Origin of the sequence: Pseudomonas citrullilanati (assembly GCF_030580855.1) — a bacterium.
Classification (GTDB): Bacteria; Pseudomonadota; Gammaproteobacteria; order Pseudomonadales; family Pseudomonadaceae; genus Aquipseudomonas; species Aquipseudomonas citrulli.
The window spans coordinates 1-56,647 of the sequence record NZ_JAUQOP010000034.1 but is presented as its reverse complement, the minus strand read 5'-3'; the positions used below and the strand labels follow the sequence as shown (position 1 = coordinate 56,647).

General features: G+C 64.3%; 52 protein-coding genes and 1 riboswitch (1 of these 53 cut by a window edge). Of the genes, 20 read left to right on the top strand and 32 right to left on the bottom strand.

The window, feature by feature from the left end:
- A riboswitch (cobalamin riboswitch) is annotated at window positions 1-187 on the top strand; it begins 34 nt to the left of the window's first position.
- A 105-nt stretch (window positions 188-292) separates the two neighbouring features.
- The 4 genes from Q6A48_RS20170 to cobM all read left to right on the top strand — a co-directional run bounded on the left by Q6A48_RS20170 (window position 293) and on the right by cobM (window position 2,409).
- Window positions 293-481, top strand: coding sequence for a CbtB domain-containing protein (locus tag Q6A48_RS20170; RefSeq protein ID WP_304555997.1), 189 nt, complete (start codon window positions 293-295; stop codon window positions 479-481).
- A 10-nt stretch (window positions 482-491) separates the two neighbouring features.
- The gene (locus Q6A48_RS20165) at window positions 492-1,187 is read left to right on the top strand and encodes a CbtA family protein (protein ID WP_304555996.1); all 696 of its coding nucleotides are present in this window, start codon (window positions 492-494) and stop codon (window positions 1,185-1,187) included.
- Window positions 1,184-1,588, top strand: coding sequence for a cobalamin biosynthesis protein (locus Q6A48_RS20160; RefSeq protein ID WP_304555995.1), 405 nt, complete (start codon window positions 1,184-1,186; stop codon window positions 1,586-1,588). Before Q6A48_RS20165 ends, Q6A48_RS20160 begins: the two co-directional genes overlap by 4 nt.
- Before the next feature lie 74 nt (window positions 1,589-1,662).
- Window positions 1,663-2,409, top strand: coding sequence for a precorrin-4 C(11)-methyltransferase (gene cobM / locus Q6A48_RS20155; protein WP_304555994.1), 747 nt, complete (start codon window positions 1,663-1,665; stop codon window positions 2,407-2,409).
- Between the two features lie 154 nt (window positions 2,410-2,563).
- On the opposite strand, the gene nfuA is transcribed toward cobM, so the two are convergent.
- Both nfuA and Q6A48_RS20145 read right to left on the bottom strand, forming a co-directional pair.
- Window positions 2,564-3,148, bottom strand: coding sequence for a Fe-S biogenesis protein NfuA (gene nfuA, locus Q6A48_RS20150; protein ID WP_024781251.1), 585 nt, complete (start codon window positions 3,146-3,148; stop codon window positions 2,564-2,566).
- Window positions 3,149-3,263: 115 nt separating this feature from the next.
- A complete protein-coding gene (locus tag Q6A48_RS20145) occupies window positions 3,264-5,555 on the bottom strand; it encodes a fatty acid cis/trans isomerase (protein WP_304555993.1) in 2,292 nt (763 codons plus the stop codon).
- A 154-nt stretch (window positions 5,556-5,709) separates the two neighbouring features.
- On the opposite strand from Q6A48_RS20145, the gene metH reads away from it, so the two are divergent.
- From metH to Q6A48_RS20125, 4 genes are all read left to right on the top strand, one after another.
- Window positions 5,710-9,420: a methionine synthase gene (metH, locus tag Q6A48_RS20140; protein WP_304555992.1), complete on the top strand. Its 3,711-nt coding sequence runs from the start codon at window positions 5,710-5,712 to the stop codon at window positions 9,418-9,420.
- An 88-nt stretch (window positions 9,421-9,508) separates the two neighbouring features.
- Entirely contained in the window at window positions 9,509-9,727 is a 219-nt protein-coding gene (locus Q6A48_RS20135; protein WP_304555991.1) for a DUF2970 domain-containing protein, read from the top strand.
- A 541-nt stretch (window positions 9,728-10,268) separates the two neighbouring features.
- Window positions 10,269-11,927 carry a nitrite/sulfite reductase gene (locus Q6A48_RS20130; protein WP_304555990.1) on the top strand — a complete coding sequence of 553 codons (1,659 nt, stop codon included), beginning with the start codon at window positions 10,269-10,271 and terminating at the stop codon, window positions 11,925-11,927.
- Window positions 11,911-12,405 (top strand): DUF934 domain-containing protein, encoded by a 495-nt coding sequence (locus tag Q6A48_RS20125; protein ID WP_264428407.1) that lies wholly within the window; start codon window positions 11,911-11,913, stop codon window positions 12,403-12,405. The genes Q6A48_RS20130 and Q6A48_RS20125 overlap by 17 nt, the downstream gene beginning before the upstream one ends.
- A 248-nt stretch (window positions 12,406-12,653) precedes the next feature.
- Here Q6A48_RS20125 and sohB read toward each other — a convergent pair whose 3' ends face one another.
- A complete protein-coding gene (gene sohB / locus Q6A48_RS20120) occupies window positions 12,654-13,685 on the bottom strand; it encodes a protease SohB (RefSeq protein ID WP_304555989.1) in 1,032 nt (343 codons plus the stop codon).
- A gap of 225 nt (window positions 13,686-13,910) precedes the next feature.
- Between sohB and Q6A48_RS20115 the strand changes: the two genes are divergently transcribed.
- The 4 genes from Q6A48_RS20115 to Q6A48_RS20100 all read left to right on the top strand — a co-directional run bounded on the left by Q6A48_RS20115 (window position 13,911) and on the right by Q6A48_RS20100 (window position 17,852).
- On the top strand, window positions 13,911-14,621 hold the full coding sequence (locus Q6A48_RS20115) for a histidine phosphatase family protein (protein WP_304555988.1): 711 nt from the start codon (window positions 13,911-13,913) through the stop codon (window positions 14,619-14,621).
- Between the two features lie 52 nt (window positions 14,622-14,673).
- Window positions 14,674-14,988 (top strand): SCP2 sterol-binding domain-containing protein, encoded by a 315-nt coding sequence (locus tag Q6A48_RS20110; RefSeq protein ID WP_304555987.1) that lies wholly within the window; start codon window positions 14,674-14,676, stop codon window positions 14,986-14,988.
- Window positions 14,989-15,205: 217 nt separating this feature from the next.
- Window positions 15,206-16,924: a hydrogenase maturation protein gene (locus Q6A48_RS20105; RefSeq protein WP_304555986.1), complete on the top strand. Its 1,719-nt coding sequence runs from the start codon at window positions 15,206-15,208 to the stop codon at window positions 16,922-16,924.
- A gap of 64 nt (window positions 16,925-16,988) precedes the next feature.
- Window positions 16,989-17,852 carry a LysR family transcriptional regulator gene (locus tag Q6A48_RS20100; RefSeq protein WP_304555985.1) on the top strand — a complete coding sequence of 288 codons (864 nt, stop codon included), beginning with the start codon at window positions 16,989-16,991 and terminating at the stop codon, window positions 17,850-17,852.
- A 122-nt stretch (window positions 17,853-17,974) separates the two neighbouring features.
- Here Q6A48_RS20100 and Q6A48_RS20095 read toward each other — a convergent pair whose 3' ends face one another.
- Window positions 17,975-18,214 carry an HP1242/YdcH family protein gene (locus Q6A48_RS20095; RefSeq protein WP_304555984.1) on the bottom strand — a complete coding sequence of 80 codons (240 nt, stop codon included), beginning with the start codon at window positions 18,212-18,214 and terminating at the stop codon, window positions 17,975-17,977.
- 232 nt (window positions 18,215-18,446) lie between these two features.
- Between Q6A48_RS20095 and Q6A48_RS20090 the strand changes: the two genes are divergently transcribed.
- On the top strand, window positions 18,447-18,968 hold the full coding sequence (locus Q6A48_RS20090; RefSeq protein WP_304555983.1) for a DUF4142 domain-containing protein: 522 nt from the start codon (window positions 18,447-18,449) through the stop codon (window positions 18,966-18,968).
- Between the two features lie 95 nt (window positions 18,969-19,063).
- On the opposite strand, the gene Q6A48_RS20085 is transcribed toward Q6A48_RS20090, so the two are convergent.
- The 15 genes from Q6A48_RS20085 to Q6A48_RS20015 form a co-directional block, all read right to left on the bottom strand.
- Complete coding sequence (locus Q6A48_RS20085; protein ID WP_304555982.1) at window positions 19,064-19,330, bottom strand: hypothetical protein; 267 nt, start codon at window positions 19,328-19,330, stop codon at window positions 19,064-19,066.
- A gap of 90 nt (window positions 19,331-19,420) precedes the next feature.
- Window positions 19,421-21,532, bottom strand: coding sequence for a hybrid sensor histidine kinase/response regulator (locus Q6A48_RS20080; protein WP_304555981.1), 2,112 nt, complete (start codon window positions 21,530-21,532; stop codon window positions 19,421-19,423).
- Window positions 21,533-21,689: 157 nt separating this feature from the next.
- A complete protein-coding gene (locus tag Q6A48_RS20075) occupies window positions 21,690-24,788 on the bottom strand; it encodes an error-prone DNA polymerase (RefSeq protein WP_304555980.1) in 3,099 nt (1,032 codons plus the stop codon).
- Window positions 24,764-26,182, bottom strand: a complete 1,419-nt coding sequence (locus Q6A48_RS20070) for a Y-family DNA polymerase (RefSeq protein ID WP_304555979.1) — start codon at window positions 26,180-26,182, stop codon at window positions 24,764-24,766. The genes Q6A48_RS20075 and Q6A48_RS20070 overlap by 25 nt, the downstream gene beginning before the upstream one ends.
- A gap of 7 nt (window positions 26,183-26,189) precedes the next feature.
- The gene (gene imuA, locus Q6A48_RS20065) at window positions 26,190-26,816 is read right to left on the bottom strand and encodes a translesion DNA synthesis-associated protein ImuA (protein WP_304555978.1); all 627 of its coding nucleotides are present in this window, start codon (window positions 26,814-26,816) and stop codon (window positions 26,190-26,192) included.
- Window positions 26,816-27,433 (bottom strand): transcriptional repressor LexA, encoded by a 618-nt coding sequence (lexA, locus tag Q6A48_RS20060; protein WP_304555977.1) that lies wholly within the window; start codon window positions 27,431-27,433, stop codon window positions 26,816-26,818. The genes imuA and lexA overlap by 1 nt, the downstream gene beginning before the upstream one ends.
- Before the next feature lie 190 nt (window positions 27,434-27,623).
- Complete coding sequence (locus tag Q6A48_RS20055) at window positions 27,624-27,902, bottom strand: DUF971 domain-containing protein (protein WP_304555976.1); 279 nt, start codon at window positions 27,900-27,902, stop codon at window positions 27,624-27,626.
- Window positions 27,899-28,861: a HEAT repeat domain-containing protein gene (locus Q6A48_RS20050; protein ID WP_304555975.1), complete on the bottom strand. Its 963-nt coding sequence runs from the start codon at window positions 28,859-28,861 to the stop codon at window positions 27,899-27,901. Before Q6A48_RS20050 ends, Q6A48_RS20055 begins: the two co-directional genes overlap by 4 nt.
- The gene (locus Q6A48_RS20045) at window positions 28,858-29,706 is read right to left on the bottom strand and encodes an ABC transporter ATP-binding protein (RefSeq protein WP_304555974.1); all 849 of its coding nucleotides are present in this window, start codon (window positions 29,704-29,706) and stop codon (window positions 28,858-28,860) included. Before Q6A48_RS20045 ends, Q6A48_RS20050 begins: the two co-directional genes overlap by 4 nt.
- Window positions 29,706-30,488 (bottom strand): ABC transporter permease, encoded by a 783-nt coding sequence (locus tag Q6A48_RS20040; RefSeq protein ID WP_304555973.1) that lies wholly within the window; start codon window positions 30,486-30,488, stop codon window positions 29,706-29,708. Before Q6A48_RS20040 ends, Q6A48_RS20045 begins: the two co-directional genes overlap by 1 nt.
- 131 nt (window positions 30,489-30,619) lie before the next feature.
- On the bottom strand, window positions 30,620-32,026 hold the full coding sequence (locus tag Q6A48_RS20035) for an ABC transporter substrate-binding protein (RefSeq protein WP_304555972.1): 1,407 nt from the start codon (window positions 32,024-32,026) through the stop codon (window positions 30,620-30,622).
- Between the two features lie 216 nt (window positions 32,027-32,242).
- On the bottom strand, window positions 32,243-32,488 hold the full coding sequence (locus Q6A48_RS20030) for a 4Fe-4S dicluster domain-containing protein (protein WP_003180418.1): 246 nt from the start codon (window positions 32,486-32,488) through the stop codon (window positions 32,243-32,245).
- A gap of 24 nt (window positions 32,489-32,512) precedes the next feature.
- Window positions 32,513-34,258: a fumarate reductase/succinate dehydrogenase flavoprotein subunit gene (locus Q6A48_RS20025; RefSeq protein ID WP_304555971.1), complete on the bottom strand. Its 1,746-nt coding sequence runs from the start codon at window positions 34,256-34,258 to the stop codon at window positions 32,513-32,515.
- Window positions 34,255-35,007: a GntR family transcriptional regulator gene (locus Q6A48_RS20020; protein WP_304555969.1), complete on the bottom strand. Its 753-nt coding sequence runs from the start codon at window positions 35,005-35,007 to the stop codon at window positions 34,255-34,257. The genes Q6A48_RS20025 and Q6A48_RS20020 overlap by 4 nt, the downstream gene beginning before the upstream one ends.
- 84 nt (window positions 35,008-35,091) lie before the next feature.
- The gene (locus Q6A48_RS20015) at window positions 35,092-36,135 is read right to left on the bottom strand and encodes an AraC family transcriptional regulator (RefSeq protein WP_304555968.1); all 1,044 of its coding nucleotides are present in this window, start codon (window positions 36,133-36,135) and stop codon (window positions 35,092-35,094) included.
- Window positions 36,136-36,339: 204 nt separating this feature from the next.
- Here Q6A48_RS20015 and Q6A48_RS20010 point away from each other — a divergent pair, with 204 nt between their 5' ends.
- Window positions 36,340-37,278, top strand: a complete 939-nt coding sequence (locus tag Q6A48_RS20010) for a SphA family protein (RefSeq protein WP_304555967.1) — start codon at window positions 36,340-36,342, stop codon at window positions 37,276-37,278.
- Between the two features lie 176 nt (window positions 37,279-37,454).
- On the opposite strand, the gene Q6A48_RS20005 is transcribed toward Q6A48_RS20010, so the two are convergent.
- From Q6A48_RS20005 to Q6A48_RS19990, 4 genes are all read right to left on the bottom strand, one after another.
- Window positions 37,455-38,738: a DSD1 family PLP-dependent enzyme gene (locus tag Q6A48_RS20005; protein WP_304555966.1), complete on the bottom strand. Its 1,284-nt coding sequence runs from the start codon at window positions 38,736-38,738 to the stop codon at window positions 37,455-37,457.
- Entirely contained in the window at window positions 38,738-40,036 is a 1,299-nt protein-coding gene (locus tag Q6A48_RS20000; RefSeq protein ID WP_304556003.1) for a D-arabinono-1,4-lactone oxidase, read from the bottom strand. Before Q6A48_RS20000 ends, Q6A48_RS20005 begins: the two co-directional genes overlap by 1 nt.
- A 115-nt stretch (window positions 40,037-40,151) precedes the next feature.
- On the bottom strand, window positions 40,152-40,523 hold the full coding sequence (locus tag Q6A48_RS19995; RefSeq protein WP_304555965.1) for a c-type cytochrome: 372 nt from the start codon (window positions 40,521-40,523) through the stop codon (window positions 40,152-40,154).
- A gap of 140 nt (window positions 40,524-40,663) precedes the next feature.
- Window positions 40,664-41,548 carry a LysR family transcriptional regulator gene (locus Q6A48_RS19990; protein ID WP_304555964.1) on the bottom strand — a complete coding sequence of 295 codons (885 nt, stop codon included), beginning with the start codon at window positions 41,546-41,548 and terminating at the stop codon, window positions 40,664-40,666.
- Window positions 41,549-41,665: 117 nt separating this feature from the next.
- Between Q6A48_RS19990 and Q6A48_RS19985 the strand changes: the two genes are divergently transcribed.
- Complete coding sequence (locus Q6A48_RS19985) at window positions 41,666-43,309, top strand: GMC family oxidoreductase (protein WP_304555963.1); 1,644 nt, start codon at window positions 41,666-41,668, stop codon at window positions 43,307-43,309.
- Between the two features lie 207 nt (window positions 43,310-43,516).
- Window positions 43,517-45,139, top strand: a complete 1,623-nt coding sequence (locus tag Q6A48_RS19980; protein ID WP_304555962.1) for an MFS transporter — start codon at window positions 43,517-43,519, stop codon at window positions 45,137-45,139.
- A 76-nt stretch (window positions 45,140-45,215) separates the two neighbouring features.
- Here Q6A48_RS19980 and Q6A48_RS19975 read toward each other — a convergent pair whose 3' ends face one another.
- The gene (locus Q6A48_RS19975; protein WP_304555961.1) at window positions 45,216-45,623 is read right to left on the bottom strand and encodes a response regulator; all 408 of its coding nucleotides are present in this window, start codon (window positions 45,621-45,623) and stop codon (window positions 45,216-45,218) included.
- Between the two features lie 245 nt (window positions 45,624-45,868).
- On the opposite strand from Q6A48_RS19975, the gene Q6A48_RS19970 reads away from it, so the two are divergent.
- Both Q6A48_RS19970 and Q6A48_RS19965 read left to right on the top strand, forming a co-directional pair.
- Window positions 45,869-47,815 (top strand): DNA topoisomerase III, encoded by a 1,947-nt coding sequence (locus Q6A48_RS19970; RefSeq protein WP_304555960.1) that lies wholly within the window; start codon window positions 45,869-45,871, stop codon window positions 47,813-47,815.
- Window positions 47,816-48,505: 690 nt separating this feature from the next.
- Entirely contained in the window at window positions 48,506-48,835 is a 330-nt protein-coding gene (locus Q6A48_RS19965; RefSeq protein WP_304555959.1) for a hypothetical protein, read from the top strand.
- 59 nt (window positions 48,836-48,894) lie between these two features.
- Here the strand turns inward: Q6A48_RS19965 and glsB are convergent, their stop codons facing one another.
- On the bottom strand, window positions 48,895-49,803 hold the full coding sequence (glsB, locus tag Q6A48_RS19960; protein WP_042732094.1) for a glutaminase B: 909 nt from the start codon (window positions 49,801-49,803) through the stop codon (window positions 48,895-48,897).
- 155 nt (window positions 49,804-49,958) lie between these two features.
- Here glsB and Q6A48_RS19955 point away from each other — a divergent pair, with 155 nt between their 5' ends.
- Entirely contained in the window at window positions 49,959-50,153 is a 195-nt protein-coding gene (locus Q6A48_RS19955; protein ID WP_304555958.1) for a hypothetical protein, read from the top strand.
- A gap of 10 nt (window positions 50,154-50,163) precedes the next feature.
- On the opposite strand, the gene Q6A48_RS19950 is transcribed toward Q6A48_RS19955, so the two are convergent.
- The 7 genes from Q6A48_RS19950 to Q6A48_RS19920 all read right to left on the bottom strand — a co-directional run bounded on the left by Q6A48_RS19950 (window position 50,164) and on the right by Q6A48_RS19920 (window position 55,337).
- Window positions 50,164-51,168, bottom strand: a complete 1,005-nt coding sequence (locus Q6A48_RS19950) for a hypothetical protein (RefSeq protein ID WP_304555957.1) — start codon at window positions 51,166-51,168, stop codon at window positions 50,164-50,166.
- 131 nt (window positions 51,169-51,299) lie between these two features.
- Window positions 51,300-52,229, bottom strand: coding sequence for a ZIP family metal transporter (locus Q6A48_RS19945; protein WP_304555956.1), 930 nt, complete (start codon window positions 52,227-52,229; stop codon window positions 51,300-51,302).
- 104 nt (window positions 52,230-52,333) lie between these two features.
- On the bottom strand, window positions 52,334-53,215 hold the full coding sequence (locus tag Q6A48_RS19940) for a manganese catalase family protein (protein ID WP_304556002.1): 882 nt from the start codon (window positions 53,213-53,215) through the stop codon (window positions 52,334-52,336).
- Window positions 53,216-53,478: 263 nt separating this feature from the next.
- On the bottom strand, window positions 53,479-53,790 hold the full coding sequence (locus Q6A48_RS19935; RefSeq protein ID WP_304555955.1) for a con-10 family general stress protein: 312 nt from the start codon (window positions 53,788-53,790) through the stop codon (window positions 53,479-53,481).
- A gap of 419 nt (window positions 53,791-54,209) precedes the next feature.
- A complete protein-coding gene (locus Q6A48_RS19930; protein WP_304555954.1) occupies window positions 54,210-54,458 on the bottom strand; it encodes a metallothionein in 249 nt (82 codons plus the stop codon).
- A 37-nt stretch (window positions 54,459-54,495) separates the two neighbouring features.
- Window positions 54,496-54,768 carry a hypothetical protein gene (locus Q6A48_RS19925; RefSeq protein WP_304555953.1) on the bottom strand — a complete coding sequence of 91 codons (273 nt, stop codon included), beginning with the start codon at window positions 54,766-54,768 and terminating at the stop codon, window positions 54,496-54,498.
- A gap of 59 nt (window positions 54,769-54,827) precedes the next feature.
- On the bottom strand, window positions 54,828-55,337 hold the full coding sequence (locus Q6A48_RS19920; protein WP_304555952.1) for a ferritin-like domain-containing protein: 510 nt from the start codon (window positions 55,335-55,337) through the stop codon (window positions 54,828-54,830).
- Between the two features lie 193 nt (window positions 55,338-55,530).
- On the opposite strand from Q6A48_RS19920, the gene Q6A48_RS19915 reads away from it, so the two are divergent.
- Window positions 55,531-56,370, top strand: a complete 840-nt coding sequence (locus tag Q6A48_RS19915) for an NAD-dependent protein deacetylase (RefSeq protein WP_304555951.1) — start codon at window positions 55,531-55,533, stop codon at window positions 56,368-56,370.
- Window positions 56,371-56,647 lie beyond the last annotated feature (277 nt).

Below are 56,647 nucleotides of genomic sequence, written 5' to 3'. Positions count from 1 at the left end.
TGAAACGGGAAACCGGTGAATCGTGTGCTTACTTCAAGGCCACGTCAGTCCGGTGCTGCCCCCGCAACGGTAAGCGAGCGAAGCGTCTGAACCACTGTGCCCACGGCATGGGAAGGTGACGCTTGCAGGCAAGGCTCAGCCCCTGCCCCTCGCGAGCCCGGAGACCGGCCCATGACTCAAGCATCAACAAACCCGCGGTGGGCGGGCGCTGTTCGAACCCTGGCGGCCTGCGCCCGGGCTTTCATTGCGCTCGATTCACCCACTGGACCCGACAAGAACAGAGGGAAGCGCCATGTCGAGCATCAGCAGCACCGTCCGCACCGCCAGTAGCACCACGACCCTGAGCCAACGCCTGAGCGCGGCGATCCTCGCCTCGATCCTGGGTGCCGGGCTGGTCTATTTCGCCGGTTTCTCCCATATCGAAGCGGTGCACAACGCCGCCCACGATACCCGCCACAGCGCCGCCTTCCCTTGCCATTGAGACCGACGACATGATCAAGCGTATCGCCCAGACCGCCGGTTTCAGCGGACTGCTGGCCGCCCTGCTGCTGACCCTCCTGCAAAGTTTCTGGGTATCGCCGCTGATCCTCCAGGCCGAGACCTACGAAAAAGCCCCGGCGACCGAAGTCCACGAACACGCGGGCGGGGTTGCCCATACCCATGATGCCGAAGCCTGGGAGCCGGAAGACGGCTGGCAGCGCGTGCTCTCCACCACGGGCGGCAACCTGGTGGTGGCGGTAGGCTTCGCGCTGATGCTCGCCGGCCTTTACACCCTGCGCGCACCGACCCGCACCGCCCAGGGCCTGCTCTGGGGCCTGGCCGGCTATGCCACGTTCGTCCTGGCGCCGACCCTGGGCCTGCCGCCGGAGTTACCCGGCACTGCGGCGGCCGACCTGGGCCAGCGGCAGCTGTGGTGGATCGGCACCGCCGCGTCCACCGCCGTGGGCATCGCCCTGCTCGCCTTCGGCAGGCATTGGCTGCTCAAGCTGCTGGGGCTGGCGACCCTGCTGGTGCCCCACGTCATCGGCGCACCGCAGCCCGAAGTCCACTCGATGCTGGCGCCCGAAGCGCTGGAGAGTCAGTTCAAGATCGCCTCGCAGCTGACCAACGTCGCGTTCTGGCTGGCCCTGGGCCTGATCAGTGCCTGGCTGTTCCGTCGTGACGGTCAAGCCCAACACGACGCATGAGCACCGAGCCGATCCTGGTGATCGGCCTGGGCTGCCAGCGTGGCTGTCCGACCGGCACGCTGCGGGCCCTGCTCGACCAGACCCTGCTGGCCCGCGGCATCGGCCTTGAACAGGTGCAGGCCCTGGCCAGCATCGACCTCAAGCGCGACGAACCGGGCCTGCTGGAACTGGCCGAGCAGTTGGCCCTTCCACTGGTCTGCTTCAGTGTCGAGCAGTTGGCCGGTTACCAAGACCGTCTCAGCCATCGTTCCGACATCGCCTTCGAACGGACCGGCTGCTACGGCATTGCCGAAAGCGCCGCCCTGGCCTTGGCCGATCGGTTAGGCACGGCACCGGCCACGTTGCTGATTCCCCGCCAACGCGGCCTCAAGAGCACGCTGGCCTTGGCGGTCGTGGCGTAATTCCCGATAATCCGCGCCCAGGATCATGAGCGATCTTCATTCAAGCGCCACCTAACCCCCTGCAGGAGCCGGTCATGACCGTTTACTTCATCGGCGCCGGCCCCGGCGACCCGGAACTCATCACCGTCAAGGGCCAGCGGCTGATCCGTCACTGCGCGGTGATCATCTACGCCGGCTCCCTGGTGCCGACCGCCGTGCTGGAAGGCCACCGCGCCGAACAGGTGATCAACAGCGCCGAGCTGCACCTGGAACAGATCATCGAATTGATCGAGACCGCGCACCACAAGGGCCAGGACGTCGCCCGGGTGCACTCCGGGGACCCGAGCCTGTACGGCGCCATTGGCGAGCAGATTCGCTGCCTGCGGGAGCTGGGCATCCCGTTCGAGATCGTGCCAGGGGTCACCGCCACGTCAGCCTGTGCCGCCCTGCTGGGCGCCGAACTGACCCTGCCGGACGTGTCCCAGAGCGTCATCCTGACCCGCTACGCGGACAAGACCACGATGCCCGCCGGCGAAGCGCTGGGCAGCCTGGCGCAGCACGGCGCCACCCTGGCGGTGCACCTGGGGGTCAATCACCTGGAGAAAATCCTTGGCGAACTGCGGCCTCACTACGGCGCGGATTGCCCGATCGCCGTGATCCACCGGGCCACATGGCCGGATCAGGATTGGGTGGTGGGGACGCTGGCCGATATCGCCGAAAAGGTCCAGGCCAAGGGCTTTCGCCGCACGGCGCTGATCCTGGTGGGGCGCGTGCTGGGCAATGACGTGTTCAGCGAGTCGTCGCTGTACCGCGCCGGGCATGCGCACCTCTACAGGCCTTGACTCGCCAGAGAGTCCACCTGGCTCCCCCTGTGGGACCGAACCTGTGGGAGCAAGGCTTGCCCGCGAAGGTGTCGCCTCGGTCTATCAGCTACACCGAGGTGTTTGCATCGCGGGCAAGCCTTGCTCCCACAGATTAGGACTGGTATCGCAACAATCAGTAATAGGCGTTCTCTTTCTGCGTGTGGTCGGTCACGTCGCGCACGCCCTTGAGCTCGGGGATGCGCTCGAGCAAGGTGCGCTCGATGCCTTCCTTCAGGGTCACGTCGGCCTGGCCGCAGCCCTGGCAGCCGCCGCCGAACTGGAGCACGGCGATGCCGTCTTCCACCACGTCGATCAGCGAAACCTGGCCGCCGTGGCTGGCCAGCCCCGGGTTGATTTCGGTTTGCAGGTAGTAGTTGATGCGCTCGTTGATCGGGCTGTCGGCATTGACCATCGGCACCTTGGCGTTTGGCGCCTTGATGGTCAGCTGGCCGCCCATGCGGTCGGTGGCGTAGTCGACCACGGCGTCATCGAGGAACGCTTCGCTGAACGAATCGATGTAGGCAGTGAAGCTCTTGAGCCCCAGCGCGGTGTCCTCGGGTTTCTCTTCCCCAGGCTTGCAGTAGGCAATGCAGGTTTCAGCGTACTGGGTGCCGGGCTGGGTGATGAAGATACGGATCCCGATACCCGGGGTGTTCTGCTTGGACAGCAGGTCGGCCAGGTAATCGTGGGCGGCATCGGTAATGGTTATGGCGGTCATGGAAACTCCTCGCAGGCTTGCCGGCAGTTTACGCCAATCATCGCGCCGGACAAAGTCCCAGTATTTTTGTCAGGAAAGCGACCGGCGCTGCGCTCCGCGCAACCGGCCGCTCATCTCAGAGGTTCTGGTAGCGATTCATGTCCAGCACACCGGCCTCCAGGGGATCGGTCTCGCGAATGTACTCGCTCAAATCGTGGAAATAGAACCAGAACTGCGGATGACTGCGGCGAATCCCCCAGCGCTCGACAATCCGCTCGAACGCCGGTTCATCCTGGGCGCTTTCCATGGCGTCGACGAACGCCGGCACTTGCCCAGCCGGGATGTTGAAGATGAAGTTCGGGTAGCTGCTGAGCACGCCCGGGTAGACCGTCAAGGTGTCCAGCCCCGGCTGGTAACGCAGTTCCTCGCCCAGCAGGAACGCCACGTTGCTGTGGGCCCGGTTGCGCATCAGGCTGTAGATTTCACGGTGGCCGCCTGGGGTCTCGACTCGCAGCAGGGTCGCTTCGGGCAACTGGTGGATCACGCCGAGCCCCGCCGCCGGGCGCGAGACCAGGCGACTGAGGGCCTGTTCGGCGTTCTGCAGGGCCGGGTCGATGTTCGGCCGCGAGCAATAGGCGCCCTCGCAACGGTTGATCGGGTCGGGGCGCGCATTCAGCTCGCCATAGCGAGCCAGCAATTGCCGGGTGAAGTCGCGCATCGGGTCGTGTTCGTCGAGCTTGAGCGCGGTCGGCTTGTCGTCGTCGATGGACTCGTAATCGAGCCACATCTTGAATTTACCCCCCGACTGGTACCAGTCGTCGAGGTAGGCATCGCGGGAGTCGGCCGGCATCAGGCGCAGGAAGTTCTGCTCCGCGCCGTTGCGGATCAGGTCGAAGTACAGCCGGGTCTGGGCCTGGTGGGACACATTGCCGAACACGTCGAAGTTCACCGCCAACTGGTAATAAGTGCGCTCCAACAGCGGGAAGTCGAACAGCCACATGGTCTGGGGCACGTCGCCGATCAGGCCCTTGGTCACCGAGGCACTGTCGAAGTGCCGGAAGATGCTCAACAGCGCATTGTCGTTGCCCGCCCATAACGTCGACCAGCTCGGCGCCGGCAGTTCGGCGTAGTTGTCGCGGCGCAAGGCTTCGTACGCGTTGCGCTTGTCGCGGTAGTCGCGCCACAGGCTCAGCACACTGCCGACATCGTCGTTCTGCCCCGGCATCGCCAGCAGCGGCGTGGCCTGGCCGCGATAGTTGGGATCGGTGATGTACAGGTCATGCTCGGGGGCCTGGAACAGCGCCCAGAAGTTGTCGCGGATCACGTCGGTGGCGATCTGGCCCCGGCACACCGGCCCGCGGATGAAGGTGCGCACGAAGTACTCGGCGTTATCGAGCATGAACTGGTAGCGAGCCTGGGCCGGGATCGCTTCGAAGGTGGAGAACGGGTTGGCCCGGCGCTCCGGCCCATAGCCAGGCAACGCGCTGACCTGCCATTTGCCGCTGTAGAACAGGCTTTTGACCCGCGCCATCTTGGCCGGGCTCAAGCCATAGGTGATGTGGGTCTTGTGCACGATCACCCCCTGCACCGGCCAGAGCCGGTAATAGATGCGGGTACCGGGATCGTCGTTGGGGCGGCGGGTGTTGATCAGGTCGATGGGCTGGCCGGTGGGCGTGCGCGAACGCACCCACTGGAAGAAGTGCCCCGGCTCGCCGTCCTTGAAATAAATGTGCGCCAGGAACCAGTGCTCGAACAACCAGCGCCCCACCAGGCTTTCCCGGGCACCCGGCGCGTTGAGCAGGTTTTCCCATTGCACCACCTGCAAGGCCTCGGCGGCGCTTGGGGCCAAGCCCTGCTGGTCGATGGGCGCACCGGCGGCCAGCCAGCGTTGCAGGGTCTGGTATTGCTGGTCGGTCAAACCGGTGACGGCCAGGGGCATGCCCTCGCGCGGATGCGCGGCGGCGTACTCGTCGAACTGCCCCGGCATCGCACAGCTGTTGTCCCGATTGAGGCCGAGCACGATGTCCTCGGGCAGCTTGGCGTTGGGCACCAATGGCGTGCGATGGCCCAGTTCCAGCATCCGCGCCATCAACGCCGCCTGGCTGCCCTGGGCATCGAGGACCGAATAGAACCCCTTGCGCTGCCAGGCGAGCGAACCGGAAGCGTCGTAGAACAAGCGGGTCGGCTCTGCCGCCACCCGCCGCTCGCCGTCATACACCGACAACTTGCTTGCGCCCCGGGCGGCACCCTCGCCGCTGCCCAGGTTCAATTGGCAGGCGGAGTCGTAGCAGGCGTGGCAGGCCACGCACTTTTCCGTGAAGATCGGCTGGATGTCGCGGGTATAAGAAAGCGCCGGCGCGGGATCCCGGGCTACTGCAATGAAAGACCACAGCAGCAACAGACTGCCGACGAAAACGCGGTACGGCATGTCGCGGATCCTGAATGAGAGTCCGGCGATTCTACCGGGCCAGCATCCGCTTGCAAACATGAGCGAGATTCATGCAAAAGCCGCCTGCGATCAAATACCGCACAGGTTTGCTATCATCCCGGCTTTCGTCATCGTCATTTTTCCAGGTAGTCCTATGTCTGATCGCAGCGCTCGCCTTTATCTTCTCCAGCAAGCCCTCAAGGAACGCATCCTGATCCTCGACGGCGGCATGGGCACGATGATCCAGAGCTACAAGCTGGAAGAGCAGGACTACCGCGGCAAGCGTTTCGCCGACTGGCCGAGCGACGTCAAGGGCAACAACGACTTGCTGGTGCTCAGTCGTCCCGACGTGATCGGCGCCATTGAAAAAGCCTACCTGGATGCCGGCGCCGACATCCTCGAAACCAACACCTTCAACGCCACCCAGGTGTCCCAGGCCGACTACGGCATGCAGGGCCTGGCCTACGAGCTGAACGTGGAAGGCGCGCGCCTGGCCCGCCAGGTGGCTGACGCCAAGACCCTGGAAACCCCGGACAAGCCGCGCTTCGTCGCCGGCGTACTCGGCCCGACCAGCCGCACCTGCTCGCTGTCGCCGGACGTGAACAACTCCGGCTACCGCAACGTGACCTTCGATGAACTGGTGGAGAACTACACCGAGGCCACCAAGGGCCTGATCGAAGGTGGCGCCGACCTGATCCTGATCGAAACCATCTTCGACACGCTGAACGCCAAGGCCGCGATCTTCGCCGTGCAAGGGGTCTACGAAGAACTGGGCGTCGAACTGCCGATCATGATCTCCGGCACCATCACCGACGCCTCCGGTCGCACCCTCTCCGGCCAGACCACCGAAGCCTTCTGGAACTCCGTGGCCCACGCCAAGCCGATCTCCGTGGGCCTGAACTGCGCCCTCGGCGCTCGCGAACTGCGGCCGTACCTCGAAGAGCTGTCGAACAAGGCCAACACCCACGTGTCGGCGCACCCGAACGCCGGCCTGCCCAACGAGTTCGGCGAATACGACGAACTGCCGGCCGAGACCGCCAAGGTCATCGAGGAATTCGCCCAGAGCGGCTTCCTGAACATCGTCGGCGGCTGCTGCGGCACCACCCCGGCGCACATCGAGGCCATCGCCAAGGCCGTGGCCGGCTACGCGCCACGGCAGATCCCGGAGATCCCCCGGGCCTGCCGCCTGTCGGGCCTGGAGCCGTTCACCATCGACCGCAGCTCGTTGTTCGTCAACGTCGGCGAGCGGACCAACATCACCGGTTCCGCCAAGTTCGCCCGGTTGATCCGCGAGGACAACTACACCGAAGCCCTGGAAGTGGCCCTGCAGCAGGTCGAGGCCGGCGCCCAGGTGATCGACATCAACATGGACGAAGGGATGCTCGATTCGAAGAAGGCCATGGTGACCTTCCTCAACCTGATCGCCGGCGAACCGGACATCTCCCGCGTGCCGATCATGATCGACTCGTCGAAATGGGACGTGATCGAGGCCGGCCTCAAGTGCATCCAGGGCAAGGGCATCGTCAACTCCATCAGCATGAAGGAAGGCGTCGAGCAGTTCATCCACCACGCCAGGTTGTGCAAGCGCTACGGCGCCGCCGTGGTGGTGATGGCCTTCGACGAAGCCGGCCAGGCCGATACCGAGGCGCGCAAGAAGGAAATCTGCAAGCGCTCCTACGACATCCTGGTCAATGAAGTCGGCTTCCCGCCGGAAGACATCATCTTCGACCCGAACATCTTCGCCGTCGCCACCGGTATCGAAGAGCACAACAACTATGCCGTGGACTTCATCAACGCCTGCGCCTACATCCGCGACGAACTGCCCTACGCGCTGACCTCGGGCGGGGTGTCCAATGTCTCCTTCTCGTTCCGCGGCAACAACCCGGTGCGCGAGGCGATCCACTCGGTGTTCCTGCTCTATGCGATCCGCGCGGGCCTGACCATGGGCATCGTCAACGCCGGCCAGCTGGAGATCTACGACCAGATCCCGGTGGAACTGCGCGACGCCGTGGAAGACGTGATCCTCAACCGCACGCCCGAAGGCACCGACGCCCTGCTCGCCATCGCCGACAAGTACAAGGGCGACGGCAGCGTCAAGGAAGCGGAAACCGAGGAATGGCGCGGCTGGGACGTCAACAAGCGCCTGGAGCACGCGCTGGTCAAGGGCATCACCACCCACATCGTCGAGGACACCGAGGAATCGCGCCTGTCCTTCGCTCGCCCGATCGAGGTCATCGAAGGCCCCTTGATGGCCGGCATGAACATCGTCGGCGACCTGTTCGGCGCCGGCAAGATGTTCCTGCCCCAGGTGGTCAAGTCGGCGCGAGTGATGAAGCAGGCCGTGGCCCACCTGATCCCGTTCATCGAAGCGGAAAAAGGCGACAAGCCGGAGGCCAAGGGCAAGATCCTGATGGCCACGGTCAAGGGCGACGTCCACGACATCGGCAAGAACATCGTCGGCGTGGTGCTCGGCTGCAACGGCTACGACATCGTCGACCTGGGCGTGATGGTGCCGGCGGAGAAGATCCTGCAAGTGGCCAAGGACGAGAAATGCGACATCATCGGCCTGTCCGGCCTGATCACCCCGTCCCTGGATGAAATGGTCCACGTGGCCCGCGAGATGCAGCGCCAGGATTTCCACCTGCCGTTGATGATCGGTGGCGCCACCACCTCCAAGGCCCACACGGCGGTGAAGATCGAGCCCAAGTACAGCAACGATGCGGTGATCTACGTCACCGACGCCTCCCGCGCCGTGGGCGTTGCCACGCAGTTGCTGTCCAAGGAACTGAAAGCGGGGTTCGTCGAGAAGACCCGCCAGGACTACATGGACGTGCGCGAGCGCACCGCCAACCGCAGCGCCCGCACCGAGCGCCTGAGCTACTCCGCGGCCATCGCCAAGAAGCCGCAGTTCGACTGGAGCAGTTACCAGCCGGTCAAGCCGACCTTCACGGGCGCCAAGGTGCTGGACGATATCGACCTGAACGTGCTGGCCGAATACATCGACTGGACGCCGTTCTTCATTTCCTGGGACCTGGCCGGCAAGTTCCCGCGCATCCTCACCGACGAAGTGGTCGGGGAAGCCGCCACCGCCCTCTACGCCGACGCCCAGGCGATGTTGCGCAAGCTGATCGACGAAAAGCTCATCAGTGCCCGCGCGGTGTTCGGCTTCTGGCCGGCCAACCAGGTGCATGACGACGACCTGGAAGTCTACGGCGACGACGGCAAGCCTCTGGCCCGCCTGCATCACCTGCGCCAGCAGATCATCAAGACCGACGGCAAGCCGAACTTTTCCCTGGCCGACTTCGTCGCGCCCAAGGACAGCGGCGTGACCGACTACGTGGGCGGCTTCATCACCACCGCCGGCATCGGTGCCGAGGAAGTGGCCAAGGCCTACCAGGACGCCGGCGACGACTACAACTCGATCATGGTCAAGGCCCTGGCCGACCGCCTGGCCGAGGCGTGCGCCGAATGGCTGCACCAACAGGTGCGCAAGGAACACTGGGGCTATGCCAAGGACGAGAGCCTGGACAACGAGGCGCTGATCAAGGAGCAGTACACCGGCATCCGCCCTGCCCCCGGCTACCCGGCCTGCCCGGACCACACCGAAAAGGCCACGCTGTTCCGCCTGCTCGACCCCGAGGCCAGCGAGCTCAAGGCCGGCCGCAGCGGCGTGTTCCTCACCGAACACTACGCCATGTTCCCGGCGGCGGCCGTCAGCGGCTGGTACTTCGCCCATCCCCAGGCGCAATACTTCGCCGTGGGCAAGATCGACAAGGACCAGGTGCAGAGCTACACCGGCCGCAAGGGCCAGGACCTGAGCGTGACCGAGCGCTGGCTGGCGCCGAATCTGGGGTATGACAACTGAGTGAGGGGATCACGGCCGGTAACGGCCGTGATCCCTTTTTCCAAGGGTTGTCTATGCTTGTCCCAGACCCATGGCAGACGAGGGATTTATGGACGATCCAATCGACAACAAGCCACCAACCCTGTGGCAGATGATGCACAGCGTGCTGGCCGCCGCTTTCGGCGTGCAAAGCGGCAAGAACCGCGCCCGCGACTTCACCCACGGCAAACCGAGTCACTTCGTGATACTGGGCATCGCCTTCACGGTGATCTTCGCCCTGACGCTGCTGGGCATCGTCAAGCTGGTGGTGCATTTGGCGGGGTTGTAACCTTTTTTGATTTGCACACGCCCCTGTGGGAGCGAGCTTGCTCGCGATAGCGGTGGTTCAGTAGGTATCGACTCCGACTGACACTACGCTATCGCGAGCAAGCTCGCTCCCACAGTTTTTTTGCATGGATGAACGGTTATTGGTGGCTGACCCAGAAAACCGCGGTGCCCACCACCAGGATGATCAGGAACAGAATGGCCCAGGCATCAACGGTACTGTCGCTTTTCCTTGCTTTGGTCGGATTGCTCATTGCATCGCCTCTTGTCGGTTTTTTAGGTGATTGCAGAAAGACTCGACCACAGTTAAGACGATGATTGCCCATACGACAAATGTGGGTTACACGCCGATAGATCTCATTAGGCCATTTGGTTCTTTACATATACTCAAACATCACTTTTGCGCATAACTCAAAACAGGTATCTTGCACCGGCTCCTCTAGGAGTGCGCGGCCGTGCGCGCAGAATTGCCGAGGCAGAACCCGATTCCAGCGAGCCAATACGCAGCTGTTTCTGATCGGCCCAAGCCTGAGACCGAGACTTATATGTACGTATATGACGAGTACGATCAGCGGATCATCGAGGACCGCGTCAAGCAGTTCCGTGATCAGACCCGACGCTACCTGGCAGGCGAGCTGAGCGAAGAAGAATTCCGCCCTCTGCGCTTGCAGAATGGCCTGTATATCCAGCGTTTTGCCCCGATGCTGCGCGTGGCCGTGCCTTATGGCCAACTGACCTCGCGCCAGGTGCGCAAGCTGGCCCAGATCGCCCGCGACTACGACAAGGGCTACGCCCATATCAGTACCCGCCAGAACGTCCAGTACAACTGGCCGGCCCTGGAAGACGTGCCAGAGATCCTGGCGGAACTGGCGACCGTGCAGATGCACGCGATCCAGACCAGCGGCAACTGCCTGCGCAACGTCACCACCGACCAGTTCGCCGGCGTCGCCGCCGATGAGCTGATCGACCCGCGCCCGTGGTGCGAAATCGTCCGCCAGTGGACCACCTTCCACCCGGAATTCGCCTACCTGCCGCGCAAGTTCAAGATCGCCATCAACGGCTCGTCCTCGGACCGCGCCGCCATCGAAGTCCATGACATCGGCCTGGAGACGGTCTACAACGCCGCCGGCGAGCTGGGCTTCCGGGTGCTGGTGGGCGGTGGCCTGGGGCGTACGCCGGTGGTCGGTGCGTTCATCAACGAGTTCCTGCCGTGGCAGGACCTGCTCAGCTACCTCGACGCCATCCTGCGGGTGTACAACCGCTACGGTCGTCGTGACAACAAGTACAAGGCGCGGATCAAGATCCTGGTCAAGGCGCTCACGCCTGAAGTGTTCGCCGAGAAGGTCGAAGCCGAGATGGCCCACCTGCGCGGCGGCCAGACCACCCTGACCGAAGCCGAAGTCCATCGCGTCGCCAGGCACTTCGTCGACCCGCAGTACAAGACCCTGGGCAACCAGGACGCCGAACTGGCGGCACTCGACAAGCAGCACCCGGGTTTCGCCCGCTGGCGCAGCCGCAACACCCTGGCCCACAAGAAGCCGGGTTATGTCGCGGTGACGCTGTCGCTGAAACCGACCGGCGTCGCGCCGGGCGACATCACCGACAAACAACTGGATGCCGTGGCCGACCTGGCCGAGCGCTACAGCTTCGGCCAGCTGCGCACCTCCCACGAGCAGAACATCATTCTGGCGGACGTTGAACAGGCTCAACTGTTCACCCTCTGGGGCGAGTTGCGCGAACAGGGCTTCGCCACGCCGAACATCGGCCTGCTGACCGACATCATCTGCTGCCCGGGCGGTGACTTCTGCTCCCTGGCCAATGCCAAGTCGATCCCGATCGCCGAATCGATCCAGCGTCGCTTCGATGACCTGGACTACCTGTTCGACATCGGCGAGCTGGACCTGAACATTTCCGGTTGCATGAACGCCTGCGGTCACCACCACGTCGGCCACATCGGCATCCTCGGCGTGGACAAGAAAGGCGAAGAGTTCTACCAGGTCTCCCTGGGCGGCAGCGGTAGCCGCGACGCCAGCCTGGGCAAGATCCTCGGCCCGTCGTTTGCCCAGGACGACATGCCTGACGTGATCGAGAAGCTGATCGACGTGTACGTGGAGCAGCGTACCGAAGACGAGCGCTTCATCGACACCTACCAACGTATTGGCATCGACCTCTTCAAGGAACGCGTCTATGCAGCGAATCATTAAGAACAACGAGGTCATCGACGAGAGCTGGCACCTGCTGCCCAAGGACGCGACCCTCGACGGCATTTCCAACTGCGACGACCTGATCGTGCCCCTGGCCCTGTGGCGCGACCATGCCCACGCCCTCAAGGCCCGCGACGGCGGCCTGGGCGTCTGGCTGGATGCCGACGAAGAAGCGGAAGAGATCGGGGATGACGCCAACCAGTTGCAAGTCATCGCCCTGAACTTCCCGGCCTTCACCGATGGCCGTAGCTACTCCAACGCTCGCCTGCTGCGTGAGCGCTATGGTTTCAAGGGTGAATTGCGAGCGATTGGCGACGTGCTGCGCGACCAGCTGTTCTACATGCGCCGCTGCGGTTTCGACGCCTTCGCCCTGCGCGCCGACAAGGACCCGTACGAAGCGCTCGAAAGCCTCAAGGACTTCTCGGTGACCTACCAGGCCGCCACTGACGAGCCGCTGCCGCTGTTTCGCCGCCGTTAAGACCTGCCCCATGAAAAAGCCCTGATCCGGGTTTACCGGTTCAGGGCTTTTTTGTGTGTACGGTGTCTTGAATCCACCCAGCTCTACTGTGGGAGCGAGCTCGCTCGCGATAGCGGTGGCTCAGCTTGCATCGATGTCGAATGTGCCGCCGTCATCGCGAGCAAGCTCGCTCCCACATGGGATTTTCAGAGGATACAAATCTTGTGCCCGGCCCAAATCCCACCAGGATGGATATCTATTCTTCAGTATTACCAGAACCGCTGCTGGGTCAGGCGACTCCACCAGCTCAACAGCACCCGGTCCACCGATCCGCTGGCCGCCATGCCGATGCGTTCCTGCAGGCTTTTGCGCTCGGCGTAGTGCAGGTGGTAGAGCTCGGCGCCCTTGGCCCGTTCGGCCAGGTATTCGTCGCTGGTCTTCAGTTCGTCCACCAGGCCTTTGCCCAGGGCCGCGACACCCAGCCAGACCTCGCCGGTCGCCACTTCGTCGATGGCCAGTTGCGGACGGTAGTTGGAAACGAAGTTCTTGAACAGTTCATGGGTGATGTCCAGGTCTTCCTGGAATTTCTCCCGGCCTTTCTCGGTGTTTTCGCCAAACACCGTCAACGTGCGCTTGTACTCGCCGGCGGTCAGTACCTCGAAATCGATGTCGTGCTTTTTCAGCAGGCGGTTGACGTTGGGCAATTGCGCCACGACGCCGATGGAGCCCAGGATGGCGAACGGTGCGCTGATGATCTTCTCGCCGATGCACGCCATCATGTAGCCGCCGCTGGCCGCCACCTTGTCGATGCAAACCGTCAACGGCACGCCGGCCTGGCGGATCCGCGCCAGTTGCGACGAGGCCAGGCCATAGCTGTGGACCATGCCGCCGCCGCTTTCCAGGCGCAGCACCACTTCGTCCTTCGGCGTGGCCAGGGTCAGCAGCGCGGTGATTTCATGGCGCAGGCTCTCGGTGGCCGATGCCTTGATGTCACCGTCGAAATCCAGCACGAACACCCGGGACTTGGGCGCCGGCTTGGCCTTCTGCTTCTTCTGGGCTTTTTCCGCCTTGCCCTCGGTCTTGCGCAGGGCCTTGAGCTGGTCCTTGTCCAGCAGCGTCTGTTCCAGGCGCTCGCGCAGCCCCTTGTAGAAATCGTTGAGCTTGCTCACCTGCAACTGGCCGGCCGACTTGCGCCGCCCTTTGCTGCGTAGCGCAGCAAAACTGGCCAGCACCACCAGGATGGCGATCACCAGCGTCACAGTCTTGGCCAGGAACCCGGCGTACTCGATGAAAAACTCCACAGCGACTCCTTAAATGCAATGCGCCACTGAACGCAGGCGCGTAACGCCTCCAGCATACCCATGCGCCTGCGTCGCGGCCAGCCAAGAAACCTATGGTTACCTCGCTGCGGCGAGGCGCGGCAAGGCTCCAACGGACATTTCAAACAAGCGTATGTTTTTTCATTGACAGCTCACCGCCATCCTCATAACCTCGCCAAACCTTCAACGTACCGGGATGACGCGGACGTGGGCAGCATCTATCTGATTCGACATGGCCAGGCCTCCTTCGGTGCGGACGACTACGATGTCCTTTCGCCCAACGGCGTGCGCCAGGCCCAAGTGCTGGGTAGCCACCTGGCGGAACTGGGTGTCGTGTTCGATCGCTGCCTCTCGGGTGACCTTCGGCGCCAGCAGGACACCGCCACCGGTGCACTGGGCCAGATGAGCGCCGCCGGGCTGCCGGTTCCCGAGCTGGAAATCGACGCGGCCTTCAACGAATTCGATGCCGACGCGGTGATCCGCGCCTTGTTGCCGGACATGCTCGCGCAGGAGCCCGAAGCACTGGATGTGCTGCGCAACGCCGCGCAGAACCGTGCCGAGTTCCAACGCATCTTCGCGCTCATCGTCGAACGCTGGCTCGATGGGCGCTACGACCCGCCCGGGCTGGAAAGCTGGCTGGGCTTCGTCGAGCGGGTCCAGGGCGGCCTGCAGCGGATCCTGGAACAGGCCGACAACAGCCAGAAGATCGCCGTGTTCACCTCCGGCGGCACCATCACCGCCCTGCTCCACCTGATCACCCGGATACCCGCCCCACAAGCATTCGAGCTGAACTGGCAAATCGTCAACACCTCGCTCAACCACCTGAAGTTCAGGGGTCGCGAGGTGGCCCTGGCGTCCTTCAACAGTCATGCCCACCTGCAACTGCTGAAGGCCCCGGACCTCATCACCTTCCGCTGAGGCCGAATTACCGCAGACCCTTGCTGTATCAACCCAAATAAGGATCGACACCATGACCTCCGTAGCCGCCGCCGTACAAAAGATGCAAGCCAAGTTCAACCCAGCCGCCGCTGCCGGCCTGGACCTGGTCTTCGGTTTCCGCATTGACGACGACAAGCATTTCTCGCTGATCGTCAAGAACAGCACCTGCGAACTGGAATCCGGTGAAAACCCGGACGCCCAGGTGACCCTGGTGATGGACAGCGAAACCCTGGAAGGCATCGTCGACGGCAGCACCGACGGCATGCAGGCATTCATGGGCGGCAAGCTGCGCACCGAAGGCGACATGATGCTGGCGATGAAACTGTCCGAGTTGTTCCCAAGCTGAGACCAGGCCCGCGCCCTTCGCGCGCCTGTCGCCTGCAAGCGAATCCCGCCCCCGTGGCGGGATTCGTGTTTCTGCGCGCCGCTGAAATTCCCCCAGCGCACACAACCTTGATCCCTGTCAGCTTCGCCCCCTCCTTCAACGGCTAACTTGACGCCTCCATCAGCCAGGGACGGCTCATCGGGAGCCTGCGCCTGCTCATCTCAAGGAAGGGAATTCCATGCCTGCACTGAAGATCATCCTGCTCTCGAGCGCGTTCAACGGCCTGACCCAGCGCGTCTGGCTGGACCTGCGCGAATCCGGCTATCGCCCCAGCGTCGTGCTGTTCACCGATCCGGACACGGTCTGCCGGGAGATCGAAGACAGCGGGGCCGACCTGGTGATCTGCCCCTTTCTCAAGGACCGGGTCCCCCAGCGACTGTGGCGCAACCCCCGGCGTCCGGTGGTGATTATCCACCCCGGCATTGTCGGTGATCGCGGCGCCAGTGCCCTGGACTGGGCCATCATGCGCCAACCCGAACACTGGGGCGTCACGGCGCTGCAAGCCGTCGAAGAGATGGATGCCGGGCCGGTCTGGGCCACTTGCCAATTCCACCTGCCCGAAGGCCTGCGCAAATCCGAGCTGTACAACGGGCCGGTCAGCGATGCCGCGGTCCAGTGCGTCCGCGAGGTCGTGCGAAAATTCCTCGATGGCTTCACGCCAGTGCCGCTGGACTACAGTGATCGCGACGTCGTCGGACGCCTGCAACCGAACATGACTCAGGACGACCGCACGTTCAGCTGGCACGACAACAGCGCGTTCATCAAGCGCTGCATCGACGCCGCTGACGGCCAGCCAGGCGTGCTGGCCAGCCTGGCCGGCGGTCAGTTCTATTTGTACGACGCCCATCTGGATGGGCGTCGCGGCGTGCCCGGGGACCTGCTGGCCGTGCGTGACGATGCGGTGCTGGTCGCGACCGGCGATGCCAGCCTGTGGATCGGTTCCCTGCGCCTCAAGCCGCAGCCCGGCGAGCAGACCTTCAAGCGACCGGCGCGCCACGTGCTGGCACAACGGCTCGCGGGCGTTCCGGTCATCGAAGGTTCACCGGCCCGTCAACCGTTCAGCGACGAACCCTACCAACCCATCCGCTACCGCGAGTGCGGCCATGTGGGCGAATTGACGTTCGAGTTCTACAACGGCGCGATGAGCACCGAGCAATGCCAGCGCCTGGCGGAGGCGTTGCGCTGGGCCAAGTCCCGGGACACCGAAGTGCTGCTGGTGCGTGGCGGCCGCGGCAGCTTTTCCAACGGCGTGCACCTGAACGTGATCCAGGCCGCCGCCGACCCCGGGCTGGAAGCCTGGGCCAACATCCAGGCCATCGACGACGTCTGCCTTGAACTGCTCAGCGCCCGGCAGCTGGTGGTCAGCGGCTTGACCGGCAATGCCGGGGCCGGCGGCGTGATGCTGGCCCTGGCGGCGGACATCGTGCTGGCGCGGCGTGACATCGTGCTCAACCCCCACTACGCGACCATGGGCCTGTATGGCTCGGAATACTGGACCTACAGCCTGCCGCGGGCCGTGGGTCCGGACAGGGCACGCGCACTCACCCAGGATTGCCTGCCCATCAGCGCCACCCAGGCCCTGGACGATGGCATGGTCCAGGAAATCGGCCCGCGCTGTCCCGACGAGTTCGGCCTGTGGCTGTTACAACGGGCCAACAGCGCCCTGCTCGATCCGGCCTATGAAAGCCTGCGGGTGCGCAAGGCCGAACGCAGCCTGCCGGCAATCCAGGCTTGTCGCGACGGCGAGCTGGCACAGATGCGCCGCGACATGGTGGACAACCGCCACGGCTTTGCCGAGAAGTGCCGTCGATTCGTGTTCAAGCACCGCGCCTGCCGCACGCCGCAACGCCTGGTGGCGCCGTGGGCGCGAACCGAGCAGGCCCAGGCCGTCCAGTAATTCCCCGGTATCGGGCAAGCGTGGCAGCTCTTACAATGCCCGCTTCCCCCGTACTGGCCTGAACATGGACATCGACCTCGCCCGCACCTTCCTGGAAATTGTCCGCCACGGCAGCCTCGCGGCCGCGGCCGAAAAACTCCACGTCACCCAGACGGCAATCACCGCCCGGGTGCAGAAGCTCGAAAGCCAGCTCGGTTGCGCGCTGTTCGTGCGCAACCGCGCCGGCGCGCGGCTGACCGCCGATGGCGAAGCGTTCGTGGTCTATGCCAACCAACTCGTGCAGACCTGGGAAGCGGCCCGCCGGGACTTGCCGCTGCCCGAAGGCTATCGCAACGTCTTGCACCTGGGTGGCGAGGTCAGCCTGTGCAACCCATTGATGCTCGCCTGGGCCGGGGCACTGCGCCAAAGGATTCCCGGACATGCCCTGCGCATGGACATCCGCGACGGTGAAACACTGCTGCAACAGCTGGAGCTGGGCCTGCTGGACGCGGCGGTGGTGTACCAGCCCGAATACTGGCCACGGCTGCAAGTGGAGCAATTGCTGGAAGAGAAGCTGATCCTCGTGCGCCTCGCCGCATGCCCCGAGCCCTACGTGTACATCGACTGGTGCGCCGATTTCCGTCGCCAGCACGACACGGCGCTCCCCGACAAAGCCAAGGCGGCCGTGACCTTCAACCTCGGCCCGCTGGCCTTGCAGTACATCCTGGAGCATGGCGGCAGCGGCTACTTCCGCACCCGTGTCGTGCAGAGCTACCTGGACAGCGGCATCCTGGAACGGGTGCCGAAGGCGCCGGAATTCAACTACCCGACCTACCTCGTCTACTCCCGGGACAGGGATTCAGCGGCGTTGCAGCAGGCGTTCGAGGTGTTGCGAGACATCGTCAGGACCGGCAGCGACTGGTCCCAACGTTGGGATCCGTTGAGCTGAAGAAGGGTCATGCAAGTAGATGGGGGGCCGCTTCGCGGCCCGACGGGAGCAAGCGCCCTCGCCACGACGGCCCCCTGCCGATCCAAGGGCCCCGGCAATACCCGGGGTTTCGGATCGGCCTGTCACTGCATCTGCAGGTGCTCGGCAATCTGGTCCTTGATCAACAAGCGCTTTTTCTTGAGCGTTTCCAGGGCGTCGTCGGACAAGGCTGGGGAAGACGGCTTCTCGGCGTCGACCACCTCGGCATCAAGTTGGGAGTATTTGTGAAGTAACGAGTCGAGCCTTGGGTTCTCGCTGCGTTTTTGCTGGATGTGGTCTTTTGTGCAGTTGAGATCCTGGCACAAATCGTGAGACACCGGCATGGAACACCTCCTTTCTGGTGGGTCGGTGGCAGACGCCCTCGCGGCTCCCGCTTGCGGCGCCCGTCGATTATCAGGATGGCCTCCCCGACGGGGTTCTGTCGACCGCCTATCCGACCAGCGGTGACCGTTCGTCGTCGCGCTGCGCTTTCCAAGCAAACCTTTCTCCGCCCCGGGCCCTCCATTGCACAGAGACGAAACGAATCGTCCTTTAACCCTCAGCGGAGACTTACCTATGGACGGATTTACCCTGCGTCAACTCGGCCTGGCTATCGCCTTGAGCACCAGCATGGGCACAGCCTGGGCTGCGACTTCCAACGACTTCGTCGACAACGCGGCGGCCGGTGGGATCGCGGAAATCGAAACCAGCAAGCTGGCCCTGGAGAAAAGCGCCTCGGCGGACGTCAAGGAGTTCGCCAACAAGATGATCGCCGATCACACCAAGGCCAACCAGGAACTGATGGCCCTGGCGAAAAAACACGACATCGAAGTGCCGGACGAAACCACACTGGTGAAAAAGGCCAAGGCCAAGATCCTCGACATGCGTGATGAGTCCTTCGATGCGGCCTACGCCAACAACCAGGTGAAGGCCCACGAAGAAACCATCGAGCTGTTCAAGAAAGAAGCCGAGACCGTGACGGACGACAAAAAGGCCGGCAACACCGAGCTCAAGGCATTCGCCCAGAAGATGCTGCCAGACCTGCAACATCACCTGGACGCCGCCAAGAAGCTCCAGGCCGCCCATCCCAGCAAGTAATGCAGCAAGCCCGGCCGTGGTGCCGGGCTTGTTCTCTGCATGACCGCGAAGCCTTGCAGGTCTGCGCCTGCAAGGCTTCGACGTTAGAGCTTCGGCTAACCCCCATCGGTATCGATATCGGCATCCGTGCTCTCACCCGACTCAGGCCGGTCCGGGTCTGGCTTGAAGCCCGGACTGAAGGTGTTGTCGTTGTCCTGGTGATGGTTCTTCTGGTCGACTTCGCTCGCGGCGCTCTGGGCCTGATCGGTTCCGGCGGGGCTGACGGGCTGGGTGTCCGTCTGCGAAGGCGGGAGCTGGGGGTCGATGGCCGGGTCGTTGCGCGGCTGGCCTTGTTGCTGGGTGTTTGCAGGGTCGTCGTTCATAGCCACCTCGTTCATGACAGGGCCGGTTGATGACCGACCCTGTTCATTCGAAGGCGGGACGACGGTTTCGGTTCCATTTGTTTGCCGGCGTCACCCGCCCAGGACCGACCTGACCATGGCGGTCAGCGCCTCGGGGCCATAGGGCTTGCTCAGCAGATGGGTGTCGGGGCTCAGTTGATGGTTCTGGGAAATGATGTCGCGGGTGTGGCCCGAGGTGAACAGTACCGGCACCGGCGGGACCTGCATTTTTGCCCACGCCGCCAGGTCGGAGCTCTTGATCAGGCCGGGCATGACCACGTCGCTGAAGATCAGGTCCACCGATGCGCCGTCGAGCAGCAGTTTCATGGCCGCGTCGCCGTTGGCAGCGGTCAGCGTGCGGTAGCCGGACTGCTCCAGCAGTTCCACCGATGCGCTGCGCACCTCGTCGTTGTCCTCCACCACCAGGATCGTCTCCTGCCCTCCGGCCTGGAACGGTTGCGGTGGCCGGTCTTCGCCGGTTTCCGGCTGGCAACTGCGGGGGAAGTACATGTGCGCCCGGGTGCCCTTGCCCAGGTCGCTGGCGATCTCGATATGGCCGCCACTCTGCTTGACGAAACCGAACACCATGCTCAGCCCCAACCCGGTTCCCTGGCCTTCGGTCTTGGTGGTGAAGAACGGCTCGAACACCTGGTTCAGGATGTCGGGCGGCATGCCGGCGCCGCGGTCGATCACCGACAGTCGCACATACTCGCCCGGCGGGATGTCCTTGCCGGCGCAGGACGCTTCGTCGAGCACGATGTTTTCGCCGATCATGCGGATGGTACCCTCGCCGCCCATGGCATCGCGCGCGTTGATCGCCAGGTTCAACAGGGCGTTTTCCAGTTGGTTGCGGTCGACGTGGATGCACCAAGGGGTCTCGGGCAAGGCTACTTCGATCTGGATGGTTTCGCCCAAGGCTCGTTGCAGCAGCTCGACCAGGCCGTCGTAGATGCGCCGGGGGTTGTAGACCGCCGGTGACAACGGCTGGCGCCGGGCGAAGGCCAGCAGTTGCGTGGACAGCTTGGCGCCGCGCTCCACGGCTTCGAGGGAAGCACCGACCCGCCGTTGCACGTTGAGGTTGTTCGGTTCGTGGCGAGCCAGCAAGTGCAGGTTGCCGGCGATCACTTGCAGCAGGTTATTGAAGTCATGGGCCACGCCGCCGGTGAGGCCACCGATGGACTCGAGCTTTTGCGACTGGCGCAACTGCTCTTCGGCGGCCAGTCGCGCCTGCACTTCGTTGGCGACGCGCTGTTCCAGGTCCCGGGTGAACTTGAGCAGCGAGGCTTCGGCGCTCTTGCGCTCATGGATGTCGATCAGCACGCCGGGGAAACGCAGGGGCTTGCCCTGGGCGTCGAACTCGCACCGCCCGCTCGCGAGCACCCAGAGGTAATCGCCGCCCTGGCGACGTATCCGATATTCAGCGCTGTAGGGAGTACCGGTGCGCACGGTCAATTCGACCCGTTGGTTCACTTCGTCGAGGTCATCCGGGTGGATGCGCTGGCGGGCGATCTCGATGGGCAGCGCATCCAGCGGACAATCCGGCGGATAGTTGAAGCTGCGGGCGAAACGCTCGTCGCCGGAGAGCCTGTCGGCCTGGATGTCCCAGACGAACGACCCGAGCAGGGGGCCGGCCGACAGCGCCAACTGGATACGCTCATTGACGGCGCGGTAGCTGCGCTCGGCCTCTTGCCGGGCTCGCTCGGTCAACACGTGTTCGGTGGTTTCCACCACGACCGCCAAGACCCCGGCCGGCGCCTGGTCCTCACCGGGCACCGGGCTGTAGTAGAGGTCCATCCAGACGTCTTCGGGCTTGCCGTCACGCAGCAGCACCAGTTCCTTGTTGCGATAGGACAAGGTGCCGCCGGCCAGGCAGACGTCCAGCACGTGGCGGTTGAAATCGGCCACCTCCGGCCAGCCCAGCTCCACCGCACACCCCAACAGGTACGGGTGGCGACCGCCGGCGAACTCGGCATAGGCGTCGTTGTAGATCATGAAACCCTGGCGTCCCCACAGCATCACCATCGGCAGGGGCGACGCCAGCAGCACCTGGACCGCGTTGCGCAAGCTGGCGCCCCACTGCTCGATGGCGCCCAGTTCGGTCTGGCGCCAATCGAACGCGCGGATGCGCCCGGCCATTTCACCGCCCCAACCGAGGCATCCGTGATTCTGGGATAAGAACTGCATGAGACGACTGTGAACCTCGACAGGCCTGCTGGGAATCGGCATACCACGACGCCCTTGTGCTCAGAGCTTCGAGCGCGGCGGTTGCGTTTGGTTTCATGGCAACCGGTGCGGGCGCTCATCGTAGCGAGCAAGCCAGTGCCCTCGCCTCACCCACCGGTCAACGGAAATCACGGCTTTGCACCTGGATGCCCGCCAGCAATTCGGTCAGGTCGCTCAAGCGTCCGGCGATCAGGTGGCGAACCTCGCCGACGCTTTCCCAGCGCCCGTCGACCCGAAGCAACTGCGAGCCCACCAGGACTTTGCGTTGGCGCTCCGCCAGGTCGCGCCAGACCACCACGTTGAGGTTGCCGAACTCGTCCTCCAGGGTGACGAAGGTCACGCCGCTGGCCGTGCCCGGACGCTGGCGGCCGGTGACCAGCCCGGCGACGCTGACGTTGCGGCCATGCTCCACGTCCTGCAGTTCCCGCGAACTGCGGCAACGCCGGGCACGCAGTTCGGTGCGCAGCAAGGCCAGCGGATGAGGCCCCAGCGTCGTGCCCAGCGTGGCGTAGTCGGCAAACAGGTTTTCCCCCAGGGTGGGTTTCGGCAAGGCCACCGGCGGTTCTTCCTGGCTGGGCAGGCCGGCGAACAGGCCCAGTTGCTTCTGCACGCCGGCGACCGCCCAACGGGCGCGATGCCGGTCGCCCGCCAAGCCGTGCAAGGCACCAGCATCGGCCAGTTGTGCCTGGGCCCGGGCATCGAGTTGCGCGCGCTCGCCCAGGTCGGCCACATCAGTGAAAGGCCGATGCCGGCGGGCCGTTTCGATGCGCCGGGCATCCTCCTCGCGAAACCCCTTGACCAGGCGCAGCCCCATGCGAATCGCCGGTTGCCGGCCCTCCATGGGTTCGAGGCTGCAATCCCAATCGCTGGCGCGCACGTCCACCGGGCGGATCTGCAATTGATGCCGGCGGGCGTCCTGCAGGATCTGGTCCGGGCTGTAGAAACCCATGGGCCAACTGTTGATCAGGGCACAGGCGAATGCCGCCGGCTCGTGGCACTTGAGCCAACTGCTGACGTAGGTCAGCAAGGCGAAACTGGCCGCGTGGGATTCGGGAAAGCCGTAGTTGCCGAAGCCCTTGATCTGCTCGAAGATCTGCGCGGCGAATTCAGGGGAGTAGCCATTCTTCGCCATGCCAGCCGCCAACCGTTCCCGGTGCGGCTCAAGCCCGCCGTGGCGCTTCCAGGCGGCCATGGAGCGACGCAACTGGTCGGCCTCGCCAGGGGTGTAGTCGGCCGCGACGACGGCGATCTGCATGACCTGTTCCTGGAACAGGGGAATACCCAGGGTTCGCCTGAGTACTTTTTCCAACTTTTGCGATGGGTAGATGACGGCCTCCTCGCCATTTCGCCGCTTCAGGTACGGGTGCACCATGCCGCCCTGGATCGGCCCCGGCCGGACGATCGCCACTTCGATCACCAGGTCGTAATACGCCTTGGGCTTGAGCCGGGGCAACATCGCCATCTGCGCCCGTGATTCGATCTGGAACACGCCGATGGTGTCCGCGCGGCTGATCATCTCGTAGGTCGCCCGATCGTCCTTGGGCAATGACGCCAGGGTATGGCGCTGGCCGCGATAGTGTTCGACCAGGTCGAAGCAGCGGCGAATCGCACTGAGCATGCCCAGGGCCAGTACGTCCACCTTGAGCAGCCCGACGGCGTCCAGGTCGTCCTTGTCCCACTGGATGATGGTGCGCTCGGCCATGGCGGCATTTTCCACCGGCACCAGGGTGTCCAGGGGCTGCTCGGAAATCACGAAGCCGCCGGGGTGCTGGGACAGGTGGCGGGGAAAGCCGATCAGTTGCTGGGTCAGCCCGAGCACCCGGCGCAATATCGGGCTGTCCGGGTCGAAACCGCCCTCGCGCAGGCGATCCACCGGCGGCGCCTCGTCGCTCCAGCGACCGCAACAATCGGCCAGGGCGTTGACCTGGTCCGGCGGCAGGCCCAGGGCCTTGGCGACGTCCCGCACCGCCCCGGCGCCGTGGTAGCTGCTGACCACCGCCGTCAGCGCCGCGCGATGGCGACCGTAGCGCCGGAAGACGTATTGCAGCACCTCTTCGCGGCGCTCATGTTCGAAGTCCACATCGATGTCCGGCGGCTCATTGCGTTCCTTGGACAGGAATCGCTCGAACAGCAGGTCAGTCTGGTCTGGATCGATTTCGGTAATGCCCAGGGCATAGCACACCGCCGAGTTGGCCGCCGAGCCACGTCCCTGGCAGAGGATGCGCTGCTGCCGGGCGAAGCTGACGATATCCTGCACGGTGAGAAAATAGCTGTCGTAGCCCAGCTCGGCGATCAGGCTCAGCTCCTTGTCGATCTGCGCCCGCACCTTGTCCGGCACAGCTTTTTTCCAGCGTTCACGCATGCCCCGCTCGGTCAGTTCCCGCAGCCAGGAGGTCGGGTCATGGCCCTCGGGCACCAATTCGCGCGGGTATTGATAGCGCAACTGATCGAGTTCGAAGGTGCAGCGCCGGGCGATCACCAGGGTTTCGTCGAGCAATGCGCGGGGGTAGAGATCGGCCAGGGCCTGGCAACTGCGCAGGTGCCGCTCGCCATTGGGGTGCAGGCGCTGGCCGGCCTCGGCGACTGTCACGTGGTGGCGGATGGCGGTCATGGTGTCCTGCAAGGCGCGCCGGCCGCGCACGTGCATGTGCACATCCCCCGTGGCGACGGCGGGAAGGCCGAGGCGTTGCGCCAGCGCCTGCAACTCGGCCAGGCGGCGCCGGTCGTCCTGCCCGCAATGCAACTGGACCGACAGCCACAGGCGCCCGGCGAAGACCGACTGGAGCCAGCGCCCCTGTTCTTCGGGGGCGTCGCCATCGGGCACCCACAGCGCCAGCAAGCCCGGCCAGGGCTCGTGGAAGTCCTCCCGGACGATACGGTAATGGCCTTTCTCGCTGCGCCGGCGGGCGCGGGTGATCAGCCGGCACAAGGCCTGGTAGCCCTCGAGGTTTTCCACCAGCAGCACCAGCTTCGGACCGTTCTCGATGCGGATCTCGCTGCCGACGATCAGGGGCAATTGCAGTTCCCTGGCCGCCTGCCAGGCCCGGACGATCCCGGCCAATGTGCATTCGTCGGTGATCGCCAGGGCCTGGTAGCCCTGCTCGCTGGCCCGCCTGCATAACTCCAGGGCGCTGGAGGCGCCACGCTGGAAGCTGAAGTTCGACAGGCAATGCAGCTCGGCATACCCGACGCTCATGCGAACCACCCCTGCAACCACAGCGGCCCGCCCTCGCCCACCGGCCGATAGGCCCAGCCCCGTTGCCCGCCGCGGGTCTCGACCAGGTAGTAATCGCGGCGCACATCGGCACCGTCCCACCAGCCCGTCTCGATGCGTTCCGGGCCCATGAGGATGCGCGCCTGGCTTTGCGGCAATACCTGGGGTTCACCGAGCAACCAGCCGGGCCGTTGCACGTCCTGCACCGGGCAGGCCTGCGGCCGGGGTTGGGCGCTCATCTGCCAGGCACATTCGGGCCGGTGGTCGTCGCGAAATTCCAGCCCTTGCACCGCCTCATCCCCCAGTCGCGCCCGCAGTCGCTCCCGCAACTGCTCCCAGGGCAAGGACTGTTGCGGGCGCTCATCGAACAATTCCAGGCGCTGGGGCACGAAGCTCGGCAGGTCTTCGGCACACAGACGAAAGCCACGCACCGGGGCTTCGACCTGCACCTGCTCCAGGCGACCACGGGCCAGTTCGAACAGCATCGAAGGGTCACGCTCGGCGCTGAGCAGGCCGACCTTGATCACGGTGTCCGGCAGCCCGGCGTGTTCCAGGTGCAAGTCAAAGCGCTGTACGCCACTGTCACGCCCACACAGGAACGCCGACAGGTCACCGGTCAAGCGGCGCAACGGGAACAGCAGCGCCTGGTGGGACTGGACGTCGTAGTTGAGTTCGATGCGCACATCGAAACGGTCCGGCGGCAAATAGAACGACAGCGCCAGGGTGCGGCTGCCCGTCAGCGCATCGAGGTGCTTGAGCACCTGGGCTTCGAAGCGCCGCGCCAGGGTGTGCCGGGGCAAGGCCTGGACCTGGCCCAGGCGCCGCAGGCCCATGCGCGACAACGCCGTGGCGACTTCCGCTGGCAGGCCGATCCGCTCCACCGGCATCTGCCCCAGGTACGCCTGCAAGGTCTCGCCATCGGGCACCACCAGGGCGTCGTAGGCATTGGCCAAGACCCGCGCCGCCACCGGGTTCGGCGCGGCGACGATGCGATGCCGGAACCCCAGCGCCGTCAGTTCGGCCCGCAACCGCGCCTCGAACACCGGCCACGGACCGAACAGGCCGAGGCTCGACTCGATTTCGAACAGCACCGTGCGCGGGTAATGCACGCTGACCTGGGAACTGAAGCGGTAGGCCCAGGCCGCGAGGAACTGTTGCCAGTGCTCGATCTGTGCGGCGTCGTATTCGGCGGTGGCAAAGCCTTTGCTCAAGGCTTGGGCAGCGGTCATGGTCTGGCCAGGACGCAAGCCCAGGGCCCGCGCCGGAGCATTCACCGCTTGCAGCACCCGCCGCTGGGCCGGACCGGTGAGCAGCGCCAGCGGCTCGTCGGGATCCGGACGCTGGCGCAGCGCGGCGTCCAGCGCCAATTGCGGAAAGAGGATACAGACCCAGCGCATCGCAACCTCAATGCCTGGTCGCAGGCGCGGCAAAGGCAATCGGCGCCGAACCGGCCAACCCGCCCCGGCACTTGAGCACGCGCAACTGCGCGGGACGGGCATCGATGGCGATGCGCAAGGCCGCTGGCGACGGGTTGATAGCCTCCTGCAGCGAGCGCCAGGCGAAGGCCAGGGTCTGGCCGGTTTCGGCCGCCACCTGCAACCGGCGCAGGGCCCGGTCGTCTGCCTGGCGCGGCCAGCACAACACCGCGCCGCAACTGCCCGAGCGCAGGCATTGTTCGGCGGCCCACAGGGCATCGCGCTCATCGGCCTGGATCACCGACAACTGGCGCAGGTCCACCCCGGCGTTCCGCCAGGCCTGGGGGTAAGGCACGAAGGGCGGCGCCACCAACACGATGCGCTCCCCCGCGGTCGACAATCGGGCGAGGGTCGGCCACACCAATTGCAATTCGCCCACGCCCGGGGCGGCGATGAGCAACTCCGTCAACGCCGCTTCCGGCCAGCCGCCACTGGGCAACGCCGCATCCAGCGCAGCATGGCCGGTGGGCTGCGGGCTGACGGCTGGAGGCGCGGGCCGGCCCTTCCAGACCTGGCCGCCGTTGAACAGCGTGTCCAGCGCGACGACGGCCCCCATCAGCCTTGCCTCAGCAAGCCGCAGAACACGCCTTCGATGGCCAGGTCCTGGTCGGCTTCGACGATGATCGGCTGGTAGGCCGGGTTGCGTGGCAGCAAGCGCACGCGCTCACCGATCCGCTCGAAACGCTTGATGGTGACTTCACCGTCGAGCCGCGCCACGACAATCTGGCCGTTGGCGGCTTGGGGGGTGCGTTGTACCCCCACCAGGTCACCGTCGAGGATGCCGTCCTCGATCATCGAGTCGCCCTGGACCCGCAACAGGTAATCCGGCGCCTTGGTGAACATCGCCGGGTCCAGCATCAGGCGGCTGTGGACCTCGGCATCGGCGCCAATCGGCGCGCCGGCCGCCACCCGCCCCAGCACCGGTACATCCAGCAGTTCGGGCCGCGGTGGCTGGTTCAGCAGGCGGATGCCCCGGGCCTGGTGGGGATTGACCTCGATGAAGCCGGCTTCGGTCAACGCCAGCACATGCTTGCGGGCGACGCTGCGCGAGGCAAAACCGAACGCCTCGCTGATCTCGGCGAGGCTGGGAGACTGGCCCTGATCGGCGATGCGTTCGCGGATGAAGGTCAGGATGGCGGTGCGGCGGGGCGTGAGAGTCGTCATGGAGTACATTTGTACTCCTGTCGGTTTTTTCTGACAAGCACCGCCAGTCAGCTCACAGCGTCATCTCCCTGTGGAGCAAGCTTGTCAGCCTCATTGCTCCCGGCAGGCTCGCTCCCACAGTTCTGAATCCGGATGTTCACGATTTCTACGCCCGCCACAAATCCCCTGTGGGAGCGAGCCTGCTCGCGACAGCGATGGATCAGTGCCCCAGCCCCGCCAGGTAAGCCCACGGATAAATCCCCCGCTCATGGCCATCGCTGAAGACCAGTTGCACCCCATAGCCCTGGGCATGGATTTCAACCACCCGGACCCGCGAGTCAACCCGCACCGCCAGCCCTTGCAGGCGAAACGCCCGGCACTGGGAACAGGGGCATTGGCGACGCAGTTCGGCGTGGTCCAGCCGTTGTTCACGACCGTCGGGCCAGTCCAGGCTCAACTGCCCCTTGCCCAGGGAATTACTCATTGACAGCGGGCTCATTGCAGTTGCGCCAAGGCAATGCGCACGGCCTTGCGCACTTCAGGGTCGCCATCATCCCGGGCGGCCTGCAAGGCCGGGATCGCCTCGGGTTCGTTCAACTCCCCCAAGGCCAGGGCGGCTTCCTTGCGCAGATTGCTGATGCGATGCCCCAGGGACTCGATCAATCCCGGCAATGCCGGGGCGTAGCGTAAACGCCCCAGGCTGCGGGTGGCGCGCAGGCGCACTTGCCAATAGTCGTCCGCCAGGGCCTCGACCAGGGCCGGGCCGGCATCGACCTGGCCGACCTTGCCCAGGGTGGTGGCGGCTTCTTCGCGCACCGCCCAGGCCGGGTCCCGCAGCGCCTGGCGCAGGGCGGGCAAGACCTGGGCGTCAGACGCCAGGCCGAGGGCGCCAGTGGCGGCCCGGCGCACGTCGGTGTCGGGGTCGTCACTGGCCAACCGCGCCAGGGCAGGCAATGCGTCGAGGTGCTTGAGCCAGCCGAGCACGCCCACCGCTTCGCGGCGAACACTGGCATCGTGGTCGGCCAGGGCAATGAGCGCCACCGGGGCCGCGTCGGCCAGGCGCAATTCGCGCAAGGCCCTGAACGCGGCGACGCGCACACGGGCCTCGCCATGGCCGGCCCAGGGCAGGATCACCCGCCCCGCCGCCTCGCTCTTGAGCAGGCTCAGGCTCTGGGCGGCGGCGTCCTGCACCGTCGGCGACGGATCGGTGAGGGCCTGGCACAACGCGGCGACCACCGGCGCGTCTTCCCAGGCCTCGAGCAATCGCGCGGCTTCGGCACGGACCTCGGCGCTGTCATCGTGGGCCAGGCGATCCACCAGCCACCGCAGGCCTTCGGGCTCTTCGAGGTCGGCCAGTTCAATCAAGGCAATGCGGCGCACGCCGGGGTCCTCGTCCTCCAGGCGCGGTTGCAGGGCGAGGATGTCATCGTTGTCGGTGTCTTCGAATAGAGGGGTCATAGGGCAAATCGCGGCAAGGAGGTTTCAGGAGGGAGTCCGAGGGGGTTGAGGCGTGGCAACTGCTGGCCGTCTTCATGGCGCAGTAATTCGAGACAGTGGCGCTTGAGCCGGGAAAATTCGGGACGGGTGACCAGTTCGGTGGTGCGTGGCCGGGCGAAGTCCAGGCGCAAGTCCTCGATGATCCGGCCGGGACGCGGGCTCATCACCAGCAGCCGATCGGCCAGGAATAGCGCCTCGTCGATGTCATGGGTCACGAACACCACGGTGGTGCGAATGCGGGTCCAGATGTCCAGCAGCAGTTCCTGCATGTTCAACCGGGTCAAGGCATCGAGCGCGCCGAACGGTTCGTCCATCAGCAGCAGTCGCGGCCGATTGACCAGCACCCGGGCGATTTCCACCCGCTGCTGCATGCCCCCGGAGAGCTGGTCCGGCCAGTGCCCGGCGAAACCGTCCAGGCCCACCAGGGCGAGGATTTCATCGGCGGCGCGGTGCCGTTCGGCCTTGCCCAGGCCGCGCATCTTCAGGCCGAAGGCGACGTTATCGCGCACGCTGCGCCACGGGAACAGCGTGTGCTGCTGGAACACCATCCCGCGCTGGGGCGATGGCCCCGCCACCGGCAAGCCGTCGACCTGCAAGGTGCCGGTACGCGGTTGCAGGTGCCCGGCCAAGGCGCCGAGCAAGGTGGACTTTCCGCACCCGGACGGCCCCAGGACGCAGACGAACTGGCCCGCCTCGATCTGGCAATCGAGGCCCTGGACGGCTTCGAACGCCTGGGCACCCTGGCCCAGGACAATGGACAACTGGCGGATATCAATCCGCCCTTCTGGCGCTTGCATCACGCTCATCAGGCTTTTCCTCGGGGTCGATGCCAAGGCGTGAACAGCCCGCCCAGGCGCTTGATCAAGACACTGCTGCCCATGCCCAGCACACCGATCAACAACATGCCGACGACGATGTCGGCGTAGTTCTGCACGGTGTAGGACGCCCAGGTGTAGTAACCGATGCCGTACTGGCCGGCGATCATCTCCGCCGTCACCAGGCAGAACCAGGACGTGCCCATGCCGATGGCCAGGCCGGTGATGATGCTCGGCGCGGCGCCCGGCAGAATCACTTCCAGCAGGATCGCCCAACGCCCGGCCCCGAGGCTTTTCGCCGAGGCGATCAGCCGTCGGTCCACGCCTTCGACGCCGTGCACGGTGTTGAGCAGGATCGGAAACAGCGCGCCAGTGAAGGTGATGAACACCATCGACAGTTCCGACGAGGGAAACATCAGGATCGCCAGGGGAATCCAGGCCACCGCCGGGATCGGCCGCAGGACTTCCAGCGGCGGCAACAGCAGGTCCTCGGCCCATTTCGAACGACCGATGGCCAGGCCCAGGGCGACGCCAGCCAACACCGCCGCGCCATACCCGGCAAAGACCCGGCCCAGGCTGCTGCCCAAGTGCCGCCCCAGGCTGCCCGAGGCTTCCAGGCCAAGCGCGGCCTGGACCACGGCCAGCGGCGTCGGCACATTGGCGAAGGTCACCAGGCCGAGGTCCCAGTGGCCGGTGGCGGCGAGTTGCCAGAACAGCAGGCAGAGCAATAGTGAAGCGGCTCGGGGGAGCCAGCGTTTGGATGGTGGATACACAAATTCTTCTCCGCAGCGGATTCCTGTGGGAGCGAGCTTGCTCGCGATAGCGGTGTGTCAGGCACCTCGACTTCAACTGACCTGACGCCATCGCGAGCAAGCTCGCTCCCACAGGGGGTCGGTGTCAGGGTTTATCGGGCTGCAACCGCCTGGGCCGTGGCTTCGCTGAAATCCAGGACCTTGCCGCCCTGGGCCGCGGCGTATTGCTCGGCCTGGCCCTTGAGCAGGAACGCGCTGAGCTGCCCCTGGGCATCACGGGCGAACCACGCCTGTTCGGCCAGCAGCTTGATCCCGCTGTCGCTGGCCTGGGCATAGACGGCACGGATACCCTTGCCTTCCTGCTTGAGGCTCGCCAGCGCGGCGAAGGCCGATTGCGCCGAGGCGTAGTGGCGCACTTTCGGCTCGCCCCGCACCCAGATCTCGGCCACGCGGCTGAAGTCGCTGATCGCCTGGCCCGTCGCGGCGTCGGGCGTGGCCAGCGGGGTCTGGGCGTAGTTGGCCAGTTGCGCGGCGTAATCGAGGTGCGAGGCCTTGAAGGCGGCGCGGATGTACTGGTCATCGATGAAGGTGTTGAGGTCCAGGCCGCGATCGGCCTTCTTCAGCAGCTTGAGGGTGTCGATGGCGGTGCCGACGGCCTGGCGGTATTCCGGCTTCCAGGTCAGGTCGCGGGTCTGTACGCCCAGCGGCCCATGGAACAGGTAGTTGACCTCGGCATCCACGCCGGTGACCTTGGCGATCAGCTCGCTGTACTTCTCCGGCTCGGCGGCCAGCAGCTGGTTCGCCTCCAGGGACGCACGCAGGTAGGCGACCACGATTTCCGGGTACTGCCTGGCATAGGCCTGGTCCACCAGCGCGCCATGGAACGTCGGCGCGCCGGCCTGGGCACCGTCGTAGATCTTGCGGGCGAACCCCCGGCTGGGGAACAGTTCGGCGAACGGCACGAAGTCGGCGTGGGCGTCGATCTTGCCGGCCTGCAACGCGGAGCCGGCCACCTCCGGCGGCTGGGCGATGATGTTCACGTCCTTGAGCGGGTCCCAACCCTGGGCCGCCACGGCGCGCAGCAACATGCCGTGGGCGGTGGAGGCGAACGGCACGGAAATCGTCTTGCCCTTGAGCTCGGCCAGGGCCTGCACGCCCGACGCACTCGGCACGACGATGCCGTTGCCGCTGCCCCGGGTGCTGCCCGACAGCACGCTGATGAACAGGCTGTGCTTGCCGGCGGTTTCGAACGCCACGCCGTTGAACGCCCCCGGGAAATCGGCCATGGCGCCGAAGTCGAGCTTGCCGGCGACCATCTCGTTGGTCAGCGGCGCGCCGCTGGTGAAGTTCTTCCACTGGATGTCGTAGTGGGCGTCCTTGTAGGCGCCGTCATGGGGCAGGTACTTGTCCAGCAGGCCCAACTCACGGATCAGCAACCCGCCGGCGGCGCAGTTGATCGTGGTGTCCTGGGTGCCGATGGCGATGCGGATGGTTTCTGCCTGGGCCGGCAAGGTCAATGAAGCCAGTACCAGACTGGCGAGTGCTGCACGCAATAGCATGGGTGTGTCCCCTCGAATCATTTATTGGATTTCGTCTCCGCCACGATCATGGCGCGGTGGGAAACGAGGGGTGTTGTGAATGTGCGTCCGGGGGTGGCCGGATGGCTTTTGGGTTTGTGGTGGTTTCTTCGCGAGCAGGCTCGCTCCCACAGGTTTATCGGCGTTCACCCCACATCCTCTGTGGGAGCGAGCTTGCTCGCGATAGCGTCCGCTCGGTCAGCGCAGCAAATACGGAATCTCGACTTTCACCGCCCCGGTCGGGCAATCCTTTTCACAGGGCATGCAGTACCAGCATTCATCGAACGCCATGTAGGCCTTCTGGGTGGCCGGGTTGATCGCCAGCAGGTCCATGGGGCAGACGTCGACGCACACGGTGCAGCCCTTGTGGGCGATGCATTTGTCCTCGTCCACGGTGACGGGGGCATTGGAGCGGAAGAAGATTTCCTGGGGTTGATAGGCCATGGGCGTTCTCTCTGGGTGGAAGGTTCACGCCGCGCTGGCGTCGACCCGCAGCCGGTCGTAGGCCTGCAGTTCTTCGGCATCGAGGGCGATGATGTAGGGCTCCACGGCTTTCTTGAAGGAGGTCATCACACCGTCGTCGCCCTTCTTCAAATGGCAATGGCAGAACCAGTCACTGTCGTTGCGCTGCGGATGATCGACCCGGTAGTGGTACAACCCCCAGCGGCTTTCGGCACGAAACAACGAGGCCCGGGCGGCCATTTCGGCACAGTCGCGGATCACGCTGACTTCCATGGCGCGCATCAATTCGTGGGCGTCGTGGGCCTTGATCTGGTCCAGGTCGCGCTGGATGTCGCTGAAGCGTTGCAGGCCGATCTGCATCTTTTTGGTGACCTTCGGCGGTTGCAGGTAATCGTTGACGAAGCGGCGCAGCTTGTATTCCACCTGGGCCGGTGGCAGGCCGTGCTCACGGTTAAGCGGTGCGTAGACACGCGCCTTCTCCCGTTCGATCTGCCCGGCATCCAGCGCCGAGAAATCCTTCCCCGCCACGAAGTCCGCGGCGTTGTGGCCGGCAAACCAGCCGTAGGTGAACGCCCCGAGCATGTAGTTGTGCGGCACCGCCGCCATGTCGCCGGCCGCGTACAGGCCCTTGACCGAGGTTTCGGCCCGCTCGTTCACCCACACGCCCGAGGCCGAATGACCGCTGCAAAAACCGATTTCGGAGATGTGCATTTCCACCATCTGCGTGCGGTAGTCGGTGCCACGGTTGGCGTGGAACTGCCCGCGACTGGGCCGTTCGTTGCTGTGCAGGATCTCTTCGATGTTCTGGATGGTTTCCTCGGCCAGGTGATCGAGCTTGAGGAACACCGGGCCGTTGCCGCCTTCGAGCTCCTGGTGGAACTCCCACATCATCTGCCCGCTCCAGTAGTCGCACTCGATGAAGCGCTCGCCCTTGTTGTTGGCGGTGTAGCCGCCCAGGGGCCCGGTGACATAGGCACAGGCCGGGCCGTTGTAGTCCTTGATCAACGGGTTGATCTGGAAGCACTCCAGGTTCGCCAGCTCGGCCCCGGCGTGGTACGCCATGGCATAGCCGTCCCCGGCGTTGGTGGGGTTCTCATAGGTGCCCATCAGGTACCCCGAGGCCGGCAAGCCCAGGCGTCCCGCCGCGCCGCAGCAGAGGATGACCGCCTTGGCCTTGATCACGTGGAAGTCGGCGGTACGGCAATCGAAGCCCATGACGCCGTTCACCGCGCCCTCTTCATCCGTCAGCAAGCGGGTGCAGACCAGCCGGTTGGTGATGCTGACCCGAGCCCGCTTCAACTGGCGATAGAGCACTTTCTTGATGTCGTGCCCTTCCGGCATCGGCAGCACGTAGGCGCCCATGTGGTGGACCTTCTTCACCGCGTAGTCGCCGGTTTCGTCCTTCTCGAACTTCACGCCCCAGCGGTCCAGTTGCTCGATGGTTTCGAAGCTGTGGGTGGCATAGGCGTACACCGCCGCCTGGTTGACGATGCCGTCGTTGGCGATGGTGATTTCCTTGGTGTATTGCTCGGGTGTCGAGTGGCCGGGAATGATCGCGTTGTTCAGCCCGTCCATGCCCATGCTGATGGCGCCACTGCGCTTGACGTTGGCCTTGTCCACCAACAATACGCGCAAGTCACGGTTGCGCTCCTTGGCCTTGATCGCCGCCATGGGCCCGGCGGTGCCGCCACCGATGACGACGAGGTCGTATTCCTGTTCCAGGGTGCTTCCAGTCACAGCGCTGTGGGTCATGCTTGCGTCCCTTTTTGCCGGTCGATTCGCAGGCGGTACTGGAAAGCATCGCCGCGGTAGTAGAGGTGTTCGAAGTCCAGCGGCTGGCCGCTGGCATCATGGGTCAGGCGCTCGATGCGCATGATCGGCGACCCCGGCTCGACCTCCAGGGCCTGGGTCAACTCGGTGTCGGCCAGCACCGCATCGATGGCCAGGTCGGCGTGGCCGAGGGTCAAGGCGCAGTCGTTTTCCAGGATCAGGAAAATGTCGCGGGTGACCAGGTCGGCCTTTTCCAGGCGCTCGCCAAGGGCCTTGGGCAGGTAGGTGATCTCCAGGGAAATCGGCTCGCGGTTGATCAACCGCACCCGCTTGATCTGCGCCACCGTTTCGCCTTCGGCGAGGCCCAGGCGCTCGGCCACCCGCTTGTCTGCCGCGATGAACCGGAAGCTGTGCAGCCGATTGATCACCTCGAAGCCGCGCCCGGTCATGGACTCGGCCAGGCCCTGGAGGGTGCTGACGTTCTGGAAGGTCTTGGGCTTGGCAACAAAGGTGCCCTTGCCATGGATCTTGAAAATCAGCCCTTCCTTTTGCAAATCGCCCAGGGCCTGGCGGACGGTGATGCGACTGACGCTGAACAGCGTACCGAGTTCGCTTTCCGAGGGCATCTGGCTGCCCTGGAGGTATTCGCCGTCGAGGATTCGCGCGCGCAACACGTCGCGCAGTTGGGTGTGCAGCGGCACGCTGCTGAGGGAGAGAACGTTGTTGGACATGAATCCCATCACTTGTCATAACGAGTTATGACGTGATCTTAGGGACACTGCCTGCGGCTTGAGAAATACCGTTTGGACATAACCTTAGAGCCGTGCCTCGGCGCCCTCGCTGCGGAACGCGCTGGGGCTCATGCCGGTCCAGCGCCGGAACGCCCGGCGGAAACTGCGCACATCGCTGTAGCCCACCTCTTCGGTGATGCGCTCGATGGACAGCTCGGGGTTCGCCAGCAGGTTCAGGGTCCGCCCCCGCCGGACCTGTTCGAGCAAGGCTTCGAAGGTCAGGCTGTGTTCCGTGAGGCGACGGCGCAGGGTCCGGCTGCTCATGTTGAGGTCGCTGGCGATCTTCTCGATGTGGCTGCCCCGGGCCAGGTCACGGGCAATCGCCCGCTCCACGGCCTGGATCAGGTCGATCTTCTGGTGAACCTCGGCGGCCTCCTGCTCCAGCAACGCCAGTGCCTGGCGCAACGCCAACGGGTGGTGGTTGGGCAAACGCATGTCCAGCCAACGGCCATCGATCAACATGCGATTGTGCCGGCAGCCGAAGCGCACATCCGGCCCCAGCAGCCGCGTGTATTCCCGAGCGTAGGACGGCGCGGCATGCATGAATTCCACGGCCTGGGGCTTGAAATCCGGGCCCGCCAGCGCCCGGCCGTAGACCATCAGGCTGGCAAAGAACTCTTCGACCGCGAACACCTGGATCTCGGCGAACGGCAGGCGACAGGTCGCCTCGACCATGATCCGCCCGGCGGCTTCTTCGACACTGGTCAGCGCGATGCCGCCGGTGGTGTGCTGGTAGCGCACGCCTACGGCGAAGGCATCGCGCAGGGTTTCGCACAACGACAGGACGTGGCCCAGCAGGCCAAGGGTGCCCAGTACGTTACGGTCGCCGACCCACAGCCCCAGGCCCTGGTCGGGCAGCAGCTTGAGCGCCCGCTGGATCATGATCACCGCCTGGCGATAGGAGATACGCTGGGCGGGATCTTGCAGGTCATCGAGCCCGAAGCCCAGGCCGCGACACAGGCTGGCCGCATCGAAGCCCTTGTCCGCCACCACCTCGGCCAGGGTTTGCAAGAGGAAGGGCGAGACCAGCGCCAGTTCATAGGTGGGGTCGATGACTTTCATCTGCATGGCGGGATCCGGAGCACGTTAGGTGGCGTTTTTGTAACCGGTTGTTTCATGAACGTTAGCATGCGCCGGCGCAATGGGGGACACAAAATCTGGCCGCCCAAGTCCCCTGCGTGGCCGCCAATACCCTGCCCCGGCCGCCACTAACGGCTTATTTGTATGGCTCGGACTTTCGGTGCATCTCCAACAATAATAATGAGCTCCCCTATGAACCCGATCCGCACGACCCTTGCCTTGCCATTGGCCCTCGGGCTGGCACTTCCCCTGTCCGCGCTGGCGACGGAATCCGGCGTCGACAACATCGGCCCCGGCACCGACGGCTTCTTCGTATTGCCGCTGGAAGTCGACAGCCTTCCCGACCACATGGTCGCTTTCAACCTCTACTACAACCACTACAAGGCGCGAAAATTCAACATCAGTTCCTTGGGCGGCGATGTGCCGAAGGTTGAAATCGAATCCACGGCGGTGGTCCCGCGGATCGACTACCTGAGCCCGCTGCGCGTGGCCGGCGGGCGCCTGGGCATCTACGTCGCCCAACCGTGGCTCAAGCAGGAAGTCTCGGCGTTCGGGCTGCATGACACCCGCGAGGGCATGGGCGACACGACCATTTCACCGATCGTGCTCTGGGACATGGGCAAGAACCTGACCCTGGCCGCGGCGGTGGAAATCACCGTGCCCACCGGCGAATACAGCACCGACCGGCTGGCCAACACCAGCAACAACTTCTACACCTACAAGCCGTTGTTCTCCTTCACCTGGCTGCCCACCGAGGAGACCGAGGTGTCGATGAAGACCACCTACAGTTTCAACCGCGAGAACAAGGACACCGACTACCGCTCGGGGCAGATCTTCCACTTCGATTATTCGGCCAGCTACCGGGTCACCGACAACCTGCGGCTCGGGCTCAATGGCTATTACCTCAAGCAGACTACAGACGACAAACAGTACGGCCGCACGGTGCAATTCGCCGGGCAGGACGTCGACGACGGCGTACGCGGCCAGGTCTTCGCCATCGGCCCGGCGCTGCACCTGACCTTCCTCAAGTACGCCAGCGCGGAAATCCGCTGGGCCAAGGAATTCGACGTGGAAAACCGCCCCGAGGGCGAAATGCTGTGGGCCAAGGTCAGTATTCCGTTCGCGTTCTGACCCCCTGCCCCCTTCTTTTGTGGGAACGAGCCCGCTCGAGATAGCGATAGGCCGGCCAGCATCGAGGGTGGCTGTACCGCCGCCTTCGCGAGCAGGCTCGCTCCCACCAGGTTTCCCGTGTTCGCAAAAGTCGAATCCATCGCCAAACCTGTGGGAGCGAGCCTACCCATGCGCGATCAGCTGTACACCGGCCATTGCTCGACAATCCGCCCGCCGCGCACCGCCAGCAAGTCGCCGAACTGCAGCAACACCGACTCCGTCTGGGTCGGCCGCAGGAACACCTGGTCTTCCAGCGCCAACCCCACCGCTTCTGAACCGTTAACCATTTCCTGGTTGGAGCTGCGGCCATAGAGGCTGTTGCTCTTCAAGCCGGAGGGCGATTCGAAGTCGGCCATCCAGTTGCCGCCGTAGATGAAAAACGTCGCCCGCTGGTTCACGTCCCACCAGGAGAAGATCCGTGACTTTTCGTCCAGGGCCGGGATGTTCACCGCGCCGGTGCGCTTCAACACCGGCGTGGCGATATAGGCCGCCGGCACGTGCTCGCTCAGGGACGGCAGGTCGTAGTGGCTGGGCTTGAGCATGGCCGTGCCCACCGACACTTCGGTGCTGAGGTTTTCCTGCTCGTGCAGCCGATAGCTGGGGCTGCCGGCGGTGTTGAAGGTCAGGCTCGGATGCCACAAGTCCGGATAACGCAGGCGGACGAAATCCACCCGTGCGGTGTAGATCGCCATGACCCGGGCCAGCAATGTCTGTGGGCTCGCCAGCAGCTCGGGCACGCCCATGCCCACGAACGGGTCGTAGCCCATGAACCCGGCGAACTCCAGGTGCGCCGGATGGGCCCGGATCAACGTGAGCATGGCGTCCAGGCTCGCCTCATCGGCCACGCCACCGCGGTGCAGGCCGACGTCCAGTTCGATGTTGACCCGCACACGCGTGCCCAGGCCCTGGGCCAGGGCGCGGTATTGTTCGAGCCGCTGCGGGGTGTCCAGCAACCATTGCAACTGCCGCGCCGGGTCGAACGGCCCCTTGTGCAACCGGTAGAACAGCTCGGCGGAGCGCACCGGCAGCGGCTTGCCCAGCAGGATATCGGCCTCGGCGAACTGCATCGCATCGTGATTGAGAAACGGTTGGTGGAACGACATCAGCCGTCGCGTCTCGGCCCGCTGGCCGATGTAGGCCAGCAACCCGGGCGACGGCAATGATTTCTCCACCAGCCGCAACTGCTTGCCGGTCCGCCGGACCGAGGCCTTGACCACGTCGATGTTGTGATCCAGGCGATCGAGGTCGACCAGCAGCACCGGGCGCATCGGCCCGTTGGCCTTGAGCTCGCGGTTCAATTGGCGGAAATACTCACTGTACGGCCCGCCCCGGTCTTGGGGGCGCAACAGCACGGCGGCACCGGCGAGCAACGCCCCCGCACCCAATGTTCCCTTGAGGAAACCGCGACGATTGAAACCCATCAGCTCACCCCCAGGATTGTCGACAGATGCCCGTTGAGAAACTTGCCGGCGGGGTCCAGGGCCTGGCGCACCCGGGCGAATTCCGGCCAGCGCGGGTACAGCGCCTGGAGCGCCCTGGCGTTGAGCGAGTGCAATTTTCCCCAGTGCGGACGACCCTGGTACTTCCAGAAAATCGGTTCGACGGCGGCAAAGAAATTGTGGTGGTCCATCTGGTAGTGCTGGTGCACGGAGATCGAGCAGCTGTCCCGGCCTTCGAACATGCTCAAGGCAATGTCGTCGGCCTTGACGTAGCGGTACTCGATGGGAAACCAGGTGCGCAGGTTCTTGTCGCGGATCAGCGCAAGGATCTCCCGCAGGCACGCCGGGCCGTGTTCCGCCGGGACCGAGTATTCCATCTCGTTGAAGCGCACCGTGCGGGCATTGGCATAGATGTCGTGGGAGTCACCGACGCGGTCGTCGAAATCGGCCAGCAGCCGCAGGCTGTTCAGCAACACCCGGCGGGTGGCCGGAAAATCGCTGCCGTACTTGTCGAGTTTTTCGATCAGCGTGACGAACTCGTTGCCGCCCTCTTCTTCCGGGCTGATGGGCGGCGTGGCCGGGTCGGTGGTCTCGTTCAGGGTGACCGACAAGGCATAGTCGGAATGAGTGACCACCTGCATTTCCCAGTGCTGGTTGTCGCGAGTGAGGGCGTCGATGTCCTCCAGCAACTCTTCGGTCTTCGCCACCCATTGGCGCTCGCGCAACCGATAGGCCGGGCGATTCTGCAAGCGCACCCGGGTCACCAGCCCCAGCGCCCCCAGGGAGACCCGGGCGGCCTTGAACACGTCCGGGTGCCGACGGACGTCGCAATCGAGGACCTCGCCAGCGGCGGTCACCAGTTGCAGGCCGACGACCTGGGACGCGTAGGAGCCGAACGCCTTGCCGGTGCCGTGGGTCGAGGTGGCGATGGCCCCGGCCAGGGTTTGGTAGTCGACGTCGGCCATGTTCGGCAATCCCTGGCCGATGGCCTTGAGCGCCGGGCCCATGCGTGACATCGGCGTACCGCCGCCGAATTCGGCTTGCAGGCTGGCCGCGTCGTGATCGAGCAGGCCGCTGAAAAAACTCAGCGACAGCAAGGTCCCGTCCGTGGGCACCAGCGCGCTAAAGGAATGCCCCGAGCCCACCGGACGAATACGTCCTTCGGCTCGGGTCACCACTTGCACCAGTTCATCCAGGTCCTTGGGCGCCAGGCGCGCCACCGGCAAGCAACTCTGTGCCCCGGACCAATTGCGCCAAGGGATCAGCCGCGGTGCGCGCATCAGCTCGGCCAGGGCGCCCTGGCTGCCGAGTGCCGTGTAGGCCGCGACCACGCCGGCGCCTTGGAGCAACCGGCGCCGTGAGAAATCCATCGTCATGCCGTCGTACCCTTGTCTGTCATTGGAAGTGCTGGCCGGACATGAAGGCGATCAAGGCCAGGAATTGCTCTTCGGAGCAGTGCATGCACAGGCCCATCGGCGGCATGCCGTTGTAGCCATTGATCGCGTGGTCCAACAGGGTGTCGGCGCCCTGGGCCACGCGGGGCGCCCAGGCGTTGGCATCGCCGGTCAGCGGCGCCCCGGCACCGGGGTTGGCGTGGCAGAGCTTGCAACTGCTGTCGTAGATTTGCGCCAGCGCCGCATCGGCAGGCATGGCGGTGTACACCGTGGGCGCGGGCGGCTTGGGCTCGTCGCCGCAGCCGGCGAGCAGCAAGCCGAGCAGGAGGATGGAGATCGGGTTGAGCCAGGTTGAAGGTGTCGTTGCCGGCATGGGGCCCTCTTGGCTGCGCCTTTGTTCTTCTAGGCCAACACTAAGGCACGCCAGCCCATCGGCTTGAGGTCATTGGGGGCCAGAAATGGGGGCTTGGGCGGCCAGTCGCGGGGCGTATCGATGCCCTTGCCAACGCCTGGTCAGGGCAACAGCAACCCCTGCTCCCGTTCGCACAGTTGCACCACGTAATCCCACAACACCCGCAAGCGCACCGACTTGTGCAGCTCGCGGCGGGTGCTGATCCAGTAGCTGCGGCGCAGGGTTTCGTCCGGCAGCAGCGGCACCAGCGCCGGGTCGCCGCTGGCCATGTAGCAAGGCAGCACGGCGATGCCCAGGCCCGAGCGCGCGGCCTGCTGCTGGGCGATGACACTGGTGCTGTGGAACACCACCCGGGGGTTGCGGCAAAAACCGTTGAGGAACATCAATTCCTGGCTGAACAGCAAGTCGTCGACGTAGCCGATCCAGGCGTGACGAGCCAGGTCCTCGCGACTGCGCAGCGGTGGCGAGCGGTCCAGGTAGGCCTGGCTGGCGTATAGCGCCAGGCTGTAGTCGGTGAGCTTGCGCGTCACCAGCAGGTCAGCCGCCGGGCGTTCGAGGTGGATACTGATTTCCGCCTCGCGGTTGAGGATGCTGACGAACCGTGGCACCGCCACCAGCTCCACCTCCAACCCCGGATACCGCTGGAACAGCCCATCCATGCGGCTGGCGAGGAACATGATGCCCAACCCTTCGGTCACCCCGAGGCGGATCTTGCCCAGCGGCGCGCTGGACTGGGTGATGTCTTCCTGCGCCAGCAACGCCACGTTCTCCATGGCCTCGGCATGCTTGAGCAAGGCCTCGCCGGCGGGGGTCAATTCATAGCCCTGGGCCTGCTGGACGAACAGCGCCGTGCCCAGGCTCTTCTCGATGGCCTCGATGTGCCGGGCCACGGTGGCATGGGTGGTGTTCAACCGCCGCGCGGCGGTCAGCAGGCGGCCACTGCGTTGCAGCTCCAGGAAGTAGCGCAGGTCATTCCAGTCGAACATGGGGGCTCCTGGCACGTCGCTGTCCATAAACGCACAGCCGGTGCGCAAAAACTAACATTCTTTTAACGAAAACTAACAACTAGGATGAACCCACAAAAACAAAAAAAGAGGTCGCGGATGCAACCTGTCGTCGATGAATACGATTACGTGATCGTGGGCGCCGGCCCTGCCGGATGCCTGCTGGCGAACCGACTGTCGGCCAACCCGCAACACCGGGTCCTGCTGCTGGAAGCCGGTGGGCGCGACAACTACCCATGGATTCACATTCCGGTGGGCTACCTGTTCTGCATCGGCAACCCGCGCACCGACTGGTGCTTCAAGACCGAAGCACAACCCGGCCTGCAAGGGCGGGCCTTGAGTTACCCGCGCGGCAAGGTCCTGGGCGGCTGCTCCTCCATCAACGGCATGATCTACATGCGTGGCCAGGCCGCGGACTACGACGCCTGGGCCGCCGAAGGCAATCCCGGCTGGGCCTGGGACGACGTCCTGCCGCTGTTCCGCCAGAGCGAGAACCACTTCGCCGGCGCGTCCGAATTCCATGGCGCCAGCGGCGAGTGGCGGGTCGAACGCCAGCGCCTGTCATGGCCCATTCTCGACGCCTTTCGCCGCGCCGCCGAGCAGAGCGGCATCCCCAATGTCGACGACTTCAACGGCGGCGACAACGAAGGCTGCGGCTATTTCCAGGTCAACCAGAAGGCCGGGGTCCGCTGGAACGCAGCCAAGGCCTTTCTCAAGCCGATCCGCCAACGGCCCAACCTCACCGTGCTGACCGAGGTCGAAGTCGATCGCGTGTTATTGCGCGACGACCGCGCCCATGCCGTCCGCGCTCGCTGGCAAGGCAAGGGCATGACCTTCAAGGCCCGCAAGGAAATCGTCCTGTGCGCCGGCGCCGTGGGCTCGCCGGGGATCCTGCAGCGCTCCGGGATCGGCCCGCGCGCCCTGCTGCAACGCCTGGGGATTGGCGTGGCCCACGAACTGCCCGGCGTCGGCGGCAACCTGCAGGATCACCTGCAACTGCGGCTGATCTACCAATTGGAAAATGCCCGCACCCTGAACCAGATCGCCGGCACCCTCTGGGGCAAGATGGGCATGGGCCTGCGCTACTTGTACGACCGCAGCGGGCCGTTGTCGATGGCGCCCAGCCAACTCGGCGCGTTCGCCCGCTCCGGTCCCGAGCAGGCGTCGGCCAACCTCGAATACCACGTGCAACCGTTGTCCCTGGAACGCTTCGGCGAGCCGCTGCACAGCTTCGCAGCGTTCACCGCGTCAGTCTGCGACCTGCGCCCGCAAAGCCGGGGCCGGGTCGACATTCGCTCGGCCGAGCCCCATGAAGCGCCGTTGATCCAGCCCAACTACCTGAGCCATCCCGAAGACCTGCGGGTGGCCGCCGACGCCATCCGCCTGACCCGACGCATTGTCGCGGCCCCGGCCCTGGGCGCCTTCAAGCCGGTGGAATACCTGCCGGGCCCCAGCCTGCAAACCGAAGAAGAACTGCACCAGGCCGCCGCACGCATCGGCACGACGATCTTCCACCCGGTCGGCACCTGCCGAATGGGCCAGGACCGCGACGCCGTGGTGGACGCGCAATTGCGCGGCCACGGCATCCGCGGCCTGCGCATCGCCGACGCCTCGATCATGCCGCGCATCACCTCGGGCAACACCTGCTCGCCGACGTTGATGATCGCCGAGAAAGCGGCGCAGATGATGCTTGAGGCCAACACAAGGATCACCACGGTCCAAAAGGAGCCTGCCCTAGTCTGAAGAACAGGCACCCCCCCTGTGGGAGCGGGCTTGCTCGCGAAAGCGGAGCGCCAGTCGACATCATCATTAACTGACACACTGCCTTCGCGAGCAAGCCCGCTCCCACAAGGGGAAATGTGCAAGCAAAGGGAATGCATCAAAGCAGGAGACGCCAAGCCCGGCGTCGACAGTGGAACAACAAAAACAATCACTGTGAGGGATATCGCTATGTCGGAACATGTTCAGCCCCTGGAAGCCATGCGCAGCGCCGGCACCAGCCGGGAAACCCAGAAGGTCATCTTCGCCTCGTCCCTGGGGACGGTGTTCGAGTGGTACGACTTTTTCCTCTATGGCGCCCTGGCGGCGGTGATCAGCAAGCAGTTCTTTGCCGGGGTCAACGACACCACGGCGTTCATCTTCGCCCTGATGGCCTTCGCCGCCGGTTTCATCGTGCGGCCATTCGGCGCGCTGGTGTTCGGTCGGCTGGGGGACATGATCGGGCGCAAGTACACCTTCCTGGCAACCATCGTGCTGATGGGCCTGGCGACCTTCTGCGTCGGCCTGCTGCCCAACTACGCCAGCATCGGCATTGCCGCGCCGATCATCCTGGTGGTACTGCGCATGCTCCAGGGCCTGGCCCTGGGCGGTGAATATGGCGGCGCCGCGACTTATGTCGCCGAGCACGCCCCCATCGGCAAGCGCGGCTTCCACACCAGCTGGATCCAGTCCACGGCCACCCTCGGGCTGCTGCTTTCGTTGCTGGTGGTGCTGGGCTGTCGCTATTTCACCGGGGACCAGTTCGAAGCCTGGGGCTGGCGCATTCCGTTCCTGCTGTCGATCCTGCTGCTGGGCATCTCCACCTGGATCCGCCTGAGCCTGCACGAATCGCCGGCCTTCCTGAAGATGAAAGAGGAAGGCAAATGCTGCAAGGCGCCGATCCGCGAATCGTTCGGCCAGTGGGACAACCTCAAGGTGGTGCTCATCGCGCTGTTCAGCATCAACGCCGGGCAAGCGGTGACGTTCTACGCCGCGCAATTCTACGTGCTGTTCTTCCTCACCCAGTTCCTGAAGATGGACCCGGCCCTGGCCAACAGCCTGTTGATCGTCAGCGTGGTCATCGGCGCGCCGTTCTTCATTTTCTTCGGCTGGCTGTCGGACAAGGTCGGGCGCAAGCCGGTGCTGATGATCGGCCTGCTGCTGGCGACGGCGTTGTACTTCCCGATCTTCAAGACACTGGCCCACTACGCCAACCCGGCCATCGACCAGGCGAGCCGCCAGGCGCCGATCAGCGTGATCGCCGATCCCGCCACCTGCACCTTCCAGTTCGACCCGGTGGGCAAGGCGCGTTTCGATAGCCCCTGCGACAAGGTCAAGACCTTCCTGGTCAAGCAAGGCCTGCCCTACACCAGCGTCGCCGCGCCGGCGGGCAGCCCGGTGCAGGTCAACATCGGCGACGTGAAGATCGACGGTTACGACGAAGCGGCCCTGCGCGGCGCGGTGACCTTGGCCGGCTACCCGCAACAGGCCGATGCCCAGCAGATCAACCGGCCGATGATCGTGGCCCTGATCGTGGCCCTGATCATCATCTCGGCGATGTGCTATGGCCCACTGGCGGCATTGATGGTGGAACTGTTCCCGACCCGGATCCGCTACACCTCCATGTCCCTGCCCTATCACATCGGCAACGGCTGGTTCGGCGGCTTCCTGCCCACCGTGTCGTTCGCGCTGGTGGTCTACACCGGGGATATCTTCTACGGGCTGTGGTACCCGGTGGTGATCACCGGCGTGAGCCTGCTGGTGGGGATGTTCTGCCTGCGGGAAACGCGCAACGTCGACCTGGACAAGAACTGACTACACCGCCTTGTGGCGCGGGAGCGTGCTCCCGGGCCACAAGGGCTTGCTCCTGGTCTGGACGCCACTTGAACAGTCAGTGCAGCGAGTGGTTCTTCACCGTGCTTTCCACCAGGTCCAGCATCTGCCCCAGCGCCCAAGGCTTGGCGATGAACGAGGCCTGGTGCTTGATCCCCGCGCTTTCCGGGGTTTCGAAGCCGGACATGATCAGCAGCGGTATCTGTGGCCAGCGCTCGCCGGTGAGGTTGGCCAGGTCCGCGCCGTCCAACGTCCCAGGCATGGTGATGTCGGTGAGCAACAGGTCGACATAGTCGGAATTTTCTTCGAGAAATGTCAGCGCTTCGTCGGCGCTTTCCCGGGGTTCCACGACAAACCCTTCGTCCTCAAGGATTTCGCACAGGAACTCCAGGATCGTCGGGTCGTCTTCAACGACGAGAATCAAACGTGTGGTCGTCTGCCCGTCGCCCTTCAGCATCGAATTCATGATCAGTGACTCTCCTAGACCTCATGAGCTTTTCTTTGCGGTCGCAACCGCTCTGAAAGTTATGAGCGATGCCTCTTCGAGAAATTCATTTTGCCTGCGCAGATCCCGCCGAGCGTCGCGCCGGGCGCCCCCTGGCAACCCGATGCAACGGTTTTATCTGTATATCCATACAGATAAAACTTGCCGTGGCGCTCATCCATGACCATGCTTGTCGCCCATCGAACCCGTCAGAGGAAACGGTCGCTATGCAGTTGTACCTGTGTGAAAAGCCGTCTCAGGCCAAGGACATCGCTGCCGTGCTCGGTGCCACGCGCCGTGGCGACGGTTGCTGGCTCGGCCCGGGCGTCACGGTCACCTGGTGCATCGGCCACTTGCTCGAAACCGCTGCGCCCGATGCCTACGACGCGCGCTACAAGCGCTGGGTGCTGGCCGACCTGCCGATCGTGCCCGCACAGTGGAAAATGACCGTCAAGCCAAAGACCGCCAGCCAGTACAAGGCGGTCAAGCGCTTGCTGGGGGAAGCCAGGGAACTGGTGATCGCCACCGACGCCGACCGCGAAGGCGAAATGATCGCCCGGGAGCTGGTGGAACATTGCCGCTACCGTGGGCCGATCCGCCGGCTGTGGCTGTCGGCCCTGGACGAAGCCTCGATCCGCAAGGCCCTCGCCGCCCTCAGGCCCGGGGAAGATACCTTCAACCTGTATCACTCGGCCCTGGGGCGTTCCCGCGCCGATTGGCTGATCGGCATGAACATGAGCCGCCTGTTCACCTTGCTCGGGCGCCAGTCCGGCTACCAAGGGGTGCTGCCGGTGGGCCGCGTGCAGACACCGACGCTGCGGCTGGTGGTGGACCGCGACCGCAGCATCGCCGACTTCGTGCCGGTCGCCTATTGGGCCATCGATGTGCAGCTCAGTCATGAGGGCACCGCCTTCATCGCCCAGTGGCGCGCCGCCCCGGATGCCTGCGACGACCAGGAGCGTTGCCTGAACCCGGTGCTGGCCCGGGACGCCGCGCAGGCCATGAGCGACGCCGGCACCGCGCGAACCCTGAAAGTGCGTACCGAACGGTTGCGCGAAGCACCGCCGCTGCCGTTCGACCTGGGTACCTTGCAGGAAGTCTGCTCGAAGAAGCTCGGCCTCGGCGCCCAGGAAACCCTGGACATCGCTCAGTCGCTCTACGAAACCTACAAGCTCATCACCTACCCGCGCAGCGATTGCGGTTTCCTGCCCCTGAGCCAGCACAGCGAGGCGCCGGCCATACTCGCCGCCCTCGCCCAGGCCGACCCGAGCCTTGCGCCGCTGCGCGAACACCTGCAACCACAGCGCAAATCCCGGGCCTGGAACGACGCCAAGGTCAGCGCCCACCACGGCATCATTCCCACCGCCGCGGCGAGGAACCTGGACAAGCTCGCCAGCAAGCAACGGGCGGTCTACACGCTGATTCGCGCACGCTACCTGGCGCAGTTCCTGCCCAACCACGAATACGACCGGACCCAGGCCGACTTCGACTGTGCCGGCCAGGCCCTGCGTGCCGTGGGCAAGCAGGTCGTCGAGCCCGGCTGGAAACGCGCCCTGCCCGAGGTCCTGGCACCGGCCAGGGGCCGGGAAGCCCCCTCGCCGCAAATCCTCCCGGCGCTGGAGCAAGGGCGTGACTGCGCCGTGGACGAGGTCCGGCTCAAGGACCTGTGGACCCAACCGCCGAAGCCGTTCACCGAAGGCGACCTGATCAAGGCGATGAAGAACGTCGCCAAGCTGGTGGACGACCCGCTGCTCAAGCAGAAGCTCAAGGACACCACCGGCATCGGCACCGAAGCGACCCGGGCCTCGATCATCCAGGGGCTGCTCGATCGCGGCTACCTGGTGAAGAACGGCAAGGCCCTGTCCGCCACCCCCGCGGCCTTCAGCCTGATCGACGCCGTGCCCCGGGCCATCGCCGACCCGGGTACCACCGCCATCTGGGAACAGGCCCTGGACATGGTGCAAAGCGGTGAAATGAGCCTGGAGGAATTCGTCACCCGACAAGCCGCCTGGATGAGCAAGCATGTCGCCCGTTGCCAGGGCATGAACCTGACCATCAGCGGCCCCGCCAGCCCGGCCGGCCGTGGCGCCACGCCGTGGAAGAACAAGCGCAAGCCGGCCAAGCGCAAGGCAGGCGGTGCACAGCGTAAGGCGAGCAAGTCCAAGGCGACCTGAGCACTGGCTCATCAATGACGCGGCCATAGTCTCCTTGTGGCGAGGGGATTTATCCCCGCTGGGCTGCGCAGCAGCCCCAAGCGAGTCGACTCAATTTGCCTGCTACGCAAGGTGTTGGGGTTTTAGGGGCGCTTCGCGCCCCAGCGGGGATAAATCCCCTCGCCACAGCCCAGCAGCCTGCACTCTTTCGCCGTTTTTCATACCCAAACCATTTTGTCCGACAATATGTAGTGACTAAAAATAATCACTACAAAACCGTTGACGGCCATGATTTGCCCTTGCATGATGCAGACGTCTCCCCGATCGGGAGTACAGGCAACCGTTGGAGCAAGCTCGTCTGACCGCCGAGCTGTTTTTTTGGATAAGGGACTGCCCACAAGGCAGATTGAAGGTGCTGACCTGGCCTGACCGTCCGGTAACAAGGACGAGAAACGTCGGTGAAGATCCTCATGACGCACGTGGTCGACCCTGAAAGGTTGACACTGACTGAAGATCCTTCGCTGTTTCTCTTCGTTGTAGCGCATTTTGCGTAGCAGCCCTTCGATAACACTACACAACCGCCGCATGACCCCGTCGCCGTTTGACGGACGCATGCTGACGACCTGGTTTCGGTACCAGGCAGGCACTTACCGAATGGCGAAGTTTTGCGAACCACCAGACAGATCAACCAAATGGTCAAGGGGCTTACACATGAATCTGAATAATCAACCATCTATTGATGAACTGGCTCGCATGTTCGCAGCGCACAAAGACAGCCTGGACAGCCATATCCTCTGGATCAGCAAGACGGGCCAGGTACACATGGACTGCCTGTCGCCCTTCACCGAGGAAGGCGAGTTCGAAAGGAACCAGCAGGACCTGTGTGCCCGGTTGAAGATGTACCGCCGTGGCCAGGGCTATGTGGGCAAGAAGGCTGCCGCCGACAAAGACTTCATCGGGCGCGTACTGCAGACGCTGACCCAGGCCTGGCAGTCGATGCAAAACACTTCCCAGGTCCAGGTCATCGACCGCCTCTACTGAGGACACCTGAATGAAAAGGGCCCGTTCCGCCAACCGGAACGGGCCCTTTTTCGTAGCGTCTAGAACACCGACCAACCGATCCGCTGGCTGAGCAGCTCCAGCGCCGCCATGCCGGCCAGAGAGTTGCCGGCGGTATTGAGTTCAGGCGACCACACGCACACCGAGAATTGCCCCGGCACCACGGCAACGATCCCGCCGCCCACCCCGCTCTTGCCCGGCAGGCCCACCCGGTAGGCGAAATTGCCGGCCTCGTCGTAGAGCCCGCTGGTGGCCATGATGGAGTTGACCTGCTGGGTCTGCCGGGCACTCAGGATCTGCTCGCCGCTGTGCTTGCAGAACCCGTCGTTGGCCAGGAAGCAGAATGCCCGGGCCAGGTCGATGCAATTCATCCGCAAGGCGCAATGGCTGAAGTAGCTGCGCAGCACCGCTTCCACATCGTTATGGAAGTTGCCGAAGGACTGCATCAGGTAGGCCATCGCGGCATTGCGAGCACGGTGCTGGTATTCCGAATCGGCGACCTTGCCGTCCACCATCACCAGCGGATTGCCCGACAGCCGCCGGACGAAATCGCGCATCGACAACGCCGGGGCGGCGAAGCGCGACTGGTTGATGTCACAGATCACCAGGGCACCGGCATTGATGAACGGGTTGCGCGGGCGACCCCGCTCGAATTCCAGTTGCACCAGGGAGTTGAAGGGCTGGCCGGACGGCTCGTGGCCGAGCCGCTCCCAGATCGCCTCGCCGGAATGCTCGATGGCCTGCACCAGGCTGAATACCTTGGAAATACTCTGCACCGAAAACGGCGTCTCGGCGTCGCCGGCGCAGTACATTTCGCCGTCGTTGCTGTACACGGCAATGCCCAATTGATTGGGCGCCACGGTTCCCAGGGCCGGAATGTAATCGGCGACCTTGCCTTGGCCGATCAGGGGGCGAACCGCATCGAGGATTTCGTTCAACAGTGCTTGCATACGCGCGCAGATCCAATCATTCCCCGTTCGAGTGCGGGGATACAGACGCTAGACGCTGATGGACGGGACCGAAGCACATCGATGTGCTTGCCCGATGCGCTGGCCGGGAATCGAGCAGTCTATAGTTCAAAGGCGCAACCGAAAGGAGGTACCCGATGCGCCAGATCATGCACAAGGAACCCTGGTGGGCCTCACCGCCCAAGCCGGGCCAGGATGAAAGCGAGCTGGAATGGGGATGGCTGGTGATCTACAGCGAAGGCGAGCCGCGCTTCGAATTCGTCAAGGAACGGCCCTCGGACGAAGAGATCCGTCATCGCAAGGGGTGCCGCGTCACCCTCGGAGCAGAATGAATCGGGCCGCTCAGGGCGTGATCGGCGGCAGGATCACCGGCCGATTGGCCAGGTCCGCTTCCACCAGGTTGCCTTCGATTTCCTCGTCCAGGTAATACACCGGCGCCATCACTCCACTGAGCGGATGCTTGAGTGACTTGGACCAGGCCTCGTCGAAGGCGGCACTGAGGCTCTTGCGGATCTGCGCTTCCATTTCCGGCCGCTCGCCTTCATGGATGATCGCGCGAATGCCCGCCACCCCCACGGAAATCAACGCCCCCGCCGCTTTGCCGGCCACGGCCGCCGCCGCGCCGGTGGCCCCGCGCGTGGCGAATTGCGCTTCGATCTTTTCGCTGGTGCGCTGCGCCACCGTGGCGATGACCGCGTCCGAAGGGCCCGAACCGGTGGCGGCGGCCTTGTTGACGTGATCGATCAGCGCGGCGTAGGCCGGCAGCGTGTTCAGCGGCTGGGTGTGGACCACTTCATACAACGACGCGTTGCGCGCCGCTGGCGGGCCCAGGTTGATGGCAAGGATGCCGTGCAGGCGTCGACTCATCAGTTCGGTGGGGACATGATTGCGCTCGGCAATCCCCTCGACCTGCTGGTTGAGCAGGCGCAGGTAATAATCGGTCGCGCTGGCCCTGATCGCCTCGGGATCGATTTCCACCGCCACCGGCTCCAGCACCCGTTCGCGGTACTGCTCTTGCAGATAGACTGCCAGGCGCCTGGCCGAGGCATCTTGCTCGCCTTGGGCGCTGGCGGAATACCAACTCACCTTCACCGCCAGCCATTCCTGGGTCCAGTAGCTGCTGAACCAGGGAATGAACTCGGCCTCGGTGCGCTCGTACACCAGCACCCGCCAATGCTCCATCGACCCGCGGGCATAAAGGCGCGCCTGTTCGATGGCGCTTTTCGACGCGGCGATGATCTGCTGGTCAACCTGCCGCCACGTGTCCTGGGGAATGGCCACTGCGGCGACCGGTTGACCGCGCTGCGGCGTGGCGCACCCCGCCAGAACGAGCAAAACGGCCACCATCAGCGAACGCCACACGGTCGCGCCACCCCGGTTTCAGGTCATCCCCGGGGTTAAGTATAGGCCCCGGTAGGCGCGGCCCCATTGCAAGCCCAATAAATGTGGTGCAGTGCTAATGCAGCGACTGGAAGCCCTCAACCCAACGCCGTATCGAGGAACATCATCACCGCGAACCCCATCATCAACCCAAGGGTCGCCGGGGTTTCATGGCCATTGCGGTGGGTCTCGGGAATCACCTCGTGGGACACCACGAAAATCATCGCCCCCGCGGCCAGTCCGAGGCTGATGGGATACGCGACCGCCACGCCGGACGACATGCCCAGGCCGATCACCGAGCCCAGTGGCTCCATCAGCCCAGAGCCCACCGCGATCAGCGCGGCCCGCAGGGTGCTGATGCCAGTGACCCGCAACGCCATGGCAATGGCCAGGCCCTCGGGGATGTCCTGGATGGCGATGGCGGTGGTCAGCGGCAGGCCGACCTTGAAATCGCCGTCGGCGAAGCTCACGCCGATGGCCATGCCTTCCGGCAGGTTGTGCAAGGTGATCGCGAGCACGAACAGCCAGACGCGGTTGATGCGCTCGGCCTGGGGACCTCGCCGGCCGCTCAGTTCGTGCTCGTGGGGCACGAACCGGTCCAGGCCGATCATCAGCGCCACTCCCAGCCCGAGGCCGACCACGACGACGAAGGCCGCCAGCAACTGGCTACCACAAATGACCTGCGCGGCGGCGATCCCCGGCAGGATCAGCGAGAAAGAACTGGCGGCGAGCATCATGCCTGCGGCGAACCCCAGCATGATGTCCTGGGTGCGCGACGAGATGTCCCGCAGCACCACGGCCATCAGCGCCCCCAGGGCAGTGGCGGCGAAGCCCGACGTGCCGCCAAGTACCGCGTAGCCCAGGTTGTGCCGGTCAGTGCCGACCAAGGCGTTGTAGCCGCTGTAGAGCAACAGCGCGGTGATCACCGCCAGCCCCAGCCAGAAGCTTACCCCCAGCACCAGGTTGTTCTGCACGGGGTCCAGCCAAGTGCGCCAGGGCGAGCGGATTCGGGAGGTGGGCTGGTCCATCGAGTGTCCTTAGTGATCTGCCTGCATGCAAAATCTGATCGTCCCACGCAGGGAACGACCAGACGAAATGATTCAGGCGAGGGAGTCGCCCCCCTCGCGGTTACTCACAGTTTGTCACTTTGCATTCCCGAACCCAAGTCGGCACCCGTGGTGGGATTGCTCTCGGGGTTGGACATCGTTCGCGCCTTCATGTCCATCAGCAGCGCTTCGTCTTTTTCACTCAATTGCACGCTAGCCATGCCGTCCCCGCCGTCAACCGCCGGCGTCGGATTCTCCACGAACTCCCAATCGTCGCCCTGGTTCCAAGGGCCGCGCACGCTAGGTTCGCCCTGGGACATGTTGAAGTAGACATTGGTGAACTCTGGCATGCCTGGCAATTTGCCTTGGGGGAAATTGGGCTGGATCGAATGCAGGGCCTTCTCGAATGACATTTGGTGGGCGATTTCCCGAGTCATCAGGAAGCCCAGCGCTTCCTTGACACCCGGATCATCGGTGACGTTCATCAGGCGCTCGTAGACGATCTTCGCCCGTGCCTCCGCCGCGATATTGGAGCGCATATCGGCCGTAGGCTCGCCGATCGTGTCGATATAGGCAGCGGTCCAAGGCACACCGGCAGAGTTGATCAACGGCGCACCGGCACCATACAGCAGGCTGGTGATGTGGGAATCGTTACCGGCGCCATTGATGTCACGGTACAGTTGGCCTTCCTGCTCCACACCTTCGGCCATCTTGCCCTTGGCGCCCTTGTTCAACATCACGATGATCGAGCCAATGATCTCAAGGTGGCTGAGCTCCTCGGTGGCGATGTCCATCAGCAAATCCTTGCGCCCCGGATCATCCTCGGACAAGGCTTGGGTGAAGTAGCGCGATGCCGCTGCCAGCTCGCCTTGGGCACCACCAAACTGTTCAAGCAGGAGATTGGCCAGCCCGGGATTGGGCGCCGCTACGCGCACGGTGTATTGCAGTCTTTTATTATGTATAAACATGATTAACCCCTCGATCAGGATATAGGTCACGGACACGCCGTTATCAAATTAACGGGGCCACAATAATCAGAAGACAGTCAGGAAAGATGATTTATTTTTTATTCAATGAACGAGACGAATGGCCAATGTAAGCATTTGCCAAACCGCTCATCGAATAAACCAGAAAGTCTGCAAGCCAAGCGAAACAGTAGTTCCGTTGGTATCAGTTATTTCACCCTAGGGGCCCCATGCGATAAGCACGGGGCCTTTCTTGTCACCGGGCATCAAGAGTCGCGGCCACCACCGCGGCTATTTTCACCCCCTTTCCTGCCGGCCTCGGAAGCTTTCTCCCGGTCATTGGCGAAGTTGCCACCCGACGCCTGGCCGCCTTTGCGACCGGCTTCCGCGGCACGTTCAGGATCGTTGGCGAAATTGCCACCCGATGCCTGCCCGCCCTTGCGTCCAGCCTCGGATGCGCGCCCCGGATCATTGGCGAAGTTGCCACCGGATGCCTGTCCGCCTTTCTTGCCGGCTTCCGATGCTTTCTCACGATCGTTAGCGAAATTGCCAGGATTGTTGTTTCCCGTATTAGCCATTTCATTCACCTCGTTAGTTGATAATTGGCGAACCTCATGCGCTCGCATTTACTATGAGAATACAGCTCGACCAAGGTTTTAAATTAATTCAGCGATCGGCGACGAACGGTAAGACTTTTCTAAACACGGCACTTTCCAGCGCCAGGCATTACAAAGTGCTATTAATCAAGCGGCGAACGATAAATTAACTTAAACGCTATAGCCGTTAGTTACTATATTGATAACAGTGCGTGTCTTTCCACGCTGTCCGCCAAAGGCCCGATGACGCCGGCACCCCATTGCACCGGTCTCGCCATCCTGGCCACGCGCCGTTCCAGGAAGCCAAAACTCGCGGGCTGCCGGCGTTATCCTGCACCACCGCACTGACCGGCTTGCGGCGTCCGGATACCCTGTCGCCGATACCCGGATTTAGAGATGACTCACGGTGAAATCGGATCGCTCGCCGGAAACGTTTCCTCCAGCGCGTCGTCCAGTTGGTTGTTGGTGACGTTCCGGTCGCGGGCCGTGCCGATGCGTTCACAATGGCAGTCGGGCGACGGACACGGCTCACCGTTGGGGTGCTGCTCGGCGCAAGCCTGGCTGCAATAGGCCTCGCCGTCATGGTTGAACACCCGTTGCGGATCCACCTCGCAGTGGCAATCGGGACAACCACATTTCAATTCGCTCATGATCTTGACTCCTACCGGTAATGGATCGAAGACGCCGTCAGGAAGATCCCACCAGCAACTGGACTTCCAGGTTCGCCGCCGCCACGCCGTGGTTGGCGACATACACATCGGCGGTCCAACCCTTGGTCAGGTTGTGGTAGGACTGGGTGCCCAACGCCGTGCCGCTGTCCCATTCGAGGACGTCGCCAATGTCGATGTCATTGGCCGAACCCAGTTCGAGCACGGTGTGGCCGTCCTCTTGCGCCACGTACACACCTACCATTGCGCTCTGTCGATTGATGGCTCGTACTTCACCTGTGGTCTGTTTCATACGTTTGCCCTTCTCGGCAGGTTCAAAGGCGACCGGCACCGCGCCGGTCGCCACTCACCTCAGCGCTTGGCTTCGGTGTGAGGGTTGGCCGAACGCTCCAGGAACGCCTCGGTGATCTGCGGCAAGTGATCGCGCAGCCAGTCGGCCATGGCGATTTCCTGCGGCAGGATCTGTTCGCACGCCCGCTGGGTTTCCACATCGCCGGCCACTTTCGCCGCCTCGATCAGCACCGTGTAGGACGCGATTTCGAGGTTTTCGAAGACGTAGCCGCTCATGGCGCCCTTGACCACTTCGTCACTCATGGTCATGCCGCCCACCGCCTGGCCGAAGGCCATGAGCTTGCCGGCCAGGTCCTTGAGCGTCGACGTGCTCCCGCCCAGGCGCTGGATGCACTGTTCCACCAATTGCTGCTGGCCGAGGGTTTCCTGCAGGTGCTCCTCGATGCGGGCCTTGAGCACCGGATAATGTTCAAGGCGTTCGGCCTGGGCCTTGAGCATCTTTTCTGCCTGTTGCTCCATGGCATGGGCGTCCTTGAGCCAATCCAACAGGTTCTCTTGAGGGGTTGCCATTTTTTTTCTCCTTAGCCTTGGTCGCACTGCCGCGCAGGACGACGGTTCTGAAGTACCGCACATAAAAGTGGATAGCGCGGCGCCGGCGAAAGTTTGAAAAGACCGCGGGCCAGGGCGACGAAAGGCGCTACAAGCGCTTCACCGTGCGATGGGAGTGCTAACCTCAACCGCTCCAGGCCAACGGAGACCCACAATGCCCGACGACCTTCACCTCGCCCCCCTCGATCGGTTGCTGGCTTACCTCAGCGGACGGCGCGTGCTGGTGCTCACCGGTGCTGGCATCAGCACCCCGTCCGGCATCCCCGACTACCGCGACAGCGACGGTGTGCGGCGGGGCCGACAGCCGATGATGTACCAGGAGTTCCTCGCCCAGGCCGACGCACGGCGGCGCTACTGGGCGCGGGCGATGCTCGGCTGGCCACGGGTGCGCCAGGCCCGGCCGAACGCCGCCCATGAAGCCCTGGCCGAGTTGCAGGCCCAACAGCGCATCACCGGGCTGATCACCCAGAATGTCGACACGCTGCACGACCAGGCCGGCAGCCGGGATGTCATCGAACTCCACGGCAGCCTGCATCGCGTGCTCTGCCTGGATTGCGCCCAGCGCAGCGAACGGCAACGGATCCAGCAACTGATGGAAACTGAAAATCCTTACCTGGCCGGTGTCGATGCAGTCCAGGCGCCCGATGGCGACACGCTGTTGGACCCGGCCTTCGAGGCCCGCTTCCAGGTACCCCGCTGCCCCCACTGCAACGGCGACCGGCTGAAGCCCGACGTGGTCTTCTTCGGCGAGAACGTCGCCCCACTCACCGCCGCCCGCGCCAGCCAGGCCGTGGAGGAAGCGGATGGTTTGCTGGTGGTGGGCTCGTCGCTGATGGCCTATTCGGCGTTTCGCCTGTGCCGTGCCGTCAAGGACCAGGGCAAGCCCTTGCTGGCGATCAACCGGGGCAAGACCCGGGCGGATGAAATGCTGGACCTGAAACTGGAGGAGCCCTGCGAGCAATTGTTGCCGTTGCTGGCACAAGCCCGCTTCTAACCACACAGCGGGGGGAGCGAGCGTGGTCGCGATAGGGGTGCGTCAGTGGTTTCCATGTTGGTTGATCCGACGCCTTCGCGAGCAGGCTCGCTTGTGTCTTAAGACAGGATAAAGTCAAAGGTGAGAGGGGTGGACAGCAAGCTGACGGGTCGCGGTGCCCTAAGCACGTGTGGGAGCCAAGCTGCTGTCCACTCTTCCCGCTTTGGCTCAAAGCTCGAACAGTTGACTGAGTTTCCGCCCTCGAACAACAAGCATGAGCCAGGCCAAAGCGCCTCTC

Coding starts and splice junctions, on each gene's coding strand:
- Q6A48_RS20170 (WP_304555997.1), top strand. CDS start 293: ATGTCGAGCATCAGCAGCACCGTCCGCACCGCCAGTAGCACCACGACC.
- Q6A48_RS20165 (WP_304555996.1), top strand. CDS start 492: ATGATCAAGCGTATCGCCCAGACCGCCGGTTTCAGCGGACTGCTGGCC.
- Q6A48_RS20160 (WP_304555995.1), top strand. CDS start 1,184: ATGAGCACCGAGCCGATCCTGGTGATCGGCCTGGGCTGCCAGCGTGGC.
- cobM (WP_304555994.1), top strand. CDS start 1,663: ATGACCGTTTACTTCATCGGCGCCGGCCCCGGCGACCCGGAACTCATC.
- nfuA (WP_024781251.1), bottom strand. CDS start 3,148: ATGACCGCCATAACCATTACCGATGCCGCCCACGATTACCTGGCCGAC.
- Q6A48_RS20145 (WP_304555993.1), bottom strand. CDS start 5,555: ATGCCGTACCGCGTTTTCGTCGGCAGTCTGTTGCTGCTGTGGTCTTTC.
- metH (WP_304555992.1), top strand. CDS start 5,710: ATGTCTGATCGCAGCGCTCGCCTTTATCTTCTCCAGCAAGCCCTCAAG.
- Q6A48_RS20135 (WP_304555991.1), top strand. CDS start 9,509: ATGGACGATCCAATCGACAACAAGCCACCAACCCTGTGGCAGATGATG.
- Q6A48_RS20130 (WP_304555990.1), top strand. CDS start 10,269: ATGTACGTATATGACGAGTACGATCAGCGGATCATCGAGGACCGCGTC.
- Q6A48_RS20125 (WP_264428407.1), top strand. CDS start 11,911: ATGCAGCGAATCATTAAGAACAACGAGGTCATCGACGAGAGCTGGCAC.
- Q6A48_RS20110 (WP_304555987.1), top strand. CDS start 14,674: ATGACCTCCGTAGCCGCCGCCGTACAAAAGATGCAAGCCAAGTTCAAC.
- Q6A48_RS20105 (WP_304555986.1), top strand. CDS start 15,206: ATGCCTGCACTGAAGATCATCCTGCTCTCGAGCGCGTTCAACGGCCTG.
- Q6A48_RS20100 (WP_304555985.1), top strand. CDS start 16,989: ATGGACATCGACCTCGCCCGCACCTTCCTGGAAATTGTCCGCCACGGC.
- Q6A48_RS20095 (WP_304555984.1), bottom strand. CDS start 18,214: ATGCCGGTGTCTCACGATTTGTGCCAGGATCTCAACTGCACAAAAGAC.
- Q6A48_RS20090 (WP_304555983.1), top strand. CDS start 18,447: ATGGACGGATTTACCCTGCGTCAACTCGGCCTGGCTATCGCCTTGAGC.
- Q6A48_RS20085 (WP_304555982.1), bottom strand. CDS start 19,330: ATGAACGACGACCCTGCAAACACCCAGCAACAAGGCCAGCCGCGCAAC.
- Q6A48_RS20080 (WP_304555981.1), bottom strand. CDS start 21,532: ATGCAGTTCTTATCCCAGAATCACGGATGCCTCGGTTGGGGCGGTGAA.
- Q6A48_RS20070 (WP_304555979.1), bottom strand. CDS start 26,182: ATGCGCTGGGTCTGTATCCTCTTTCCGCAATTGGCGCTGGACGCCGCG.
- imuA (WP_304555978.1), bottom strand. CDS start 26,816: ATGGGGGCCGTCGTCGCGCTGGACACGCTGTTCAACGGCGGCCAGGTC.
- lexA (WP_304555977.1), bottom strand. CDS start 27,433: ATGTACTCCATGACGACTCTCACGCCCCGCCGCACCGCCATCCTGACC.
- Q6A48_RS20055 (WP_304555976.1), bottom strand. CDS start 27,902: ATGAGCCCGCTGTCAATGAGTAATTCCCTGGGCAAGGGGCAGTTGAGC.
- Q6A48_RS20050 (WP_304555975.1), bottom strand. CDS start 28,861: ATGACCCCTCTATTCGAAGACACCGACAACGATGACATCCTCGCCCTG.
- Q6A48_RS20045 (WP_304555974.1), bottom strand. CDS start 29,706: ATGAGCGTGATGCAAGCGCCAGAAGGGCGGATTGATATCCGCCAGTTG.
- Q6A48_RS20035 (WP_304555972.1), bottom strand. CDS start 32,026: ATGCTATTGCGTGCAGCACTCGCCAGTCTGGTACTGGCTTCATTGACC.
- Q6A48_RS20030 (WP_003180418.1), bottom strand. CDS start 32,488: ATGGCCTATCAACCCCAGGAAATCTTCTTCCGCTCCAATGCCCCCGTC.
- Q6A48_RS20025 (WP_304555971.1), bottom strand. CDS start 34,258: ATGACCCACAGCGCTGTGACTGGAAGCACCCTGGAACAGGAATACGAC.
- Q6A48_RS20020 (WP_304555969.1), bottom strand. CDS start 35,007: ATGTCCAACAACGTTCTCTCCCTCAGCAGCGTGCCGCTGCACACCCAA.
- Q6A48_RS20015 (WP_304555968.1), bottom strand. CDS start 36,135: ATGCAGATGAAAGTCATCGACCCCACCTATGAACTGGCGCTGGTCTCG.
- Q6A48_RS20010 (WP_304555967.1), top strand. CDS start 36,340: ATGAACCCGATCCGCACGACCCTTGCCTTGCCATTGGCCCTCGGGCTG.
- Q6A48_RS20005 (WP_304555966.1), bottom strand. CDS start 38,738: ATGGGTTTCAATCGTCGCGGTTTCCTCAAGGGAACATTGGGTGCGGGG.
- Q6A48_RS20000 (WP_304556003.1), bottom strand. CDS start 40,036: ATGCGCGCACCGCGGCTGATCCCTTGGCGCAATTGGTCCGGGGCACAG.
- Q6A48_RS19995 (WP_304555965.1), bottom strand. CDS start 40,523: ATGCCGGCAACGACACCTTCAACCTGGCTCAACCCGATCTCCATCCTC.
- Q6A48_RS19990 (WP_304555964.1), bottom strand. CDS start 41,548: ATGTTCGACTGGAATGACCTGCGCTACTTCCTGGAGCTGCAACGCAGT.
- Q6A48_RS19985 (WP_304555963.1), top strand. CDS start 41,666: ATGCAACCTGTCGTCGATGAATACGATTACGTGATCGTGGGCGCCGGC.
- Q6A48_RS19980 (WP_304555962.1), top strand. CDS start 43,517: ATGTCGGAACATGTTCAGCCCCTGGAAGCCATGCGCAGCGCCGGCACC.
- Q6A48_RS19975 (WP_304555961.1), bottom strand. CDS start 45,623: ATGAATTCGATGCTGAAGGGCGACGGGCAGACGACCACACGTTTGATT.
- Q6A48_RS19970 (WP_304555960.1), top strand. CDS start 45,869: ATGCAGTTGTACCTGTGTGAAAAGCCGTCTCAGGCCAAGGACATCGCT.
- Q6A48_RS19965 (WP_304555959.1), top strand. CDS start 48,506: ATGAATCTGAATAATCAACCATCTATTGATGAACTGGCTCGCATGTTC.
- glsB (WP_042732094.1), bottom strand. CDS start 49,803: ATGCAAGCACTGTTGAACGAAATCCTCGATGCGGTTCGCCCCCTGATC.
- Q6A48_RS19955 (WP_304555958.1), top strand. CDS start 49,959: ATGCGCCAGATCATGCACAAGGAACCCTGGTGGGCCTCACCGCCCAAG.
- Q6A48_RS19950 (WP_304555957.1), bottom strand. CDS start 51,168: ATGGTGGCCGTTTTGCTCGTTCTGGCGGGGTGCGCCACGCCGCAGCGC.
- Q6A48_RS19945 (WP_304555956.1), bottom strand. CDS start 52,229: ATGGACCAGCCCACCTCCCGAATCCGCTCGCCCTGGCGCACTTGGCTG.
- Q6A48_RS19940 (WP_304556002.1), bottom strand. CDS start 53,215: ATGTTTATACATAATAAAAGACTGCAATACACCGTGCGCGTAGCGGCG.
- Q6A48_RS19935 (WP_304555955.1), bottom strand. CDS start 53,790: ATGGCTAATACGGGAAACAACAATCCTGGCAATTTCGCTAACGATCGT.
- Q6A48_RS19930 (WP_304555954.1), bottom strand. CDS start 54,458: ATGAGCGAATTGAAATGTGGTTGTCCCGATTGCCACTGCGAGGTGGAT.
- Q6A48_RS19925 (WP_304555953.1), bottom strand. CDS start 54,768: ATGAAACAGACCACAGGTGAAGTACGAGCCATCAATCGACAGAGCGCA.
- Q6A48_RS19920 (WP_304555952.1), bottom strand. CDS start 55,337: ATGGCAACCCCTCAAGAGAACCTGTTGGATTGGCTCAAGGACGCCCAT.
- Q6A48_RS19915 (WP_304555951.1), top strand. CDS start 55,531: ATGCCCGACGACCTTCACCTCGCCCCCCTCGATCGGTTGCTGGCTTAC.